This window comes from Aquimixticola soesokkakensis (genome assembly GCF_900172375.1).
Lineage (GTDB): Bacteria > Pseudomonadota > Alphaproteobacteria > Rhodobacterales > Rhodobacteraceae > Aquimixticola > Aquimixticola soesokkakensis.
The window spans coordinates 1-55,252 of sequence record NZ_FWFS01000010.1 but is presented as its reverse complement, the minus strand read 5'-3'; the positions used below and the strand labels follow the sequence as shown (position 1 = coordinate 55,252).

The 55,252-nt window shown below is 61.5% G+C and carries 56 protein-coding genes, 1 other RNA gene, 2 pseudogenes and 1 riboswitch (1 of these 60 cut by a window edge); of the genes and pseudogenes, 28 read left to right on the top strand and 31 right to left on the bottom strand.

Features of this window, described 5'->3' with window-relative positions; translation table 11 throughout:
* Positions 1 to 454, bottom strand: partial view of a glycosyltransferase family protein gene (locus AQS8620_RS13095; RefSeq protein ID WP_085837365.1) — the 5' portion only. It extends 407 nt beyond the left edge of the window; the window shows 454 of its 861 coding nt (coding positions 1-454); its start codon is at positions 452 to 454; its stop codon lies beyond the left edge, outside the window.
* A gap of 221 nt (positions 455 to 675) precedes the next feature.
* On the opposite strand from AQS8620_RS13095, the gene miaB reads away from it, so the two are divergent.
* The 18 genes from miaB (at position 676) to trpB (ending at position 18,059) form a co-directional block, all read left to right on the top strand.
* Positions 676 to 2,049: a tRNA (N6-isopentenyl adenosine(37)-C2)-methylthiotransferase MiaB gene (gene miaB, locus AQS8620_RS13090; protein ID WP_085837363.1), complete on the top strand. Its 1,374-nt coding sequence runs from the start codon at positions 676 to 678 to the stop codon at positions 2,047 to 2,049.
* Between the two features lie 241 nt (positions 2,050 to 2,290).
* On the top strand, positions 2,291 to 2,857 hold the full coding sequence (locus tag AQS8620_RS13085) for an OmpA family protein (RefSeq protein WP_085837361.1): 567 nt from the start codon (positions 2,291 to 2,293) through the stop codon (positions 2,855 to 2,857).
* 12 nt (positions 2,858 to 2,869) lie between these two features.
* Positions 2,870 to 3,196, top strand: coding sequence for a hypothetical protein (locus AQS8620_RS13080; RefSeq protein ID WP_085837359.1), 327 nt, complete (start codon positions 2,870 to 2,872; stop codon positions 3,194 to 3,196).
* Positions 3,197 to 3,364: 168 nt separating this feature from the next.
* On the top strand, positions 3,365 to 4,402 hold the full coding sequence (locus tag AQS8620_RS13075; protein ID WP_085837357.1) for a PhoH family protein: 1,038 nt from the start codon (positions 3,365 to 3,367) through the stop codon (positions 4,400 to 4,402).
* Positions 4,386 to 4,883, top strand: a complete 498-nt coding sequence (gene ybeY / locus AQS8620_RS13070; RefSeq protein WP_085837356.1) for an rRNA maturation RNase YbeY — start codon at positions 4,386 to 4,388, stop codon at positions 4,881 to 4,883. The genes AQS8620_RS13075 and ybeY overlap by 17 nt, the downstream gene beginning before the upstream one ends.
* Positions 4,884 to 4,944: 61 nt before the next feature.
* A complete protein-coding gene (locus AQS8620_RS13065) occupies positions 4,945 to 5,970 on the top strand; it encodes a transporter associated domain-containing protein (protein ID WP_085837355.1) in 1,026 nt (341 codons plus the stop codon).
* A 1-nt stretch (position 5,971) separates the two neighbouring features.
* Positions 5,972 to 7,486 carry an apolipoprotein N-acyltransferase gene (gene lnt, locus AQS8620_RS13060; RefSeq protein WP_234990489.1) on the top strand — a complete coding sequence of 505 codons (1,515 nt, stop codon included), beginning with the start codon at positions 5,972 to 5,974 and terminating at the stop codon, positions 7,484 to 7,486.
* A gap of 34 nt (positions 7,487 to 7,520) precedes the next feature.
* Positions 7,521 to 7,568, top strand: a riboswitch (SAM-SAH riboswitch).
* Between the two features lie 8 nt (positions 7,569 to 7,576).
* On the top strand, positions 7,577 to 8,758 hold the full coding sequence (gene metK, locus AQS8620_RS13055; RefSeq protein ID WP_085837354.1) for a methionine adenosyltransferase: 1,182 nt from the start codon (positions 7,577 to 7,579) through the stop codon (positions 8,756 to 8,758).
* Between the two features lies 1 nt (position 8,759).
* Positions 8,760 to 9,224 (top strand): preQ(1) synthase, encoded by a 465-nt coding sequence (gene queF / locus AQS8620_RS13050; protein ID WP_085837353.1) that lies wholly within the window; start codon positions 8,760 to 8,762, stop codon positions 9,222 to 9,224.
* 69 nt (positions 9,225 to 9,293) lie between these two features.
* Positions 9,294 to 10,040, top strand: coding sequence for a tRNA (guanosine(46)-N7)-methyltransferase TrmB (trmB, locus tag AQS8620_RS13045; protein WP_085837352.1), 747 nt, complete (start codon positions 9,294 to 9,296; stop codon positions 10,038 to 10,040).
* Positions 10,041 to 10,155: 115 nt separating this feature from the next.
* A complete protein-coding gene (gene aroA / locus AQS8620_RS13040) occupies positions 10,156 to 11,505 on the top strand; it encodes a 3-phosphoshikimate 1-carboxyvinyltransferase (RefSeq protein WP_085837351.1) in 1,350 nt (449 codons plus the stop codon).
* A 62-nt stretch (positions 11,506 to 11,567) separates the two neighbouring features.
* Complete coding sequence (locus tag AQS8620_RS13035) at positions 11,568 to 12,179, top strand: (d)CMP kinase (protein WP_085837604.1); 612 nt, start codon at positions 11,568 to 11,570, stop codon at positions 12,177 to 12,179.
* Between the two features lie 142 nt (positions 12,180 to 12,321).
* Positions 12,322 to 12,948, top strand: coding sequence for a nitroreductase family protein (locus tag AQS8620_RS13030; protein ID WP_085837350.1), 627 nt, complete (start codon positions 12,322 to 12,324; stop codon positions 12,946 to 12,948).
* A 258-nt stretch (positions 12,949 to 13,206) separates the two neighbouring features.
* Positions 13,207 to 14,883 carry a 30S ribosomal protein S1 gene (rpsA, locus tag AQS8620_RS13025; protein ID WP_085837349.1) on the top strand — a complete coding sequence of 559 codons (1,677 nt, stop codon included), beginning with the start codon at positions 13,207 to 13,209 and terminating at the stop codon, positions 14,881 to 14,883.
* A 336-nt stretch (positions 14,884 to 15,219) separates the two neighbouring features.
* Positions 15,220 to 15,501 (top strand): integration host factor subunit beta, encoded by a 282-nt coding sequence (gene ihfB / locus AQS8620_RS13020; RefSeq protein WP_085837348.1) that lies wholly within the window; start codon positions 15,220 to 15,222, stop codon positions 15,499 to 15,501.
* 21 nt (positions 15,502 to 15,522) lie between these two features.
* Positions 15,523 to 15,882 carry a lipopolysaccharide assembly protein LapA domain-containing protein gene (locus AQS8620_RS13015; RefSeq protein WP_085837347.1) on the top strand — a complete coding sequence of 120 codons (360 nt, stop codon included), beginning with the start codon at positions 15,523 to 15,525 and terminating at the stop codon, positions 15,880 to 15,882.
* Between the two features lie 185 nt (positions 15,883 to 16,067).
* On the top strand, positions 16,068 to 16,709 hold the full coding sequence (locus AQS8620_RS13010) for a phosphoribosylanthranilate isomerase (protein WP_085837346.1): 642 nt from the start codon (positions 16,068 to 16,070) through the stop codon (positions 16,707 to 16,709).
* 96 nt (positions 16,710 to 16,805) lie between these two features.
* A complete protein-coding gene (trpB, locus tag AQS8620_RS13005) occupies positions 16,806 to 18,059 on the top strand; it encodes a tryptophan synthase subunit beta (RefSeq protein WP_143267524.1) in 1,254 nt (417 codons plus the stop codon).
* Between the two features lie 80 nt (positions 18,060 to 18,139).
* On the opposite strand, the gene pth is transcribed toward trpB, so the two are convergent.
* Positions 18,140 to 18,859, bottom strand: coding sequence for an aminoacyl-tRNA hydrolase (pth, locus tag AQS8620_RS13000; RefSeq protein ID WP_085837344.1), 720 nt, complete (start codon positions 18,857 to 18,859; stop codon positions 18,140 to 18,142).
* 133 nt (positions 18,860 to 18,992) lie between these two features.
* Positions 18,993 to 19,613: a 50S ribosomal protein L25/general stress protein Ctc gene (locus AQS8620_RS12995; protein WP_085837603.1), complete on the bottom strand. Its 621-nt coding sequence runs from the start codon at positions 19,611 to 19,613 to the stop codon at positions 18,993 to 18,995.
* Between the two features lie 264 nt (positions 19,614 to 19,877).
* On the opposite strand from AQS8620_RS12995, the gene AQS8620_RS12990 reads away from it, so the two are divergent.
* The 4 genes from AQS8620_RS12990 (at position 19,878) to AQS8620_RS12975 (ending at position 24,560) form a co-directional block, all read left to right on the top strand.
* Positions 19,878 to 21,032: an MFS transporter gene (locus AQS8620_RS12990; protein WP_143267523.1), complete on the top strand. Its 1,155-nt coding sequence runs from the start codon at positions 19,878 to 19,880 to the stop codon at positions 21,030 to 21,032.
* Between the two features lie 132 nt (positions 21,033 to 21,164).
* Complete coding sequence (locus AQS8620_RS12985) at positions 21,165 to 22,256, top strand: carboxynorspermidine decarboxylase (protein ID WP_085837602.1); 1,092 nt, start codon at positions 21,165 to 21,167, stop codon at positions 22,254 to 22,256.
* 38 nt (positions 22,257 to 22,294) lie between these two features.
* The gene (locus tag AQS8620_RS12980; RefSeq protein ID WP_085837342.1) at positions 22,295 to 23,533 is read left to right on the top strand and encodes a saccharopine dehydrogenase family protein; all 1,239 of its coding nucleotides are present in this window, start codon (positions 22,295 to 22,297) and stop codon (positions 23,531 to 23,533) included.
* The gene (locus AQS8620_RS12975) at positions 23,472 to 24,560 is read left to right on the top strand and encodes a YihY/virulence factor BrkB family protein (RefSeq protein WP_085837341.1); all 1,089 of its coding nucleotides are present in this window, start codon (positions 23,472 to 23,474) and stop codon (positions 24,558 to 24,560) included. The genes AQS8620_RS12980 and AQS8620_RS12975 overlap by 62 nt, the downstream gene beginning before the upstream one ends.
* On the opposite strand, the gene AQS8620_RS12970 is transcribed toward AQS8620_RS12975, so the two are convergent.
* The 12 genes from AQS8620_RS12970 to AQS8620_RS12915 all read right to left on the bottom strand — a co-directional run bounded on the left by AQS8620_RS12970 (position 24,544) and on the right by AQS8620_RS12915 (position 37,812).
* Entirely contained in the window at positions 24,544 to 25,296 is a 753-nt protein-coding gene (locus AQS8620_RS12970; protein WP_085837340.1) for a sulfite exporter TauE/SafE family protein, read from the bottom strand. The genes AQS8620_RS12975 and AQS8620_RS12970 overlap by 17 nt on opposite strands.
* Positions 25,297 to 25,492: 196 nt before the next feature.
* Positions 25,493 to 27,019, bottom strand: coding sequence for a glucosylglycerol-phosphate synthase (ggpS, locus tag AQS8620_RS12965; RefSeq protein WP_085837339.1), 1,527 nt, complete (start codon positions 27,017 to 27,019; stop codon positions 25,493 to 25,495).
* Position 27,020: 1 nt separating this feature from the next.
* Positions 27,021 to 27,809, bottom strand: coding sequence for an HAD-IIB family hydrolase (locus AQS8620_RS12960; protein WP_085837338.1), 789 nt, complete (start codon positions 27,807 to 27,809; stop codon positions 27,021 to 27,023).
* Positions 27,810 to 27,833: 24 nt separating this feature from the next.
* Positions 27,834 to 28,907: an NAD(P)H-dependent glycerol-3-phosphate dehydrogenase gene (locus AQS8620_RS12955; RefSeq protein ID WP_234990488.1), complete on the bottom strand. Its 1,074-nt coding sequence runs from the start codon at positions 28,905 to 28,907 to the stop codon at positions 27,834 to 27,836.
* Positions 28,908 to 29,407: 500 nt separating this feature from the next.
* Positions 29,408 to 29,851, bottom strand: coding sequence for a D-aminoacyl-tRNA deacylase (gene dtd, locus AQS8620_RS12950; RefSeq protein WP_085837336.1), 444 nt, complete (start codon positions 29,849 to 29,851; stop codon positions 29,408 to 29,410).
* Positions 29,852 to 29,855: 4 nt separating this feature from the next.
* Positions 29,856 to 30,779, bottom strand: a complete 924-nt coding sequence (locus AQS8620_RS12945; RefSeq protein ID WP_085837335.1) for a carbohydrate kinase family protein — start codon at positions 30,777 to 30,779, stop codon at positions 29,856 to 29,858.
* A 98-nt stretch (positions 30,780 to 30,877) separates the two neighbouring features.
* A complete protein-coding gene (locus AQS8620_RS12940) occupies positions 30,878 to 32,050 on the bottom strand; it encodes a TFIIB-type zinc finger domain-containing protein (RefSeq protein ID WP_234990487.1) in 1,173 nt (390 codons plus the stop codon).
* 40 nt (positions 32,051 to 32,090) lie between these two features.
* Positions 32,091 to 33,200, bottom strand: coding sequence for an SPFH domain-containing protein (locus AQS8620_RS12935; protein ID WP_085837334.1), 1,110 nt, complete (start codon positions 33,198 to 33,200; stop codon positions 32,091 to 32,093).
* Between the two features lie 51 nt (positions 33,201 to 33,251).
* Positions 33,252 to 34,226 (bottom strand): DUF2927 domain-containing protein, encoded by a 975-nt coding sequence (locus AQS8620_RS12930; protein ID WP_234990486.1) that lies wholly within the window; start codon positions 34,224 to 34,226, stop codon positions 33,252 to 33,254.
* 151 nt (positions 34,227 to 34,377) lie between these two features.
* Complete coding sequence (locus AQS8620_RS12925; protein WP_085837333.1) at positions 34,378 to 35,550, bottom strand: toxic anion resistance protein; 1,173 nt, start codon at positions 35,548 to 35,550, stop codon at positions 34,378 to 34,380.
* A gap of 27 nt (positions 35,551 to 35,577) precedes the next feature.
* Entirely contained in the window at positions 35,578 to 36,471 is an 894-nt protein-coding gene (locus tag AQS8620_RS12920; RefSeq protein ID WP_085837332.1) for a 5-bromo-4-chloroindolyl phosphate hydrolysis family protein, read from the bottom strand.
* A 186-nt stretch (positions 36,472 to 36,657) separates the two neighbouring features.
* Positions 36,658 to 37,812, bottom strand: coding sequence for a pseudouridine synthase (locus tag AQS8620_RS12915; protein WP_085837331.1), 1,155 nt, complete (start codon positions 37,810 to 37,812; stop codon positions 36,658 to 36,660).
* A gap of 118 nt (positions 37,813 to 37,930) precedes the next feature.
* Between AQS8620_RS12915 and AQS8620_RS12910 the strand changes: the two genes are divergently transcribed.
* The gene (locus AQS8620_RS12910; protein WP_085837330.1) at positions 37,931 to 38,401 is read left to right on the top strand and encodes a nucleoside deaminase; all 471 of its coding nucleotides are present in this window, start codon (positions 37,931 to 37,933) and stop codon (positions 38,399 to 38,401) included.
* Here AQS8620_RS12910 and AQS8620_RS12905 read toward each other — a convergent pair.
* The 12 genes from AQS8620_RS12905 to AQS8620_RS12850 form a co-directional block, all read right to left on the bottom strand.
* Positions 38,364 to 39,554, bottom strand: a complete 1,191-nt coding sequence (locus AQS8620_RS12905) for a hypothetical protein (protein WP_085837329.1) — start codon at positions 39,552 to 39,554, stop codon at positions 38,364 to 38,366. The two genes, AQS8620_RS12910 and AQS8620_RS12905, sit on opposite strands and share 38 nt — an antisense overlap.
* Before the next feature lie 65 nt (positions 39,555 to 39,619).
* Entirely contained in the window at positions 39,620 to 40,183 is a 564-nt protein-coding gene (locus AQS8620_RS12900; protein ID WP_085837328.1) for a GNAT family N-acetyltransferase, read from the bottom strand.
* A gap of 132 nt (positions 40,184 to 40,315) precedes the next feature.
* On the bottom strand, positions 40,316 to 40,483 hold the full coding sequence (gene rpmG / locus AQS8620_RS12895) for a 50S ribosomal protein L33 (RefSeq protein WP_008034579.1): 168 nt from the start codon (positions 40,481 to 40,483) through the stop codon (positions 40,316 to 40,318).
* Between the two features lie 119 nt (positions 40,484 to 40,602).
* Complete coding sequence (locus AQS8620_RS12890; RefSeq protein WP_085837327.1) at positions 40,603 to 41,385, bottom strand: COG3904 family protein; 783 nt, start codon at positions 41,383 to 41,385, stop codon at positions 40,603 to 40,605.
* Positions 41,385 to 42,725, bottom strand: a complete 1,341-nt coding sequence (locus AQS8620_RS12885; protein WP_234990485.1) for a hypothetical protein — start codon at positions 42,723 to 42,725, stop codon at positions 41,385 to 41,387. The genes AQS8620_RS12890 and AQS8620_RS12885 overlap by 1 nt, the downstream gene beginning before the upstream one ends.
* Before the next feature lie 161 nt (positions 42,726 to 42,886).
* On the bottom strand, positions 42,887 to 43,597 hold the full coding sequence (locus tag AQS8620_RS12880) for a tellurite resistance TerB family protein (protein ID WP_085837598.1): 711 nt from the start codon (positions 43,595 to 43,597) through the stop codon (positions 42,887 to 42,889).
* A gap of 98 nt (positions 43,598 to 43,695) precedes the next feature.
* Positions 43,696 to 44,099, bottom strand: an RNA gene (gene rnpB, locus AQS8620_RS12875) — RNase P RNA component class A.
* Between the two features lie 11 nt (positions 44,100 to 44,110).
* Positions 44,111 to 44,839, bottom strand: coding sequence for an N-acetylmuramoyl-L-alanine amidase (locus AQS8620_RS12870; protein ID WP_085837326.1), 729 nt, complete (start codon positions 44,837 to 44,839; stop codon positions 44,111 to 44,113).
* Positions 44,840 to 44,851: 12 nt separating this feature from the next.
* Positions 44,852 to 45,553 carry a hypothetical protein gene (locus tag AQS8620_RS12865; RefSeq protein WP_085837325.1) on the bottom strand — a complete coding sequence of 234 codons (702 nt, stop codon included), beginning with the start codon at positions 45,551 to 45,553 and terminating at the stop codon, positions 44,852 to 44,854.
* A 40-nt stretch (positions 45,554 to 45,593) separates the two neighbouring features.
* Positions 45,594 to 47,081: an Asp-tRNA(Asn)/Glu-tRNA(Gln) amidotransferase subunit GatA gene (gene gatA, locus AQS8620_RS12860; protein WP_085837324.1), complete on the bottom strand. Its 1,488-nt coding sequence runs from the start codon at positions 47,079 to 47,081 to the stop codon at positions 45,594 to 45,596.
* Entirely contained in the window at positions 47,081 to 47,368 is a 288-nt protein-coding gene (gene gatC / locus AQS8620_RS12855) for an Asp-tRNA(Asn)/Glu-tRNA(Gln) amidotransferase subunit GatC (RefSeq protein WP_085837323.1), read from the bottom strand. The genes gatA and gatC overlap by 1 nt, the downstream gene beginning before the upstream one ends.
* A gap of 69 nt (positions 47,369 to 47,437) precedes the next feature.
* Positions 47,438 to 48,076 (bottom strand): ceramidase domain-containing protein, encoded by a 639-nt coding sequence (locus AQS8620_RS12850; protein ID WP_085837322.1) that lies wholly within the window; start codon positions 48,074 to 48,076, stop codon positions 47,438 to 47,440.
* A 60-nt stretch (positions 48,077 to 48,136) separates the two neighbouring features.
* Here AQS8620_RS12850 and AQS8620_RS12845 point away from each other — a divergent pair, with 60 nt between their 5' ends.
* Together AQS8620_RS12845 and map are read left to right on the top strand one after the other, a co-directional pair.
* The gene (locus tag AQS8620_RS12845; RefSeq protein ID WP_085837321.1) at positions 48,137 to 48,826 is read left to right on the top strand and encodes a metal-dependent hydrolase; all 690 of its coding nucleotides are present in this window, start codon (positions 48,137 to 48,139) and stop codon (positions 48,824 to 48,826) included.
* 91 nt (positions 48,827 to 48,917) lie between these two features.
* Positions 48,918 to 49,667, top strand: coding sequence for a type I methionyl aminopeptidase (map, locus tag AQS8620_RS12840; RefSeq protein ID WP_085837320.1), 750 nt, complete (start codon positions 48,918 to 48,920; stop codon positions 49,665 to 49,667).
* A 57-nt stretch (positions 49,668 to 49,724) separates the two neighbouring features.
* On the opposite strand, the gene AQS8620_RS12835 is transcribed toward map, so the two are convergent.
* Both AQS8620_RS12835 and AQS8620_RS12830 read right to left on the bottom strand, forming a co-directional pair.
* A complete protein-coding gene (locus AQS8620_RS12835; protein ID WP_085837319.1) occupies positions 49,725 to 50,495 on the bottom strand; it encodes a Bax inhibitor-1/YccA family protein in 771 nt (256 codons plus the stop codon).
* A 296-nt stretch (positions 50,496 to 50,791) separates the two neighbouring features.
* A complete protein-coding gene (locus tag AQS8620_RS12830; RefSeq protein WP_085837318.1) occupies positions 50,792 to 51,025 on the bottom strand; it encodes a YjiS-like domain-containing protein in 234 nt (77 codons plus the stop codon).
* Between the two features lie 122 nt (positions 51,026 to 51,147).
* On the opposite strand from AQS8620_RS12830, the gene AQS8620_RS12825 reads away from it, so the two are divergent.
* Positions 51,148 to 52,026, top strand: a complete 879-nt coding sequence (locus AQS8620_RS12825) for a LysR family transcriptional regulator (RefSeq protein ID WP_085837597.1) — start codon at positions 51,148 to 51,150, stop codon at positions 52,024 to 52,026.
* A gap of 3 nt (positions 52,027 to 52,029) precedes the next feature.
* Here the strand turns inward: AQS8620_RS12825 and AQS8620_RS12820 are convergent, their stop codons facing one another.
* Complete coding sequence (locus AQS8620_RS12820) at positions 52,030 to 52,989, bottom strand: NADPH:quinone oxidoreductase family protein (RefSeq protein ID WP_085837317.1); 960 nt, start codon at positions 52,987 to 52,989, stop codon at positions 52,030 to 52,032.
* A gap of 254 nt (positions 52,990 to 53,243) precedes the next feature.
* Here AQS8620_RS12820 and AQS8620_RS12815 point away from each other — a divergent pair, with 254 nt between their 5' ends.
* Both AQS8620_RS12815 and AQS8620_RS17240 read left to right on the top strand, forming a co-directional pair.
* Positions 53,244 to 53,678, top strand: a complete 435-nt coding sequence (locus AQS8620_RS12815; protein ID WP_085837316.1) for a hypothetical protein — start codon at positions 53,244 to 53,246, stop codon at positions 53,676 to 53,678.
* Positions 53,679 to 53,833: 155 nt separating this feature from the next.
* A pseudogene (locus tag AQS8620_RS17240) lies at positions 53,834 to 54,381 on the top strand (transposase); the annotation flags it as partial.
* Between the two features lie 36 nt (positions 54,382 to 54,417).
* On the opposite strand, the pseudogene AQS8620_RS12800 reads toward AQS8620_RS17240, so the two are convergent.
* Positions 54,418 to 55,252 (bottom strand): annotated as a pseudogene (locus AQS8620_RS12800) (IS3 family transposase); the annotation flags it as partial.

The window sequence follows — 55,252 nt, the reverse complement described above, 5'->3', positions numbered from 1 at the left end:
CATCCAGCGCGACAGCATCGGGGTAGGCCGACAGGTCGGCGGCATAGAGGTCCACGACATAGGTCAGCATCGCCGAGCGGCGTTCCTCGGTATGGAACGCAAGCAATTCGCCAATCGTGCGGGTTTCGCAAAATGGAAAGAACAGAAATTCGGCGTTGTAGCAGTAGTAGAACCACAGATCCGGGGCGGCGGCGATCACGGCGTTGACGGTGTCCACCACCACGTCGGCGCGGCGCATGTCCAGAGGAACGCGGTGGATCTGCGCTTCCAGGGCCTCGTCGAGATCGATGTCATCGCCGCCAAACAGCACGGTTTCGCGAAACCCGAGGCCGATGTGGTGGCGCAGGGTCGATGCGATTTCGCAGAGGTCTTCGGCAAAAATCAGCGCCACGGGCCCTTTGGCCAGCGCCGCCGACCCGTCCGAAAGAAAAGCGGCAAGTGAAGTGTAGCGCATGTTCCGTCCCGTCAGTCGCCCATACAAAGCCATGCGAAAGGACAGATTGCAAGCCTGTGCGCGGCTCTGTGGGCCAAGTGGCGCGCGCGCAGCAAGAGGAGCGGCAGGAATAGCGGCAAGATTTAGAGGCGCTGCGGGGAAGGGGCGTGCGCTCTGCGTTGCGAGTGCGCGCAAATCGGTGTAGGCAGGGCCCTTATTTTACGCCATCCGCAGGTTCGCTCATGTCTGACGAAAACACCACGCTTGAGAATGCCCCGCTTGAGGCGGCAGACGCACCCGTCAAAAAGCTGTTCATCAAGACCTACGGGTGCCAGATGAACGTCTATGACAGCGAGCGCATGGCCGAGGCAATGGGCGGATCGGGCTATGAGAGCGTCGATAGTCCCGAAGCGGCGGATATGATCCTGCTCAACACCTGCCACATTCGCGAAAAAGCGGCGGAAAAGATCTATTCCGAGCTGGGGCGCTACAAGGATTTGAAAGTGCAGAACCCTGACCTGAAAATCGGTGTGGCGGGCTGCGTGGCGCAGGCCGAGGGCGAGGAGATCATCCGCCGCCAGCCGATGGTTGACATCGTGGTGGGGCCGCAAAGCTATCACCGTCTGCCCGCCCTGACCGCCAAAGCGATTGCAGGCGAAAAGTCGGTGGAAACCGATTTTCCCGAAGAGGACAAATTCGACCACATGCCCGCCCGCCCCAAAGCGCGCCGCGCGCCGGTGGCGTTCTTGACCGTTCAGGAGGGCTGCGACAAATTCTGTGCCTTTTGCGTCGTGCCCTACACGCGCGGGGCCGAAGTGTCGCGCCCGGTGGATCGCATTCTCGACGAGGCCCGCGATCTGGTGTCGCGCGGGGTGCGTGAGATCACGCTTTTGGGGCAAAACGTCAATGGTTACCACGGGTTGAAGGATGGCAAGGTCTGGGGGCTGGCGGCGCTGATCCGCGCGTTGGCCAAGATCGACGACCTCAAACGCATTCGCTTCACGACCTCGCATCCCAATGACATGGACGACGATCTGATCGCGGCGCATGGCGATTGCGACAAGTTGATGCCCTATCTGCATCTGCCGGTGCAGTCGGGATCGGACCCGATTTTGAAGGCGATGAACCGCAAGCACACGGCGGCGCAGTATCTGGCCTTGATCGCGCGCATCCGCGCCGTGCGCCCCGATCTGCATCTTTCGGGCGATTTTATCGTCGGCTTCCCGGGCGAAACCGATCAGGACTTTGAGGACACGATGGAGATCGTGCGCGCGGCGGGCTTTGGCACCGCCTATTCGTTCAAATATTCCCCCCGTCCCGGAACGCCTGCGGCAGAGAAGGGCGATAAAATGGTCGAGGACAGCGTTGCCCATGCGCGGCTGCACCGCTTGCAAGCGCTGATCACCGAGCAACAGGTCGCCACCCAGGAGGCGATGGTGGGGCGCGAACTGAAGGTGCTGTTTGAAAAAGCCGGACGCCTTGAGGGGCAGATGATTGGCAAATCCGAATATCTGCATCCGGTTTTCGTGACCGGCTCTGTTGAAATCGGCGATATCCGCACCGTCAGAATCACGGGAACCGAGCGCAATTCGCTGGCGGGCGAATTGGTCGATTGAATCCTGCAGGTTTGGGGTTGCGATCCCGAGCGACACCAAGATGCAACAATCTCGCGCAGAGCGAGAGGTTGTTGCGCCGGGTGACACAATATGTGGTAAATCTTTCTTCACAAACACACGAAGTTTGCTATCTTTACCATGATTAAAGAGGGGTGATGCGGGCTCCTGACGCGAAATGCGTCTCTGGTGTGCAAAGAGCGCCGGTTGAGCGCGTACAATGATAAGGACGGTAGCAGTGCGAATGGAAATTTTCGAACACGGGCGCAAGATGCTGGCAGGGGCCGCGATGGTGGCCTTCGCCATCAGCACCACGGCGGCACAAGCGCAAATGGTGTCAGGCGAAGTCAACGGCGAAGTCTATGCGCCCACCATCTGGATCGATCCCGATGGCTGCGAGCACTGGGTGATGGATGACGGTGTCGAGGGCTACATGGACCTCAAGGTTGATCGTCAGGGCATCCCGACCTGTCACCCCATTCAAGCTTGTATGGTCATGAATACGGATCAACTTTTTGCCACCGACCGTTACGCGATTTCCGCAGCGGGCCGTGCGCGCCTTGAGGATTTCTTTCGCTCGGCGGGGGCAACCGCCTATATCATCGTGGGTCACACCGACAGCCGTGCGTCGGATGAGTACAACATGAAACTCTCCTACAACCGTGCGAACGCCGTGGCGAAAGTCGGGGCGAGCATCGGCGCGAATATTTCGGATGTGCGCGGCTACGGCGAGCGGATGCCCAAAGCATCGAATGCAACGGCTGCGGGTATGCAAGAAAACCGCCGCGTCGAAATCATCTGCATCAAGTAAGGGAGAGTGACTATGAAACTTCTCAAAATCGTCGCTCTCGTTGCTGTTGCCGGGTCCTTGTCGGCCTGCGAAGTGGCCATGGGCGATTACGGATATGAATCGCACAAAAAGGACAAAACCGTGGACCGCGGGTTTGACTCCAAACACCTGAGCCAGCTTGAAGCGGGCATCTGGATCGACCCCCAGGGCTGTGACCACTGGATCATCGATGACGGCGTCGAAGGCTACCTGTCGGCACGCGTTGACAAATACGGCAAGCCGGTCTGTTCGGGCGTGGGCGCTCCGTCGACGGCGCTTGGGCCGTATAAGTCCGGCTCGGTTTTCCCTGACCCGATCTGATCGCGACCCCAAAATCACAATGTTTTCATTGTGCCGAAAAAAACAGCCGTGCAGGGAACTGCGCGGCTGTTTTGGCTCTTGGGTCTCAGGGAACACGGTTGAAACGCTTGTCATGGGGCGAATCCGGTGGCACCATCAACATATAGTCTTTCAGCAACGGAGACCTACTTGGGCATCAGCGCCATAACCCCCCCGCCAAACCAGGATGACGTCCATGAGACGTTGCTTGAATTTGCTGACAACCGGTTATTGATCGACCTCTGCGGAGAGTTCGATCGCAACCTCGCCCAGATCGAGCACAAGCTCGATGTTCAGATTGTCCGACGAGGCAATATGCTTTCGGTCATGGGCACAGGCTCTGCGCGGGGTCGCGCGGCCAGCGTTCTGCAAGACCTCTACGAGCGTCTGGGACAGGGCAAAACCGCCGAGCCGGGTGATATCGACGGCTTGATCCGTCTGGGCGAGGAAACCATCGCCGCCCAAGCGACCTCAAGCGCCACAGCTCCCAAAGGCGGCCAGCTTGACATGTTCAAGGGCGGTCCGGTGGAGATCAAAACCCGCAAGAAACTGGTCGAGCCGCGCACAGCCGCGCAAAAGGCCTATGTCCAGAACCTGTTCAAAAACGAGCTGGCCTTCGGGATCGGGCCTGCGGGCACGGGCAAGACCTATCTTGCCGTGGCCGTGGGTGTGTCGCTGTTCATCACCGGCCATGTCGACAAGATCATCCTGAGCCGCCCCGCGGTGGAGGCGGGCGAAAAGCTTGGCTATCTGCCCGGCGACATGAAGGATAAAGTCGATCCCTACATGCAGCCGCTCTATGATGCGCTCAACGATTTTCTGCCCGCAAAGCAGGTGCAAAAGCTGCTTGAGGAAAAGATGATCGAAATCGCGCCGCTCGCCTTTATGCGCGGTCGCACCCTAAGTCGCGCTTTTGTCGTGCTGGATGAGGCGCAAAACGCCACCACCATGCAGATGAAGATGTTCCTGACCCGACTGGGGGAGGGGTCGCGCATGGTGATCACGGGCGACCGCAGCCAGGTCGACTTGCCGCGCGGCGTGCAATCGGGTCTGCGCGATGCCGAGCGTTTGTTGACGGGTATCCCCAAGATTTCCTTCAACTATTTCACCTCGAAAGACGTTGTGCGCCACCCGCTTGTCGCCGCGATCGTTGATGCCTATGACAGGGACGATGCAAAGCTTTCTTGATCTTTCGATTGACGATGACCGATGGGCCGCGGCGGGGGTGGAAACTCTCGCCGCGCGCGCATTTCTGGCGACCTTGGCGCATTTGGGCATGGCTGCCGAGGACTGCGAGGTTTCACTTTTGGCCTGCGATGATGCACGTATCGCCCTGCTCAACACCGATTTTCGCGACAAGCCGACACCGACGAATGTGCTGAGCTGGCCCGCCGAGGAACGCGCCACGCCAAAGGCGTGCCCGCCTGTGCCCCGGCCCGACCGTTTCGGGGTGATCGCGCTGGGCGACATTGCCATCGCATTTGACACCTGCGCGCGCGAGGCAGAGATGGGCGGAAATACGCTTGAGGCCCATGCGACACATCTTTTGATTCACGGGATGTTGCATTTGTTGGGGTATGACCACATTTCAGACGCAGACGCGCAGATAATGGAGGGCACAGAGGTGGAAATCCTTGCCTCTCTCGGTCTGCCCGACCCATATAGATGACACCCCGCCCTTGGCGGGCCGAATTTGAGTAGCCCGATTGGGCAAGCAACTGGAAGGACCGATGGGCGACACAGACGCCGGATCTAGGGCAGCGCCGCGCGCGCAAAGCCTCCCCCCGAGTAATCAAACTCCCGTAAACGACGCCGCAAAGCCGGTGCGCAGCAGCTCTGGAAAACAGGGATTCTGGTCGCGCTTGGGGTTGTTTTCAAAAGCCGCCGATCACAGTGCAGCCTCCTCGCCGGCGACGGCGCCAGAGGTGCGCAAGTTTGGCATTTTGAACCTGCGCCGGATGTCGATCGAGGATGTCTATATCCCCAAGGCCGACATTGTTGCCGTTCCGTCCGACATCAAGAAAGACGATTTGGTGCAGGTGTTTCGCGAAAGCGGAATGACGCGCCTGCCGGTGTATAAAGGCACGCTGGACACGCCGCTTGGCCTCATCCACCTCAAGGATTTCGCCCTGACCCACGGGTTCAACGGCGGCGGCGGGCGCTTTAACCTCAAGGCGATCCTGCGGCCCTTGCTGTTTGCGCCCCCCTCGATGCCCATCGGTGTGATGCTGACGAAGATGCAAACCGAGCGCACGCATATGGCGCTGGTGATTGACGAATACGGCGGGGTGGACGGTTTGGTGACGCTGGAGGATCTGGTCGAACAGGTCATCGGTGAAATCGAGGACGAGCACGACATCGACGAAGGCGTGTTCTGGTCCGCCGAAAAGCCGGGTGTCTACATCGCACAAGCCAAGACGCCGTTGCAGGATTTCGAAGCGGCGATTGGCCTGAAGCTGGTCGATGAAGAGGACGAGGAAGAAATCGACACATTGGGCGGTCTTGCCTTTATGCTGGCGGGGCGGGTGCCTGCGCGTGGCGAGGTGATCCCCCATGACAGCGGCGCCGAGTTTACCATCGTCGATGCCGACCCGCGCCGGATCAAACGCATCCGGGTGCGCCTTCCCGACGGGACGGGGCAGGCGGGCAGCCTGTCGTCAGCGCCCACGGCGAGTGTCGTTTCTGCAAACCCGCCGCCGGTGATCCCCCCGGCAGCGACATCGACCGCGTCCCAAGCGCTCGCCAAGGAAGCCTGATGTGATCGCCAAATCGGGCCGCTTGGCTTTTCTTGCGGCTCCGGTTGCGGCGCCGCTCTGCGCCGTGCTTGCGGGGCTGTGCATGGCTTTGGGGCAGGTGCCTTTTGGCCTGTGGCCCCTCGCCCTATGCGGCATGGTGGCCGGGCTGTGGCTCTGGCAGCGCGCCGATGCGGTGAAAGCGGCCGCCTGGATCGGCTGGGGCTTGGGCGCGGGGGCCTTTGGCGGCTCCATCTTCTGGATCGTGGAGCCGTTTTTCGTCGAGCCGGAAAAATTCGCCTGGATGTCGCCCTTTGCTTTCGTCTTCATGAACGGCGGGTTAGCGCTGTTCTGGGCGCTGGCCTTCGGGCTTGGCAAACGGTTGCGGTTTGGCGTTTTCGGTGTGGCGGCGCTTTGGGGGCTGGCGGAACTGGCGCGCGGCTATGTATTCACCGGTTTCCCGTGGTCCTTGCCCGCCTATATCTGGACCGGCACGCCTGTGATCCAATGGGTCGCCTTTATCGGCCCCTACGGTTTGACCGTGCTTGGTTTTATCCTTGCCGCGCTCGTCGTGCGCGCCATTGCCAGTCGGGCGATGGCGGTTGGCGGCATCGCGGCGATCGCGCTTGCGGGCCTGTTTGCGGTTGGCATGTGGCGTGGTGCTTTGCCGGTGCCCCCCGATCATCCCCAATCGGTGCGGGTGATCCAGCCCAACGCCCCGCAGGCCGAAAAATGGGATCCGGTGTTGGGTCCGCAGCATTTTGCCCGCGGCCTTGCGGCCTCCGATCCGCAGGGGGCCAGCCTCGTGATCTGGCCCGAAACGGCGGTGATGACGCCGCTCGACTGGGCCGAAAGCGAATTGGCCGCGATGCGCGCTGCCGCGCCCGGCGTTCCCGTTCTGACGGGGATCCAGCGGGTCGAAGACTACACCCACGGGTTCAATTCCGCCGTTTTGATGGGGGCAGGGGGGGAGATCGTCGCGACCTACGACAAGCATCACCTCGTGCCCTTCGGAGAATATATGCCGATGCCGCAGCTTTTGGCGCGCATCGGTCTGCGCGCTTTCACAGCGCAGGAGGGCTTTGGCTATACGGCCGGCGCCGGCCCCGCGCTGATCGACCTTGGCCCGCTTGGCCGCGCTTTGCCGCTTATTTGCTACGAGGCGATCTTTCCGCGCGATTTGCGCGGGACCGAGCGCCCCGACTGGATCGTCCAGCTTACGAATGATGCATGGTTTGGCAAATTGGCCGGCCCGCAACAAAGTTTTGCCCAAGCCCGCGTGCGCGCCATTGAGCAGGGCTTGCCTTTGGTGCGCGCGGCCAACACCGGCGTTTCGGCAATCATCGATGCGCGCGGGCACATTCGCGCGGCGATTCCCCTGGGCGAGGCGGGGGGCGTGACAGCCGCTTTGCCAGGTGCTCTGGCGATGACGCCGTACGCGCGATGGGGCGAAATGTTAACGATTTGCGTGCTAGCAGCCATGCTTATCGCCGCTGCGCTTTGGACTTTTGCGACGCGGTCCCCGCGCAAAACCTCTTGAACACCCGACAAACGGGTTATACCCCCCTCAAACACAACCGTCACAACGGCTTCCTGACGTGGCGGATTTACACAATGGAGCACGACCCCCATGGCACGACAGAACTACATCTTCACGTCGGAATCCGTTTCCGAAGGGCATCCCGACAAGGTGTGTGACCGCATTTCCGATGCCGTCCTTGACGCATTCATCGCCGTTGAACCCGAAGCGCGGGTTGCCTGCGAAACCTTTGCCACCACCAACCGCGTCGTGATCGGCGGCGAGGTGGGTCTGTCGGACAAGGGCAAGCTGGATGAATATCTGGCCGGGGTCGACAGCATCGTGCGCGACTGCGTCAAGGATATCGGCTACGAGCAGGAGGAGTTCCACTGGAACACCCTCAAAGTGTCAAACTACCTGCATCCCCAGTCTGCCCATATCGCTCAGGGCGTGGATGCTGCTGCCGACAAGGACGAGGGGGCCGGCGATCAGGGGATCATGTTCGGCTTTGCCACCAATGAAACCGAAGGGCTGATGCCCGCGCCGATCCACTATTCCCACGCCATCCTCAAGAAACTGGCCGAGGTGCGCAAGGACGGGACCGAACCGACCCTGCGCCCCGATGCGAAAACCCAGCTTTCGGTGCGCTACGAAAACGGAAAGCCCGTGGGGGTGACTTCGATCGTTCTGTCGCACCAGCACGCCAACGAGGATCAGTCTTCCGACGACATCCGCGCCATCGTCGAACCCTATATCCGCGGTGTTCTGCCCGAGGGCTGGATCACGGGCGAGACCGAATGGTGGGTGAACCCTACGGGGAAATTCGTGATCGGTGGTCCCGATGGCGATGCCGGTCTGACGGGGCGCAAGATCATCGTGGACACCTACGGCGGTGCGGCCCCGCACGGCGGCGGTGCGTTTTCGGGCAAAGATCCGACCAAAGTGGACCGCTCGGCGGCCTATGCGGCGCGCTATCTGGCCAAAAACGTTGTCGCAGCGGGTCTGGCGGAAAAATGCACCATCCAGCTGTCCTACGCGATTGGCGTGTCCAAACCGCTTTCGATCTATGCCGATCTGCATGGCACGGGTGAACTTGATCCTGCCCTGATCGAAGCGGCGATTCCCAAGGTGATGGATCTCACACCGCGCGGCATCCGCACCCATCTGGATTTGAACAAGCCGATCTATTCGCGCACGGCCGCCTATGGCCATTTTGGCCGCGCCCCCGAAGCGGATGGCGGGTTTTCGTGGGAAGCGACCGATCTGGTCGAGGCCCTGAAGAAAGCCCTGTAACATGGTCAAGACGGATACATCCGGCCTGACCCAGCTTGGCGCGAACGCGGGTCTGCCCGCCTCGCCCCAAGAGGCGGTGCTTGAACGCGTGCCCCATTCCAACGCGGGGGAGCGCTACGTTGTGCGCTTTACCGCGCCGGAATTCACATCGCTCTGCCCAATGACCGGTCAGCCGGATTTTGCCCATATCATGATCGACTACGTGCCGCGCGACTGGCTGGTGGAAAGTAAGTCGCTCAAGCTGTTTTTGGGGTCGTTTCGCAACCACGGGGCCTTTCACGAAGATTGCTCGGTCCATATCGGAAAGCGGATCGTCGAGCTGCTTGATCCTGAATGGCTGCGCATCGGTGCCTATTGGTATCCGCGGGGCGGCATCCCGATCGACGTGTTCTGGGCCACGGGCCCCGAGCCGCAGGGCATCTGGATTCCCGAGCAAGGCGTGCCCCCCTATCGCGGACGGGGCTAGACAGTGGTCTTGACCTGACCCCGCAAAGACGGGCAAAAGCCCCGCTTGAAACCGAGCGGGGCTTTTTGCATGTCTGACGATACCGATAAACCAGTGAAAAAAGCCCATGCCGGCGCGCATCAGTCCGGTGCGCCGTGGCGCAATTTCTACGGTCGTCTGGCGGGAAAGACCCTCAATCAGGCGCAAAAAGACTACCTTGAGGAAGACCTCGATGCGCTTTCCCCCGGGGATATCGGGTGGGACGTGAACCCCGAGCGCATCCCGCTCGACATGGAAAAGCGGTTTCACGGCAAGCCCGTTTGGGTGGAAATCGGCTTTGGCGGCGGCGAGCACCTTGTACACATGGCCGAAACCTATCCCGAGGTGGAAATCATCGGTTGCGAGCCGTTCATCAACGGCGTTGCGATGCTTTTGGGCAAAATCCGCAAACTCGGCACGCAAAATGTGTCGGTCTATGCGGGGGATGCGCGCAACCTCTTTGACGTGCTGCCCAAAGGCTCGATCGACAAGGCGTTCCTCAACTATCCTGATCCCTGGCCCAAAAGCCGCCACCACCGGCGCCGCTTCGTGACCCAGGATCACCTGGTGCCGCTGCACGGGGTGCTCAAAGCGGGGGCAGAATTTCGCGTTGCCACCGATATTCCCGATTATGTGCGTCAAACGATGGAAGAAGTGCCCAAAGCCGGTTTCGTGTTTCAGGGCAAACACCCCAAAGACTGGGACACGCCCTGGAGCGATTGGATGTCGACGCGCTATGAGCAAAAAGCGCTGCGCGAGGGCCGCACACCGCATTACATGACCTTCAAGCGGGCCTGAGAAGCGGACCTGAGAAGCGGGCCTGAGCGCACTCCGGCCCCGTCAGGCGCGTTGCGGATGGACCCCCGCATTTGGTTGCGCTATCACGCTGGCAACAAATGCGAGGAGATCCCCCATGTCCGGCCACGCCACCCCGATTCCGATGACGTCGCGCAAATGCGGCCCCCTCAAGGGCACCGCCAATGTGCCGGGCGATAAATCCATTTCGCACCGCGCGCTGATCTTTGGCGCGATGGCGGTGGGGGAAACCAAGATCACCGGTCTGCTTGAGGGGCAGGATGTGCTCGACACGGCCAAGGCGATGCAGGCGCTGGGCGCCGATTGCATCCGGCACGGTGCGGGCGACTGGTCTGTGCATGGCGTGGGCGTGGGGGGCTTTCACGAACCCGAAAACGTCATCGACTGCGGCAATTCGGGGACGGGCGTGCGCCTGATTATGGGCCTTGTGGCGACCTCGCCCTTTGCGACGACATTCACGGGGGATGCGTCGCTGCGCAAGCGCCCGATGGGCCGCGTAAGCGATCCGCTGGCCTTGTTTGGCGCCACCTGCGTGGGCCGCTCCAAGGGGCGTCTGCCGCTGACTCTGGTGGGGGCCGAAAATCCGGTGCCTGCCGAATACGCCACTCCAGTTCCCTCCGCGCAGGTGAAATCCGCCGTGCTTTTGGCAGGGTTGAACGCGCCGGGCAAAACCGTTGTCATCGAAAAAGAAGCCACCCGCGACCACACCGAACGGATGCTGGCGGGCTTTGGCGCCGAAGTCGTGACCGAGGAGGTGCCCGAGGGTCACAAGATCACCCTGACGGGCCGTCCCGAACTCACCGCGCAGACCGTGGCTGTGCCCCGCGACCCCAGTTCGGCAGCCTTCCCCGTCTGCGCGGCCCTGCTGGTCGAAGGCTCGGACATTCTGGTGCCCGGTGTCAGCCAGAACACCACCCGCAACGGGCTTTACACCACGCTGGTCGAAATGGGCGCCGATATCACCTTTGAAAACGAACGCGAAGAGGGCGGCGAACCTGTGGCCGATCTGCGCGTGCGCTACGGGGCGCTGCGCGGCATTGAGGTACCGCCTGCGCGCGCGGCCTCGATGATCGACGAATATCCCATCCTTTCGGTCGTTGCGGCCTGTGCGACCGGCACCACCGTGATGCGGGGCGTCAAGGAGCTGCGGGTGAAGGAATCCGACCGGATTGATGCGATGGCGCGCGGCCTCGAGGCCTGCGGCGTGAAAATCGAAGAGGATGAGGACACGCTGATCGTTCACGGGCTGGGTGCGGGCAATGTGCCCGGAGGGGCGACCTGCGCGACCCACATCGACCACCGCATCGCGATGTCCTTTCTTGTGCTCGGGATGGTCAGCCAGAAACCCGTGTCGGTCGATGACGGCTCGCCGATCGCGACATCTTTCCCCGTCTTCGAGGACTTGATGTCGCGCCTTGGGGCGCATATCAGCCGCGCGGACTCCTGAGCGCATTCTTGACCTTTGCGCGCCTCTGGCCCAGCTTGGGCCGCGCGAATGAGGAGACGACCATGAGTTTTTGCGTTGCCATCGACGGGCCGGCTGCTGCCGGGAAGGGCACGATTTCGCGTGCCGTTGCCGCGCATTTCGGCTTTGCCCATCTGGATACGGGGTTGTTGTACCGCGCGACGGGGGCCAAGACCTTTGAGGGCTTGAGCGCCATCGACGCTGCGCGCAGCTTGCAGGCCAGTGATCTGGACCGCGACGATCTGCGGTCGGGCGATGCGGGGCAGGCGGCCAGCCGTGTTGCGGCGATCCCCGAGGTGCGCGAGGCGCTGGTCGATTTCCAGCGCGCCTTTGCCCGCCGTTTGGGGGGCGCTGTGCTGGACGGGCGCGACATCGGGACGGTGATCTGCCCCGATGCCGAGGTGAAACTCTATGTCACCGCAAGCGATGAAATCCGCGCCGGACGGCGGTATCGCGAATTGCAAACAGCGGGCGAGGACATCACCCAAACCCAGGTGCTCGCGGATCTGCGCGAGCGTGATGCCCGCGATAGCGCCCGCGCCACCGCGCCGCTCAAACCGGCCGATGATGCGCATCTGATCGATACGTCGGACATGTCCATCGAGGCTGCGGTCGCGCAGGCCATCGCGTTGATTGCGGGCAAAATCAACGGCTGACGCGCATTGCGCGGGCGCGCACCCAAGCTGTGCGAAATTGCGCGGCTGTTGGCGCCCCTGTGCCTCTTGCGCCTGCCGCTGTTCTTCCTAGGTCTAGCGGACCAAGGCGCAGACCGCGCCTTTTCTCCCGAAGGACAGTTTCATGCTCGATAAACTTAACTGGCGCTACGCCGCCAAGAAAATGGACCCCGCAAAGCCGGTTGCAGATGACAAGCTGGAGCAGATCATCGAGGCCGTGCGCATGGCCCCGACATCGAGCGGCTTGCAGCCCTATCACCTGATCGCCGTCAAGGACCCTGCGGTGCGTGCGAAACTGCGCGAAGCCGCCTATGATCAAGCGCAGTTGACCGACGGGTCGATGGTGCTGGTCTTTGCAGCCTGGGACAATTATTCCGACGCGCTGATCGACGATGTCGTGGCCGATCACGGTGCCAAGCGCGGCGGCGTTTCGGATATGCTGACCGGCTATTACGACCGCCTCAAGGGCATGTATTTGCCGCGCACCGAGGATGTGAACCACAATCACGCCGCGCGTCAGGCCTATATCGGTCTGGGCTTTGCGCTGGCGGCGGCGGCGGAGCTGGGCGTGGACAGCACCCCGATGGAAGGGTTCGAACCCGCCAAGTTCGACGAGATTCTCGGCCTGACCCAAAAGGGGCTGAAATCGGTCGTGATCCTTGCTCTGGGTACCCGTGACCCCGAGGGCGACTGGTTGCTGCCGCAGGCCAAAGTGCGCCGTGACCGTGCGCAGTTCGTCACCGAAATCTGATCCGCGCCGATCCATCTTGGGCCCCGCGTGCCGCGCCGACCCTGTCGCGCTTGCATTCGGGGCCGATTTTGCATATACGCGCGCTTGTCAAAGAGGCCACAAGAGTCGCAAGACGCGCAGGCGCGGGGCGGGGAGTTTCCCTCGGCCCTGTTTTCTGTTTGCTCGCGGCGCTTTTGTGCATTGACCTGACCAACCCAAAGACCCGCGGAGACAACCGTGAGGCCCGATAAAAACGTTTGAAAAGGAATCCGAGACCACATGGCTCAGAACGTATCTATGGAGGACTTCGAAGCCCTCCTCGCTGAAAGCTTCGAAATCGACACGCCCGAAGAGGGTTCGGTTGTCAAAGGCAAGGTCATCGCTATCGAAGCTGGCCAGGCTATCATCGACGTTGGCTACAAAATGGAAGGCCGCGTTGATCTGAAAGAATTCACCAACCCGGGCGAAGCTCCCTCCATCGCTGTTGGCGATGAGGTTGAAGTGTTCCTCGACCGCGTTGAAAACGCCCGTGGCGAAGCTGTCATCTCGCGTGACAAAGCCCGCCGTGAAGAAGCATGGGATCGTCTCGAAAAAGCCTATGCCGACGAAGAGCGCGTTGATGGCGCTATCTTCGGTCGCGTCAAAGGCGGCTTTACCGTTGATCTCGGCGGCGCCGTGGCCTTCCTGCCCGGCTCCCAAGTTGACGTGCGCCCCGTGCGCGACGCAGGCCCCCTCATGGGTCTCAAGCAGCCCTTCCAGATCCTCAAAATGGATCGCCGTCGTGGCAACATCGTGGTCTCGCGCCGTGCGATCCTCGAAGAGTCCCGTGCCGAACAGCGCGCAGAAGTCATCGGCAACCTCACCGAAGGTCAAGCTGTTGATGGTGTGGTCAAAAACATCACCGAATACGGCGCATTCGTCGATCTGGGCGGCGTTGACGGCCTGCTGCACGTCACCGACATGGCATGGCGCCGTGTGAACCACCCCTCCGAGATCCTGTCGATCGGCGAGACCATCAAGGTTCAGGTCATCAAGATCAACAAAGAGACCCACCGTATCTCCTTGGGCATGAAACAGCTTCAGGACGATCCGTGGGATGCCGTCGAAGCCAAATTCCCGCTGGAATCGGTGCACACCGGCCGCGTGACCAACATCACCGACTACGGTGCTTTTGTTGAGCTCGAGCCCGGCGTTGAAGGTCTTGTCCACGTCTCCGAGATGTCCTGGACCAAGAAAAACGTTCACCCCGGTAAAATCGTGTCCACCTCGCAAGAAGTGGAAGTCATGGTTCTGGAAATCGACAGCGCGAAACGCCGCGTTTCGCTTGGCCTCAAGCAGACCCAGCGCAACCCGTGGGAAGTGTTTGCAGAAACCCACCCCGAGGGCACGCAGGTCGAAGGCGAAGTCAAGAACATCACCGAATTCGGTCTGTTCATCGGTCTTCCCGGCGACATCGACGGCATGGTTCACCTCTCCGACATTTCGTGGGACGAGCGTGGCGAGGATGCGATCCAGAACTACCGCAAAGGCGACATGGTCAAAGCCTCCGTCACCGAGACCGACGTCGAGAAAGAGCGTATCTCCCTCTCGATCAAAGGCCTCGATGACAGCTTCACCGGTGCAACCGAGGGCGTGAAACGCGGCTCGATCATCACCGTGACCGTCACTGCCATCGAAGAAGGCGGCGTCGAAGTCGAATATGAAGGCGCGAAATCCTTCATCCGTCGCTCCGACCTGTCGCGTGACCGTGCCGACCAGCGCCCCGAGCGCTTCCAGGTCGGTGACACGCTGGATGTGCGCGTGACCAACGTCGATGCGAAAACACGCCGCCTTGGTCTGTCGATCAAAGCCCGTGAAATCGCAGAAGAAAAAGAGGCCGTCGAACAATACGGCTCCTCCGCTTCCGGCGCGTCGCTCGGCGACATCCTTGGTGCGGCACTCAAAACCGACAACTAAGGCGCTGCGCGTCAGAGCGGTTTCAAATGATCGGAAAGGCCTCTGCGCATACGCAGGGGCCTTTTTGCATATCGGGCAGAATCGCAGCTGGTGACAGGGCGAATCACGATGGCCTATGTCTTGTGTTCGCTGCGGTGCAGCAAGATATTTCCCGCGATTTCCGGCAGGTGCCCGCCTATCCTTGCAAAAACTCAGCCCCATTCATGCTAAATTGACCCTTAGGACAGGAAGGCGGCTATTTCGCGATGGCAAAAGCCGTTCTATAGTTCCCCAATGTTCGCAACGACATGGCGCCATAATGGGCCCTGTCGATAACTCGCAAAAAGGGGGGAATGGATGATCCGTTCAGAGCTGATCCAGAAGATCGCAGATGAGAACCCGCACTTGTACCAACGAGACGTGGAGCGGATCGTCAATACGATCTTTGAAGAAGTCATCGAAGCGATGGCGCGCGGCGATCGTGTCGAGCTGCGTGGCTTTGGGGCATTCTCCGTCAAGAAACGCGACGCCCGTCAGGGGCGGAACCCGCGCACGGGCGAAAGCGTTCCCGTTGAGGAAAAACATGTGCCCTTCTTTAAAACCGGCAAGCTGTTGCGTGACCGGTTGAACGGCGAATAAAGACGACTTGAGGAGAGAGTGATGCGTTACATCCGCTACGCCTTTTGGGCGCTATTGGCGATTGTCCTGATTGCATTGGCACTGGCCAATCGCGCGCCCGTGACGCTTCAGCTTTTGCCTGCTGATCTGGCGCTGCTGGTGGGGTTTTCGCTATCCTTCACCGTGCCGGTCTTTGTGTTGTTCTTTGGCGGGATCATCATGGGCCTTTTGGTCGGGTTCGTTTGGGAATGGATGCGTGAAAGCAAACAGCGCAGCGAAGCCCGTAAGAACAGCCGTGAAAACACCCACCTCAAGCGCGAAGTTGACCGTCTTAAGGTCGATAAGGCCAAGCAGGAAGGCGACGAAGTGCTTGCGCTGCTCGACGGTCCGCGTCGCGCCTGATCTGCGCGCCTAATAACTGCGCCTGATCTGCGCATGACCTGCGCGCGCAGTACCGACGCATAGGCGCGCAACCGCCCCGCTGCCTCGGGCGCGACATTTTCGCAATGTGATGGGTGTGGGCTTTCGCGGCGCGCACCCATCTGCTTTTGTGGCGCCAGATAAGCGACCCAACATGTGAGGCCCCAATGGACACCCGTATCAAGATCTGTGGCTTGAACACGCCTGAATCCGTGGCCGCCGCCGTGGGGGCAGGGGCCAATTACCTGGGCTTTGTGTTCTTTGCCAAATCCCCGCGCAACGTCTCGATCGCGCAGGCGCATGACCTTGCCATCGATGTGCCGCCCGGTGTGATGAAAGTGGCGTTGGTGGTGAATGCCGACGATGCCAGCCTGGATGCCATCAACGCCGCCGTCCCGCTTGATATGTTGCAGTTGCACGGTCACGAAACCCCCGAACGCGTGGCCGAGATTCGCGCGCGCTACGGCTTGCCGGTGATGAAGGCGGTCGGCGTGGCCAGCAGCGCGGACGTGCCGGCGCTGGATCGTTACGGCGCGGTCGCCAACCAGATCCTCGTCGATGCCAAGGCCCCCAAAGATGCGGATTTGCCCGGCGGGAATGGCGTGTCTTTTGACTGGCGCCTGATTGCGAAACGCGGCTGGAACGCGCCGTGGATGCTGGCCGGTGGGCTTGCGCCGGACAATGTTGTCGAGGCCATTCGCCTTACCGGTGCCAAGCAGGTCGATGTGTCCTCTGGCGTCGAAAGCGCCGCGGGCGTCAAGGACGCCGCGAAAATCCGTGCGTTTTGCGATGCCATCCGCCGCGCATAGGGGGCCGGTTCTTAGCCGGTCCAAAGACCGATTGGCGCGCACTTTACCGCCCCCAAGCCATAGGCTACACCAGCGACAACCCGTGAGGAGGTTTGCCTGATGAACGATCTTTTCAACTCTTTCATGTCCGGCCCCAATGAGCAGGGGCGGTTTGGCGATTTTGGCGGACGTTTTGTCTCCGAAACCCTGATGCCGCTCATTCTGGCGCTCGAAGCCGAATACGAAAAAGCCAAAACCGACGACACATTCTGGGCCGAAATGGACGATCTGTGGAAACACTACGTCGGTCGTCCCAGCCCGCTGTATTTCGCGTCGCGCATGACCGAGGAACTCGGGGGTGCCAAGATTTATCTCAAGCGCGACGAGTTGAATCACACGGGCGCGCATAAAATCAACAACGTGCTGGGCCAGATCATTCTGGCGCGCCGCATGGGCAAAACGCGCATTATTGCGGAAACCGGTGCGGGGCAGCATGGCGTCGCGACGGCAACGGTTTGCGCGAAATTCGGTTTGAAATGTGTGGTTTATATGGGCGCGCATGATGTCGAGCGCCAACAGCCCAACGTGTTTCGCATGCGCCTTCTTGGCGCGGAAGTGGTGCCTGTGACCTCCGGTCGCGGGACGCTCAAGGATGCGATGAACGATGCGATGCGCGATTGGGTGACCAATGTGCGTGACACGTTCTACTGCATTGGTACGGCCGCAGGCCCGCACCCCTATCCGGCCATGGTGCGCGATTTCCAGTCGATCATCGGCAAGGAAGTCCGCTGGCAACTGCCCGAGCAAGAGGGCGAGGGGCGTCTGCCCGACACACTGGTTGCGGCCATCGGCGGCGGGTCGAACGCCATCGGCCTGTTCCATCCTTTCCTTGACGATCCTTCGGTGAATATCATCGGGGTCGAAGCGGGTGGCAAAGGGGTGAACGCGAAAATGGAACATTGCGCGTCGCTGACGGGCGGTCGTCCGGGGGTGCTGCATGGCAACCGTACCTACCTGCTGCAGGATGACGACGGGCAGATCCTTGAAGGCTTTTCGATTTCGGCTGGCCTCGACTATCCCGGCATCGGGCCCGAGCACGCGTGGTTGCACGATACGGGGCGCGCGAAATACGTTTCGATCACCGACAAGGAGGCGCTGGAAGCCTTCCAGTTCTCCTGCCGCACCGAAGGCATCATTCCCGCGCTCGAACCCTCGCATGCGCTCGCGCATGTGATGAAACTGGCGCCGACCTTGCCATCCGACCATATCCTGGTGATGAACATGTGCGGGCGCGGCGACAAGGATATCTACACGGTCGCCAAGCATCTCGGTCAGGACATGGGCGAGTCCGAAGGGCGCTCCATCGACTGACCCCGACAGGGATCGTGTCACGTTGCAAAAAGCCCCGCAGGATTGCTGCGGGGCTTTTTAAATGTCTTTGGCGGGGCCGTTTACTTGAATTTATCGGCCAGTTTTTGCAGCGCGCTGCGGGGGTCTTGGGCGGGGGAGGCTGCCGTTTGGGGCGCTTTCTTGGGGCTGGGCTTGGCGGTCAGGGCAATGCGCGGGCTTGTCGCGGGCCCCTGTGTGCCGCCTGACGAGCGGGGCGGATTGACTTGCAATCCGATGGCATTCATGAATTTTGCGGCGTCGCCATCGGCAAGGGCACTTGCACCTTTCGAACATCCGCGAAGCACATCGTCGAGCCAATCGGCCTCGGACTTGGCAAAATCCTGCAAAACATAGGTTGCAACGCGGTCCTTGTGACCGGGGTGGCCGATGCCCATCCGCACCCGTTCATAATCGGGACCGATGTGCTGCTGGATCGAGCGCAAGCCGTTGTGCCCCGCATGACCCCCGCCCTGTTTGACCCGCACTTTTGCAGGCGCAAGGTCGAGTTCGTCGTGAAACACGGTCAGATCGGCGGGGGTGAGTTTGTAAAACCGCAGCGCCTCGCTCACCGACTGGCCCGACAGGTTCATGAAGGTCGCCGGTTTGAGCAGGATCACCTTGTCGCCGCCCAAACGGCCTTCGCAGGTCTCGCCCTGGAATTTGGCGCGCCAGGGCGAAAACCCGTGATCCTCAGCGATGCGGTCCAGCGCCATAAAGCCGATGTTGTGACGGTTGCCTGCGTATTTCGCACCGGGGTTGCCGAGGCCTGTGAACAGTCGCATGGGGCGCTCCTTTTTGCTGAAGCCGTTTTAGCGGGGCAGCGCAGATGTGCCAAGCACATCGCCTGCGTGCAAAGGAAAACGCAGGCCCCATTGCGAGGGCCTGCGTTCGATCGCACTGCAAAAGCTGCCGGTCTTATTCGGCGTCTGCTGCTGCGTCTTCTTCTTCGTCGCCCGAGGCCACGAGGCCGGCAGGCGCTGCGATGTTGGCGATGACGAAGTCACGCTCGATCACAGGTTTCACACCTTCGGGCAGCACGATGTCGGAGATGTGGAACACATCGCCCATGTTGCCTTTGGAAATGTCGAGGATGATGTGCTCGGGGATATCGCCCGCAGTCACCATCAGTTCGATTTCGTTGCGCACGTGGGTCACAACGCCGCCTTTTTTGATGCCAGGAGCGACATCAGCGCCGGTGACTTCAACGGGAACGAACAGGTTGATGCGCGAGGTGCGGCGCAGACGCATGAAATCGACGTGCGTGGGCAGGTCTTTCACGACATCGCGCTGAACGCCGCGGCAGATCACGCGCACGTCGTCGCGGCCTTCAACCTTGAGGTTGAACAGGGTCGCGAGGAAGCGGCCTTGCTTGAGGCGCTTCAACAGGACGTTGAAGGGGATGTTGATTGCAACGGGCTCTTCGCCGCCGCCGTAAACGATGCCGGGAACGAGGCCGTCGCGACGTGCCTGACGAGCGGCGCCCTTGCCGGTACCCGTCCGTTCCGAGGCGACGAGATCAGGAATCTCATTTGCCATAGTGGTATTCTCCATCAAAAAGGGCGGACATCCTCCAAGGCTGTATGTCCGCATGAGGTCGCGCGTATAGGGCAGAATCTGCGCAAAGGGAAGGTTTTTCTCGCGCGGGTTTGCGCAGCGTGGCACAGCGCTGTTGCAAATCTGTGGACGCGCGCCTTGCAAAGAAGTCTTGCGCAGCGGGGCCAGCTTGTTAGCGTGCCCCAAAGCGCTTTGGCGTTTGAGGGAGGCGCGGTGCACAGCGCGCAAGGGCAGGAGATCCGGAAAATGTCGTCGATGAGTCAATCGCTGCGCCATGCGCGCGCGCCAGCGGCCTGTTTGGCTGCGCTTGGGGCCTATTGGGGCGTTTTTGCCGCCTTGGTGCCCGATATCAAGCTGCAGGCAGGGGCGTCGGATGCGGAATTTGGCGTGGCGCTGCTTGGCTCGGCCTGCGGGGGCATGATCTCCATGGCGCTGGCCCCCAAAGTGTCGCAAAAGCTTGGCTCCAAAGTGCTGCCCGTGGTCGGCATTTTTGCCGTTCTCGCCATGCTCACGCCACTGTTTGCCCAGTCTGTGGGGCTGTTGTTTCTGGCGATGCTTTGCATCGGGGCAAGTTTCGCCATGCTTGATATTTCCGCCAATATCCGCATTTCCAACCTCGAAGAGCTGAGCGGGATGCACCTGCAAAACGTCAGCCACGCGATGTATTCGGCAGGGTTTGGCGTGGCCGCCCTGAGTGGCGGGCTGCTGCGCAAGGCGGGGTTCGGGCCTGACGTCATCCTGCCCTCGCTCGCCGTTCTGGTGGCTTTCCTGGTCGCCTCTTCCTATGAGGGGCGCGGCTGGCGCGTGCCCACCGCCGACGAAGAAGACACCCACAGCGCGCGCTTGCCCTGGGGGACGGTGCTGATCGCGGGCTTTATCTTTTTTGCCGCGTTCACGGGGGAAAACTCCACCGAAAGCTGGTCGGCCCTGTTCATCGAACGCGAACTTGGCGCGCCTGCGGGTGAGGGGGGCTTTGGCCCGGCCATGCTGGGGTTGGTGATGGCTCTGGGCCGTCTGGCGGGGCAATCTGCGACGGCGCGGCTTGGCCTGGGGCGGATGATCCTGATTTCGGCGGCATTTGCGACCCTTGGCCTTGTGCTGGTGGCCAGTGCGCAGGGGCAAACGGCCGCGCTGATCGGCATTGCGGTCATCGCCGCAGGGCTGGCGGTGGTGGTGCCGACGGGAAACTCGCTGCTGGGGCAATGCGTGCGACGCGATCTGCGCGCGCGGGCAATGTCGCGGGCCTGGATGGTCGGATTTTTGGGGTTCTTCGTCGGCCCGTCGAGCATGGGCATGATCGCGCAGGTCTCGTCGTTGCGGGTGTCCTTTGGCGTGCTGGCGGTCCTGGTGGCGATGATCATTCCCGCGACACTGGCGCTGTCACGCCGCACGCGGCCCTAGACGCCGCGCGACTTGCAAAGCGTCACACGGCTGTCACCGCTTTCTGGTTTGACTTGATCCGCTGGGGGCTTGGCCCTATTTCAGCGGCAACGCGCAGTCCTTGCCGCCCCCAAAACCGGAGCGAACCCGATGATCCAGACGCCTTATTACCTCATCGACAAAGCGCGGTTGCTGCCCAACATGGAAAAGATCGCCCATCTGCGCGAGGCATCGGGGGCAAAGGCCCTTTTGGCGCTGAAATGCTTTGCGACATGGGGCGTTTTCGATTTCATGGACCAGTATATGGACGGCACGACCTCTTCGTCGCTCTACGAGGTCAAGCTGGGGCGTGAAAAGTTCAAAGGCGAAACCCATGCCTATTCCGTGGCCTGGGCCGATCACGAGATCGATGAAATGCTCGCCAATGCCGATAAGGTCATTTTCAACACCGCCGGCCAGTTGCAGCGCTTCGAGGCGCAGTCAAACGGCCACACGCGCGGTCTTCGGGTCAATCCCGGTGTGTCGACCTCAAGTTTCGATCTGGCCGACCCTGCGCGGCCCTTCTCGCGGCTGGGCGAGCATACGCCCGAAAGCATCGAACCCGTCGCCGATCTGATTTCCGGCTTTATGTTTCACAACAACTGCGAGAACGGCGATTTCGAGCGGTTTGATGCGATGCTTGGCGCGATCGAGGCGCGTTTCGGGGCGCTGATCCGCCGCATGTCGTGGATTTCACTGGGCGGGGGCATTCATTTCACCGGCGCGGGCTACCCGCTCGACAAGCTTGCCGAGCGGCTCAAACGCTTTGCAGGTGAAAACGAGGTGCAGGTCTACCTTGAACCGGGTGAAGCGGCGATCACCCAATCGACGACGCTGGAAGTGAGCGTTCTCGACACGCTGAACAACGGCAAGAACCTTGCCATTGTGGATAGTTCGATCGAGGCGCATATGCTCGATTTGCTGATCTACCGCGAAAATGCCAAGATGATCGAAAGCGGCGATCAGGAATGGATGGTCTGCGGGAAATCCTGTCTGGCGGGCGATATTTTCGGCGAATACCGCTTTCCCGCGCCGCTAAAAGTGGGAGACCGCCTGTCGATCCAGGACGCTGCGGGCTACACGATGGTCAAGAAAAACTGGTTCAACGGTGTCAAAATGCCCGCCATCGTCCTGCGTGAACTCGACGGCACCGAGCGCCTTGTGCGCGATTTTGATTACACCGACTTTGCGGCAGCCCTGTCGTAAACGTCACTCCGACCAACCAAAGGGGGTCCTTGGGATACATGAAACGCAATGTTCTTATCATCGGCGCAGGCGGCGTCGCTCAGGTCGTGGCGCATAAATGCGCGCAAAACAACGATGTGCTGGGGGATTTGCATATCGCCAGCCGGACCGTTGCCAAATGCGATGCGATCCTTGAGACGGTCCGCGAGAAAAACGCGATGAAACAGGACGGCGTGTTCAAATCCCATGCCGTGGACGCGATGGATAGTGCCGCCGTGGCCGCGCTGATCCGCGACACGGGGGCGCAGATCGTGATTAACGTCGGCACCGCGTTTGTAAACATGACTGTGCTGGATGCCTGCATCGAAACAGGGGCGGCCTATATCGACACCGCAATCCACGAAGACCCTGAAAAGATTTGCGAAACCCCGCCGTGGTACGCCAATTACGAGTGGAAAAAGCGCGATCTTTGCGCGCAAAAGGGCGTGACGGCTATTTTGGGCGCGGGCTTTGATCCGGGGGTGGTGAACGCCTTTGCGCGCTTTGCCATTGATGAATTCATGGATGAGGTCACATCCATCGACATCGTGGACATCAACGCAGGTTCCCACGGGCGCTGGTTCTCGACCAATTTCGACCCCGAAATCAACTTTCGCGAATTCACCGGCGTGGTCTATTACTGGGAAGACCAGCAGTGGAAAGAAACCACGATGTTTGCCTCTGGTCGCGAATGGGATCTGCCCGTCGTGGGCAAGCAAAAGGCCTATCAGTCGGGCCATGACGAGGTGCATTCGCTGTCCGCGAATTACCCGCAGGCCGATGTTCGGTTCTGGATGGGCTTTGGCGATCACTACATCAACGTCTTTACCGTGTTGAAAAACCTCGGGCTTTTGTCCGAACAGCCGGTGACCACCGCGGAGGGGCTGGAAGTTGTGCCGCTCAAGGTTGTGAAAGCGGTTCTGCCCGATCCTGCCAGCCTTGCGCCCGATTACGTGGGCAAAACCTGCATCGGCGATCTGGTGAAAGGCACCAAGGACGGCAAGGAGGTCGAGGTTTTCGTCTACAATGTTGCCGACCACAAAGAGGCTTATCTGGAAACCGGCAGCCAAGGCATCAGCTACACCGCAGGCGTGCCCCCCGTGGCCGCCGCGATGCTGGTGGCCAATGGCACGTGGGACGCGGGCACGATGAAAAACGTTGAGGAACTGGACCCCAAGCCGTTCTTCACCATTCTCGATGACATCGGCCTGCCCACATTGGTCGAAATCGACGGCACCCGCCGCGCGTGGAACGCCTGAGGCGCAGAGCGTCGCACTCAAACCCCAAGGCCCGTGCCGGTTGCGCGGGCCTTTTGCTTTGGGGGCGGAACATCACAGCCGCGTGGGGCGTTGGTCTGTCGAAGCGGTGTTCTTTGACACCTCAAATATGCAAAAGGCCCCCATGTCCTCTCAGCGCTCCCCTCTCTTTTCTCGTGTTAAAACTGTAAAAAATCAGGCTGTTACGCTTTGGGAGGCGCTATCGCAAGACCGCGTGTCGCTGGTCGCCGCCGGTGTCGCCTTTTACGCTTTGCTTTCAATCTTTCCGGCTCTTTCGGCGCTTCTGGCCGTTGCAGGGTTGGTCATGGACCCTGCACGCGTCAACGAATTGATGCAGGGCGCGACCAATTTCATCCCGCCCCAAGCCGCCTCGATCATCCACGATCAGGCCACCGCAGTCGCAGGCAGCGACGCGGCGGGGCTGAGTTTTGCACTGGCGGTGTCGCTGGCCTTGGCGATGTATTCCGCGTCAAAAGGGGTCCAAAGCCTGATCCAGGGCCTCAATATCGTTTTTCATCGCACGGAAAATCGCGGCTTTGTGGTGCTGATGTTCACCCGCCTTGCGTTGACGGCGGCTGTGATCTTTGGCCTGTTGTTGGGCCTGTTGTCGACGACCTTGGTGCCGATTCTGCTATCGGTGTTCAATTTCGGCAGTCTCACCGAAACGCTGGTGTCGCTGGGAAATCTCGCGCTGATGCTGGCCTTTACCGCTTTGGGCCTGTCGATCCTGTTTCGTTTTGGTCCTGATCGCGCGCACCCGATGGAACATCGCGGCTTTTACGGGATTACCGTGGGCACCGTCACGGGGGCGGTCGGCTGGGTCGTCGGATCGGCGCTTTTTGCCTATTACGTGTCGAATTTCGGCAGCTACAACGAAAGTTTCGGCTCGATTGCCGGTGTCGTCGTCCTGTTGATGTGGCTGTGGCTTTCAGCCTATATCATTTTGATTGCTGCAGAAATTGACGCGATCCGCGCGCGCGGCGCTGAGGGGGTCACAAAAGACCGCTAAGGCCTTTCCATGTCAATTCAATCGACAGCAGCAGCAAAAACACTTTGATCGCGGCGAGATAAATATGGTCGGGCAGGATCTTTGACAGCCAGCGTCCGGCAAATGTCCCCGCGATGGCGGCGATTGACAAGGCGCCGATCAATGGCCAGTTCAGCCCGTTCATCAGGCCCAAACCCCAGTAAGCGGGCACTTTTGCAAGGTTGATCGCGGCGAAACAGATCGTCGTCGTGCCTGCAAAAACCATTTTGGGCAAGCGTTGCGGCAGAACATAGGTCTGGAACGGCGGCGCGCCGGAATGGGAGATGAACGACGTGATGCCCGTCACCGTGCCCCAGAACATCCCTGCAGCGCGCCCCATGGGGGCGGGGGGCGTCTCGGAGCGGCGCAGCCGCGGCAACACCCAGTCGCGAAACAGGTAGGACAGGCCGATCAGGCCGGTTGCAAGAGTGAACAACGCCACGGGCAAGACCGGTTCCAACAGGGTCGCGATGATCACGCCGACAAAGCCTGCGGGGATCAGTAGTTTGAGGTTGGGCAGCGAGTATTCGCGCCGATAGAGCCAGACCCCCACCGCATCCGATACCAGATAGACCGGCAACAACAGGGCCGCCGCCGTCAGCGGGTCCATGGCCAGGGCCACGAGCGGAACGGCCAAAGTGCCAGCCGAGGCGAGCCCCCCTTTGGACATGCCGACGATGAACGCCGCGATTGCAAGCAAGAGAATGACTTCGGACATGGGGGCGCCTTGCGAGGGAGAGCGTTTAAAGACGGGCGAATGTCGAAACGCTACCGCCGCACCCGCGCAACCACAAGAGCAGGCCGGTTTTGCGAAAATGCAGCTATGGGGGCGCCATGGCAAAAAGGCGACTCCGGGGAGCCGCCTTTCACCTGGGATCTTCGTGTGCCTGTCAGGATATACGCCTGTCAGGATGCTAGGCGATTTCGGGGGCCGTCCCTTGGGTGCTCTGGGGACTCGGGGCGGCTTTGGGGCTGCCAAACAGAGCCATCTGGGACTCGGCCCAGTAGCGGATGTCATATTTGGCCACCACCCCGCGCAGGGCTTCCATGCGGGCTTTGCGTTCTTCTCCGGGCATGTTGAGCGCCGAGAAGATGCCGCTGTCCATCGACTTGTTGGAAAAGGGGTTCACCAGAACCGCCGAGCCCATTTCGACAGCCGCACCGGCGAATTCCGACAGGACAAGCACCCCGTCATCATCAATGCGCGAGGCGACATATTCCTTGGCCACAAGGTTCATGCCATCGGCCAGCGGTGTGATCCACGCCACATCGGCCACGCGATAATAGGCAATCAGGTCCTCAAAGGGGATCGGTCGCGAAATCAGCGCCAGCGGTTGCCATTCCAGCGAGCCGAAGCGCCCGTTGATGCGCCCGGCAATACTTTCGATGGCTTCCTGAATTTCCTGATAGGCGGTCATATTGGCATTGGCGGGCACGGAGACGTGCAGCAGGCGGACCTTGCCGCGCAATTCCTTGTGGTTTTCCAGCAGGCGCTCGTAGCTCAGAAGCTGCTCGATCGATCCTTTGGTGTAATCGGTACGGCCCACGGAAAGGATCAACTGTTCGTCCTTGAAGTCCTCTTTGAGGGCCTTCACGCGTTCCTGCTTTTTCTCGGAACGGGCCAGCTTGTCGATGTAGTCGACATCGACACCCACGGGCGAGGAGGAGATGACGATCTTGCGCCCTTCAAAGCTGATTTCCACCGGTTGGGTGCGTTCCGACAGGGCTGTCACTTCGGAGGCAAATTCGGGGATGACCTTTTCGCGCTTGGAGGTTTCCACATCGAAAAGCGAGCGCGCGACCTGCACAAAATTCGCAGCATACCGCGGGATGTGAAAGCCGATGATGTCGCAGGCCAGCAGCGACTGCACGATTTCCTTGCGCCAGGGCAGGACGTTGAACGTATCGGCTGCGGGGAAGGGGGTGTGGTGGAAGAAACTGATCTTCAGGTCGGGGCGCATCTGGCGCAGGTACCCCGGCACCAGCCAAAGGTTGTAGTCGTGCACCCAGACGTTTGCGCCCTCCGCAGCCTCGGCGGCGGCGGCTTCTGCAAAGTTCCAGTTCACTTCGCGAAAGGTCGGCCAATCGACAGGGTCGTAGTTGTAGCGTTCTTTGAAGGAATGCAGGATCGGCCAGAAGGCTTCCTTGGAGGTCACATGGTAAAAGCTTTTGACCTGTTCAGCGGTAAGCGGCAGGCGGCTGACGGAATATTTGCCGTAGCGGTCCTCGATTTCGATGACCCGCTCAAAGCCGGGGTTGGAGGTATCCTCGGCCTCTTTCCACGCGACCCAGGCGCCTTTGTCAAAGCGCCCGAAAAAGCTTTTCAGCGTGGGCACGATGCCATTGGGGCTTTTGTTTTCGACGTAGGACACAGTGCCATCGTCGTTTTGCACTTCTTCGTAGGGTTGGCGGTGGTACACAATAACCAGATCGGAAGACATATCAGGCTCCTTTCGACGTTTCATGAAGATTGAGCGCGTCGATGGCCTCGAGAATGCCGGCAGCACCGATTGCGCTGGCGCGATAGACCGTGTCCACATCGCGCAGCTTGTCGAGCAGGGGCTGCTCGGAGCCGCCCACAGCCACGGCATTGAGGCCACAGGCCAGCATCGACAGGTCGTTCATCGTATCGCCTGCGCACAGCACGCGGGATTCCTCGATCCCGAGGTGTTGCACTAGGCGGCGGATCGAGGGACCTTTGGACACGCCTTTGGGCAGGACATCGAAAAAGCGGTCGTCCGAAATCAGCGTGTCATAGCCCAGATCAGCCATTTTCTCATGGGCGCTCGGGTCGAATTTCGCCATGTCGAGATCGTAGCTCACACGATAGCGAAACTCGGTGGGTTGCAGGGTCAGCCCCGGATGACCGTCGAGCGCTTCGCGGATATGGGGACCGGCGTCATTCCAGCGACGGGCAATGTCTTCTTCGAGCGGGACGATGGGCACAACGCCGCGCGTGCGCGACATCTGGGTGATGGACGTGCCCACATCGCAGACCGCATATTCGGGCCAAGGCATTTCGCCCGCCGCGCACATGCGCATCAGAAATTCGGGATCGCGTCCGGTGACAAAGATCAGCCCGACCGTGTCACGGTTGGCTTCGATCCAGTCGTAAAGCGTTTTGCGGTCGGCATCGCTGCCGCCCAGAAACGTGCCGTCCAGATCGGTGGCCAGCACGAATTTCGCGTCTGACACGGGGCGGGTGGCCGTCTCGGTGTCGGTAAGGGTCAAAATATGTCTCCCGTTTGGGTGAGGTTAACTCGCGGGTTGCGCGAGCATGATTTCAAGGGTGCGCGGCTCGCCCTCGATGGGGGCGGACCACAGGTCCCGAAAGCCCTGCTTGAGATCCGCGCCGTGATGCAAAATGGCGTTCACCGTCTCGCAGATCGGCATGCTGACACCGACACGCGCGGCAAGGTCGCAGACAGAAACCGCGTTGGTTTCCCCTTCGACCACCACCGGCAGACCGTCGAAACATTCGCCGCGCGCGATGCCGGCGCCAAGCTGTTTGCCCAGCTTCATGTTGCGCGAGGTTTCGGATGAACAGGTCAGGGTCAGATCGCCCGCTCCGGCAAGGCCGGTGACGGTTTCGCGCCGCCCGCCAAGCGCCTCTGCAAGGGTTTTCATCTCGTCCATGCCGCGGGTGATGAGCGCGGCGCGGGTGTTCTCGGCAAAGCCTGCGCCCGACATCATGCCGCAGGCAATGGCGATCACGTTTTTCACCGCGCCGCCCACTTCGACGCCCACAAGGTCGTCGCTGACATAGGGGCGAAATTCCGGCCCGCCCAGCGTCACGGCCATGCGCGCGGCAGGCGAGGCGTTCGGGTTGAGGCGGTCGTCGAAGGTAAAGGGAAAGGCAACGGTCGCCGCCGTCGGATAGCCAAGCGCCGTCTCGCGCGCGAAGGTGGGGCCCGAAATTGCGCCGACCGGATGGTCGGGCAGTTCCTGCTGGACAACTTCGGACAGCAAAAGCCCCGTGCCGCGCTCGATTCCCTTGGCACACAGCGCGACGGGAACGGCTTTGCCCAAATGTGGCCGCATCTGGGCGGCCATGTCACGCAGGGTCTGCGAGGGGGTGACCATCAGCACCGCCTCCGCGCCATCCAGCGCGGTTTCCAGCGATGCGGTGGCTTTGATGCCATGGGGCAGGGCAATGCCTTCAAGCGCGGGATGGGTGCCCTGACCGATGGCATCGACCACTTCCACGCGCCGTCCCCAGACCACGACATCGCGTCCGGCACGCGCCAGAACAGAGGCCAGCGCCGTCCCCCACGTCCCTGAGCCGATAACGGCAATGCGGGTGTAGGGAAGCGTATCGGGAGCGGTCATTGTGTCTCTCATCCTTAAATCTGTCATCTTCGAGCGTTGGGCGCCAACTGGCGCGGATTTGAAGCGCATCTTGGGGCGCGGCGGGGAACGCGGGTCAAGGCGCTCTGTCTTGCCGTGCAGGGACGAAGGGATAACGCGGGGTCACGGCAGGGAGTTCCCGAAAATGTTACCGCAATCATCACGCTGTCCCCCGATGGGCGCTGCTGGCCCCTGCCGGCGGCAGGGGAGCGACCCGAGGTGCGGCCCGAGGTGCGATGCGATGCGGCAGGTCGCGACGCGCACCAAGGACGCGCGACAGGGTGCAACGGGGTGCAACTGGGCACGCAGCGGGCGAGCTGCGGGTCGAAAACCGTGCAGCGCCCGACAGGCACAGGATAAGGGAAATGACTTAACGCACAACCCGTAGCATAATATTTCTCAATAAAATCAATATTATTCTGCAGGTGCAAAGGCTTAGGGATGCAAAAACAGGCACGCACAGCCGTCCGCGCGCCGCTATGTCAGGTTTGGGTGTCCAGCCAGATGGTCACAGGACCGTCATTGACCAGCGCCACGGCCATATCGGCCCCAAAGCGGCCGGTTTCGACACGAGGGCCAAGGGCCGCCAGCGCATTGGCGAAGCCCTCGTAAAGCGCGCGGCCTGTGTCAGGGCGTGCCGCAGCGGAAAATCCGGGACGGTTGCCCGAACGCGTATCTGCGGCCAGCGTAAACTGGCTGACCACCAGAGCGCTGCCGCCAATGTCGAGCAGGGAGCGGTTCATCTTGCCCGCCGCGTCGTGAAAAATACGCAGCTTGGCGATTTTGGCGGCCAGTTTTTCACCGTCGGCCGGCGTGTCGCCCTGCATGGCGCAGATCAGGATCAACAGCCCCGTTTCACAGCGCCCGATGCATGTGCCATCGACCGTCACCGAGGCTTCGGTGACCCGTTGAACCAATGCCCGCATCGGCTCAGGCCAGTTCGCGCGCCCAAGGCGGGTTCGCCCCTGCGCGGCTGACGGTGACTGCGGCGGCGCGCGCCCCAAAGCCCAGTGCGGCGGTGATATCATCCTGCGTCAGGGTCGTGATGGCCGCTTTGTCCAGCTTGCCGCGCCTGTCCAACTCGGCCAGAAGCCCTGCGTTGAACGTGTCGCCTGCGCCGACCGTATCGACCACCTCAACGCGGGTCGATGCGACCTTGACCACGCCGCCTGCGTGAAAACCACGCACACCCTGCGCGCCTTCGGTGATACAGACCAGTTTCGCCCCCTGCGCCAGAATGTCCTTGGCCAGCGTGTCGATATCGCCCGCGCCGCGCAGCCAGTGCAGGTCCTCATCCGACAGCTTCACGATGTCGGCGACACCCAGCATCCGCTCGATACGGGCCCGATAGCGCGCCTCGTCGCGAATAAAGCCGGGGCGGATATTGGGGTCGATCATGGTGACGCGCGTTGCCGCTTCGCGCAGCATCAAGGCCTCATAGGCTTCGCCGCAGGGCTCGACCGGAAGGGAAATGCCGCCAAAGAACAGCGCGCTCACGGTCTCGGGAATGGGGGGCAAATCGGCCGGTGTCAGCATGCGTCCGGCAGTATTTTCGTCGTAAAATGCGTAAGTTGCGTGCCCGTCGACCAGCTTGACATAGGCAATCGTACAGGGGCGGTCCGCGATGATCGCAAGGCTTGCATCTACTTGGCTGTCAGACAGTTGCGCGCGCAAAAGGTCGCCAAAGAAATCAGCAGAAAGGCCGGAAAAGAAACCCGTGCGCGCGCCCAGACGCCCCAGGGCAATCGCCGTATTGAACACCGCGCCGCCCGCATAGGGCGCATAGGCCGCCTCGCCAGCGGGTGTCACGCGCGGCAACATGTCAATCAGGGCTTCCCCACAGCACAGGATCATCTTGCTTTCCTTTCATGGCCACAGCAGGGCTGTTGGCGCTAACATTTGCCCAAGGCAATACCAAATTGCTCGCTTCGATCAAGCCATCATTGCGTCTGTTATTGGTTTTGCGCGATGAAATAGCCCACGACAGCCGCAAGAATTGCCCCTGCGACCACGGCAAAGGCGATCTTCCAGGCCGAATAGGGACGTTCGCCCTGAATCGTGCCCGTGCGGCCGTTGACCACAAAACGGTAGGTCTTGCCGCGGTATTTATAGGCCGCAAGCCAGACCGGAAGCAGGATGTGTTTGAAGGTCACATCACTGACGCGCGTGGTGACCTGTTCTACCCTTTGGCGATCGCCACCAATGTCAAAGCGCACATCGCGCAGGATCATCGCATCCATGGCGCTGCGGGCTTGCGCATAGCCCTCCTTGATTTCCACCGTGTAGGATTCGGCGCGAAAACCGGCGAGATATTCGGGAATATAGGGCTCGAGCGCGGCCAGATCCCAGGGCTCCAGCGCCTGGGTATATTTGCGCGGCAAGGAATGGGAGGCAAGCACGAGCACATCGTCAAAAAACCGCGCCACGCGGCCCGACCGGCGCGACCAGCGGGTGTGACGCTTGCGCACGGTCTCGCGCTTGCCGTTTCGCACCACCGAATGGCTGGTGTAATAGTCATCGCCGCGCTGGCCCGTGTAATCGGAGTGGGTTTGCGCATCAAACGTCCAGTAGGGGACGTAGATCCCCTGCATTTTGCGGCCTTTGCGGGCATACTCCGCCAGACCGTTGGGCGCGAACCACAGCTTGCCCAGCCAGTCGGTCATTGCCTCTTTCGCCGCGTCTTCGGCCAGTTTGAACGGCAGCAATCCGCGCGGCTTGATCTGGCGGTGCAGACCGGTCGAGACCACGACGGGGGTTGCACAAAAGGGGCATTCGCGGGCGTGGACGTCATCGCTGAACGCCACCTGCGCCCCGCAATTGGGGCACTGCGTGGTGCGGGTCTCTTGCACATCTTGAGCGGGCAGCAGCTGGTCGATGGCAGCGGCAAAGTCCAGCTCGCGCACGGGATGGGGCGCTTGGGCGTCGATGGCTTCGCTATGGCCGCAGTGATCGCAGCTCATCACGCCCGTGTCGGGCGAAAACCGCAGGTCCGAGCCGCAGGTCGGACAGGGAAAATGCCGCTCGCCCTCGGCACTCACCAATTCCTGCGTCACCGGCTCGGATGTGGTCACAACAGGATCGGCATGTCGCGCGACGCGGGGCAGATCAAAAGGATCGTCAGACATCAGGCTCGGGTCCCGTTGCAAGGTGAAAAGCAGCGGCGGGTCACGCGGGCGGCGGTGGCGGGGGCGCAACGGTGAAGAGGCGCGCAAGCTCGCTCACCTCTTCGGCGCGCAACCAGCCGTCCTGACCTTGGGTCCAGACATGGGTTTGGCGGGTCAAGGTGCCGCGCGCGACCATCTGGCCCATCGTCGCCAGCGAAAACGGCCCCTCGGTCACGCCGTTCACCGCTGTGTGCCAGACATGTTCGACGGGGGGCGGGGGGGGCGCTATGGGTGCAGCTGCGGCAGGCTGGGCGCCCCAAGGGCCGCTTTGCGCCTGTTGCTGCGCCATTGCCAGCCCCATGCCCGCGCCAAGCCCTGCGCCCATCGCGCCCCCCACGCCAGAGGCGGGGTTGCTCATCGCCTCTGCGGCGTTGAATTTCATATAGTTGTCGAGGTTGCCAACAATCCCCATCGACGTGCGCTTGTCCATCGCGGCCTCGACCGCTTCGGGCAGGCTGATGTTTTCGATGTAAAATTCGGGGATGGACAAGCCGTAATCTGCCACAACTTTGGTGATCTCGGCCGCGACCAGCTTGCCCAGATCGGCCGTATTGGCCGCCATGTCGAGCACGGGGATCCCCGATCCGGCCACAATCCGGCTAAAGGCCTGAACGATGATGTTGCGGATCTGGAAACTGATCTCGTCGGAGGTAAATTCCCCGTCGGTGCCGACGATTTCAGACATGAATCTCGCGGCATCGGTGATGCGGGTCGTGTAGGTGCCAAAGGCGCGCAAGCGTACCGCGCCAAATTCGGGGTCGCGGCACATGATCGGGTTTTTCGTGCCCCATTTCAGGTCGTTGAACCGTGTGGTGTTGACGAAATAGACTTCGGATTTGAACGGGGATTTGAACCCGTGGTCCCAATGTTTGAGCGTCGTGAGGATCGGCATGTTGTTGGTCTCAAGCATGTAGAGACCGGGGGTGAACACATCGGCGATCTGGCCTTCATGCACGAAGACGGCCGTCTGGCCCTCGCGCACGGTCAGCTTCGCCCCGTATTTGATCGCATGGCCTTCGCGTTCGAAGCGCCAGACCATCGTGTCGCGCGTGTCGTCGGTCCAATGGATGACGTCGATGAATTCACCGGCGAGAAAATCGAAGATACCCATGGTCTTACTCCTTGCGGGACTGGTCGGTTCGAGAGGGCGGTTTGGCCCTGTTTAACTGCTTTCGCCCATCAGTTCACGGGCAATTGCATTCACGCTCGCTCGGGCCTCATCTGCGGTCATGCCCGGCGTGAGGCGCGGGTCATACAGCATCCGCAACAGCTGCTCGTCCATCGGGGTGAGCGTCGCGAATTCTTCGTCATCGTTGAAAATCGAGGGCCGCGCGGCGGGGCTGTCATTGGCCAAGCCAAGGCCCTGTGCAATTTCCTCATGCAGACAGGACAGGCGCATCAGATCGGGATGCTCGGCACGAATGATCGCCACGGCTGACTGATAGGCCCCATCATCTTGGGGGTCCGATGCAAGGACCACACAATAGGTGGAGCGTGGCAGGTTCACCACCGTGCGCACGGCGGTTTGTGAAATACCGGGGATCAATTGCTCAAGCCGCGGACCCAGCGCGACGCGCTCGTCTTCATTCACCACGAAAACGTGGAAATTCGCGGCCTCGGGGGACCCCATGCGGATTGGATGGCCGGTGACACGGGCCAGACGGGCGGTGAACCCGCGCAGGGTTTCTGTGTCGCGGTTGCGCATTGCATCGCCCACCGTGTCCCCGAATTCCACCGAAAGGGTGACGGGAACTTCCCAGCGGCTCAACACCGAAGCCGTCTGACGCGCCACCATTTCACCGCCAATGCCGGTGTATTCGTCGTTCAAGGCGATGGTTTCGAAATTGCGCGCCAATTGCCATGAGGTGAAGGGCGCATCCTGGGCCCCTGTGTCCGAGCGCAACAATCCCTGCGCCAGCAGATTGATCTGCGCGCGCGCGTAATAGGCGGCCAGTGCGTCCGAGGTCGCGGAGCGTTCGGGGCGGCTGGGCGCTTGCGGGCGGGGTTGGGGGGGCGTTGTGGAGACAGGGCGCGGGGCAGGGATGGGCGACAGCGGTAGCTTGGCACAGGCTGTCAACAACAGGCAGAGCGCCGCTCCGGCGAGCACCCTGCGCGGGGATGCCGCGCGCTGTTTCAAGCGACCCCGTTTTAACCCACCCCGTGTTTCGAAGTTCACCGCGTCTTCCTCTTCGGTTTCGGCGCTGCGTTGCAAACACCCCGTTTATGCCCATTGTGCGACTTGCGCGCGCCGGATCAATGCCGATGCGCACAAATCGTTCCCAAATGGGTCAACTTGCTGCGGGGGCGGGGGTCTCGCGCGCCTTGGCTGCGGCCAAAGTGTCACGCAATTCGCTTTCCATTTTGACCAGATCGGCCTCGGCGGCGGCGCGTTTGACTTTGCCTTCGTCGGCGATTTTCAGACTGTCCTGAATGGTGCCGATCAGGTCCGCATTGGCCTGTTTCACCGCTTCGATGTCAAAGACGCCCCGCTCCATTTCGGTGCGGATCGCGCTGTTGGCATCGCGCAGGTTCGCCGCATTCGAGGTCAGCAGTTCATTGGTCAGATCGTTGGCATCCTTGACGGCCTTCGCCGCTTCGGACGCGCGCTGGATTGTCACGGCCTGGGCCAGCTGTGTTTCCCACAACGGCACCGTGTTCACGAGGGTCGAGTTGATTTTTGTGACCAGCGACTTGTCGTTTTCCTGCACCAGCCGGATCGAGGGCAGGGATTGCATCGTCACCTGACGGGTGAGTTTGAGGTCATGCACACGGCGTTCCAGATCGTCGCGCGCGGCGCGCAAGTCGCGCAATTCCTGCGCCACCATCACCTGCTGATCGGGGGCCGCAGAGGCCACTTCGGCCTCTTTTTGCGGGATATCAAGCCGGTCGAGGTCATCGATCTTCTGCGTTCCGGCCAGGATGTAGATCGCCAGCGCATCGTAGAAATTCAGGGTCTTTTCGTAGAGCAAATCAAGCGATTTGATATCCTTGAGCAGGGTATGTTCGTGGCCCAGAAGGTCATCGGTGATCTTGTCGATCTGGTCTTGCACATCCTCGTAGCGGGCGACAAATTTCGCGACCGGCGCGGTTTTGCCCAGCAGCTTGTCCCACCACGAGCGCTTGCGGTTGGGGTCCAGTTCCTCGACGGAAAAGCCGCGAATGGTCGACACGATGCTGCGCAGACTGTCACCCGCCGGGCCAACATCCTTGTTCTTCACATCCGCCAGCATGGATTGGCTGATCTGCTGCAATTCGGCCTGTGCGCCTGCGCCAAACCCGATGATCGAATTGGTGTCGGCAATGTCGATTTCGGCCTTGGCTTTGGCGACCGCATCCTGTGCATGGGCGGTTTTGGCGACCGTCACGTCGTTTTCATTCGGCGGCTCGGGCAGGACCACGGCCGTGACGGCCTCGACGTCTTTCAAAGTCGCTTCGGCCTTTTGGCGGATCGTGTCGGACATGTCGAACTTCCTTTGGGAAACTATAGTTTAGCTGGTTTTGACGCCTTCGCGCGCCAGACGGTCGCGCAAAACGCTGATCTCGATATCAAGATCGGATTTGTCGTCGATGAGAAAGCTGTCGGTGCGCGCGGCAAAGTCGCGTTCCAGATCGTCGAGCAGCGCGATGTAGTCGGTGCGCGCCTGCGTATCGCCGGCATTGATCCAAAGATCGGAAAATTTCAGCGTCGCGTCGCGCGCGCCCAGCAGATAAATACCTGTATATTTGCGCGCCGCGCTCAGATCGCGCGGGTCGCTTTCGATCCGGCGAAACATCGTGCGGGCGGTGGCGGTGAACTGGGACACGCGGGTGATCAGACTGCGCTCGTTTGTGCGCGCGATCGCCGTTTCCATCGCGGCGAGATGACGCTCGCCCTCATCAACGGCACGCGCAACGCGGGTGTTTTGAAAATCGCCCCCCGACAGCCCTTTCGAGCGCAGAGGGTCGAGACCAAAGGCAAACCCGTGCAGCGCCGCGCCGATGACGGTAAAAATCACGGCCTCAAGTGGGCCGTAGCCCGCAAAGCCGACAAGCCCGAGGCCAAGACCGGTGCTCACAGAGCCCAAAATCTTGCGCGGAACGGCGGGGCGGCGGGCAATCGCGCGCGCCTCGAACGCCTCTTGGGCTTTCAGCCCCTCGCGCGTCAGATAGGCGCCCAAAATCAGCACACCAAAGCCGAGCAAATATTGCGCCATCAGCACGGGTTCTGCGCCCAGTGCTTTAAAAACCAGCACGATCGGCGCAAGAAACAGCAGCCGCGAGCGCGCGCCCAGACGGGTGCGTCGCTTGCCGCTAAACCCGTTCTTGCGCGCGTTTTTTGCGCGCGGCTCGGCAGGTTCATCGACGGGGTCGGGGCTGAATTTGCCGCCAAAACGTTTGGCCATCGTTAGCTGCCCTGTGCGCCGAAGGACACGTAAAGAATGAAGCCAATCAAGAGGTAATAGGCCAGTTTCTGTAGTCCCACGTTGCTCACAAATCCCTCCAGCGGCAGTGCTTTGCGCTTAATATAGGACGCCGCGACACTGCTTGAAAGGCCTCATCGGCGCAGAGTGAAATTGGCCGGCATCCGATCAGCTGCGCGGTTTGGGTTTGCCGTCACGGCGGTTTTGCGCGCCGGTGCCATTGGGGCCTGCATGACTTTTGAAGCCCAAGGCGCGCCCGCCTTTGCCGCCCTTGCCATCGGGTTTGCCGCCGTGACTGCGAAACCCTTTGCTTTTGAATTCGGGTTTGGCATCGCGCTCGCGCGACGCCTGCGCGCCGAACGGTTTGCGCGGCGCGGGTTTGCCGGGGCGCGAGACACCGCGGCGCGGCTTGTCGGCCGGATCATCCAGCGCCTCCACGTCTTCGGCGCTCATGCCAAGCTGGTCGCGCAGCACGCGGGTTTTGACCTCCTCGACCTCGCCCTCGCGCAGTTCCCCAAGGCGGAAAGGCCCGTAGCTGACGCGCAAAAGCCGGTTCACCGTGACACCGATGCTTTCCAGCGCGCGGCGGATTTCGCGGTTCTTGCCCTCGCGGATCGAGATGGTCAGCCAGGCGTTGGCCCCTTGGTGGCGATCAAGCGAGACGGTCATGGGCTGGAACCGCTCGCCCTCGATGGTCACGCCCTGACGCAGGGGTTCGAGATCGGCATCGCTCGGGTTGCCTTTGACGCGGACGCGGTATTTGCGCAGCCAGCCGGTTGAAGGCAGTTCGAGGCGTCGTTTGAGGTCGCCGTCATTCGTAAGCAACAGCAGGCCTTCGGAATTCAAATCCAGCCGTCCCACGCTCATCACGCGCGGCAGATCCGCGGGAAGGGCATCAAAGACCGTTTCGCGGCCCTTTTCATCGCGCGCCGATGTCACAAGGCCCGTTGGTTTGTGGTACAGCCAAAGCCGCGCGACATCCGGCGTGCCCAGCAGCTTGCCATCGACCACGATGTTGTCCTTGGCCTGCACGTTGAGCGCGGGCGAGGTGATGACCGCCCCGTTCACGCTGACGCGCCCTTCGGAGATGATTTTTTCGGCGTCGCGCCGCGAGGCAATGCCGTGACGCGCCAGAACTTTGGCAATCCGGTCGCCGCCGGTTTTGGGCGTGCCATCCAATGTGGTGTCACGCACAGGCGCCGTTTTGGGCGCCGCTTTTGGCGCCGCTTTGGGGGCAGGTTTACCCCCCCGCGCCGAGGCAGGGCCGCCACGTTGAGTGGCCGATGACGAAGGGGTGGAGCGGGGCGTGCGTTTCTTGTCCATAGCTGACCTCTAGCGCGGCGCGCCGGTTTTGGGAAGCAGCGGATGCGTGGGATATGAAAACTCCCGCGCGCAGCCGATGGCACCTTGTCTGGCCCGGGCGCAGGGGCCAAAAAGGGGCATGACAGATGCCCATCCGTTCAAAAGCCATATGGAGCGCGCCCTTACCGAGGCCCGCGCGGCGGGCGCGCGCGGCGAGGTGCCCGTGGGCGCGGTGATCATTGCCAGAGACGGTGCCGTTCTGGCCCAGAATGGCAATCGCACCCGTGAACGGGCAGACCCTACCGCCCATGCGGAAATGCTGGTGATCCGCGAGGCTTGTGCGCAGCTGGGGGCCGAACGGCTGATCGGGGCGGACCTCTATGTGACGCTGGAACCTTGTCCGATGTGCGCGGCGGCGATTTCGAACGCGCGGATCGCGCGGCTGTATTACGGCGCGGCGGATCCCAAATCCGGCGGTATTGCGCAGGGGCCACGGGTGTTTTCCCATCCCCAATGCCATCACCGCCCCGAGATTTACGATGAAATCGCGGCGGGCGAGAGTGAAGCCCTGCTTAGAGACTTCTTCTCAGGCCTGCGGGCGGACCGATAGGCGTCAGGGGAATGCCGCGCGGTGGAATGCTGCTAAAGGGCGCATCCGCCGCGAGCCCCTGTGACAGCATGGGATCGTTCTGCTCGCTCGCGGCCGTGGTGGCACCGGGGGAAATACCGCCGTCAGGGCCAAAGATGGCGGCGAATTCGCGCGCGAACCAGTCGCGTTTGATCGTTGCGCGGTTGCCCGCATAGCCGTGATACACCGATTTGCCGTTCTTAAGCGGCAGCCCCGCCCAGATTTTGGCGAGACGGTCCATGAAGGCGTCATTGCCCACTTTCCCGTCGGCAAAATCGCGATAGCCAGCGTCCTCGATCAGCCGCCACGCCAGCCTGTGCTGCATTTCGGGCGAAAAGCGCTCATTGGGGCCGATGCCCTCCGCCTCGACCAGATAGGCGAGGGTTTTGGGAATAAACTGATAGCGGCCAATGGCATGGGGCTGTTTGGGCGTGCGTTCGATCCAGGCGAAAACCTCGCCCAGTGTCAGCTGGGTCGGCTTTTTGCGCGGCAGCACTTTGGCCTTGGTGTGGATCGTATCAAACCCCGCGGTCGTGGCTTCGGCGGCAGCGATAATGTCGAGCAGGCGGGTCTGATAATTGCCGGTATGCGACAGTACGGGCAGGGTGTTGCCCCTGTCGGCGCGCGGCGCGCTGCGTTCGATCCGCTCCATTTGCCGCCAGTTCAACGTGGCGGGCACCCAATGAGTGCCGCCCGGGCGGGGCGCGTCACCTTGCGCCGTCGCAAAAGCGGCCAGCGCCGCATCCAGCCGGTCGGGTGCAATATCGGCGGGCATGGGCGTGGTCGCCGTCACGATGTCGGATTCCGCGACCGGTTGAAGCGGCTCGCCAGGCGCAAGCAAAGCGCCGCCAGCACCGCGCCCTCCGATCAGCGCCCCCTGTGTGCTCCCCAAGAGCGGGGCGATCTGGCGCGGAAGGCTGGTCGTGCCCGGCAAGGGCACGAAGGTGCTTTGCGCATGGGCCGGCTGGCCAAGCAGCGCAGGCACAACAGGGCAGAGCACCAGCGCAAGGGCAAGACGCAGGCAGGGCGCAACGCGCCACGGGCGGGTAGGCGCAACGCGCCGCGTGTGGGTAGGCGCAACGCGCCACGGGCGGGCGGGCAGCCCCTGAGGGGCTTGTCCCATCATATCACGCATCGCACGGTCCTTTGTGTCAGGAATGGGCCAGGAGGCCCCGTGCAATTCGTCTTAAATGAGAGGGTTTAAGATTCGGTTGTTTGCATCAGCGTGCGGCGCATTTGCACAGCCGGAAGGTTGACGCCGCGGCGCAGCGTCAATTCCACATCCCCCTCGACGGCAAAGCCTGCCGCTTCGTAAAACTTGCGAGCCGTCAGGGTGGAGAGGCAGCACATCTGGGCGATGCCGGATTTGCGCGCCGCTTTGAGGGCATGATCGAGAATCACCGACCCGATGCCGCGCCGCGCGTAACGCGCATGCACCGCGACGCGGCGCATATGGCCCAGATGGCGCGGACCAAGCCCGCCAAAGGGGCTGGCCTGCGTCCAGCCGCCCGCTCCGATCAGGCCGCCGCCGGTGTCTGCGACGAAAAAGCTGCCCGAGCTAAGCAGCGCGGGGGCGGTTTTCAGCAACAGCGGCAGGCAGGCGTCGAGCAGCGGCGCGGGATAGTCGGGCTTGAGCAGTGCAGGGTAGCTTGCGGCATAGAGTGCATCAACGGCCTCGGCATCCGAGGGGCGCGCAGGGCGGATTTCGAACGCAGGCAGGGAGCCTCTTGGATCGGGGCGGGATGCAGGAAAGAGCAGGGGCATGGGCGGGGTCCGTCAGGTTGACCAAGACTTACAGCAGGGTCGAGAAGGGGGAGGGGCCGCGCTTGAGCCAAAAAAAACCGCGCGTCCCGTTTCGGGGTCGCGCGGTTTGCATTTTGTCTTGTCGTCAAAGGCTTACTTGATTTTGCCTTCTTTGTACTCGACATGCTTACGCACGACCGGGTCGTATTTTTTTACGACCATTTTTTCGGTCATGGTACGCGCGTTCTTTTTGGTCACGTAGAAGTGGCCCGTGTCCGCGGTCGAGTTCAGACGGATTTTGATCGTCGTCGGCTTCGCCATTTTGAAAACTCCAGTTTATCGTCAACGGGACAGTCGGGCCGCCCGTGGAATCCTTGAAGCCCGCCTTGTAAGCGATTGCGGCCCCGAGTCAACCACTTCGCGTCAGGATTGCGCCGCCTTTAACCGGAAATCTCGCTCGCGAGGCGATATTCGATCAATTCTTCGGGCAAGAGCACGTAGATTTCCTCGGGGGGCGTGGCCAGCGAGTGTTTCATCAACCGCAGATCAATGCCCATCGTGTCGAGGTAGTCCACGACCTGCGCCTGCCCGCGCTGGATTTCCTCGACGGCGACGAAGGCGGGCAGCACCATATTTTCACCGTAGTAATGTTGATGGACACCCACCGCGCCATCGCGATCGGCAATGCGGGTGGTGCCGGAGGCAAACAGATACGGGCAGGCGGAAAAGCAGATGTCGCCTGCCCCCACAATGGTGGTGATGTCGCGCGCGCGCAGCGTTTCGCCCAAGTCCAGCGCATCGCGCACCGAGCCTCCGGGGGAATTGAGGTAGACACGGGGCGGCAGATCGTTGCTCTCCAGCCAGTCGGCAAAGCGCGCCGCATCCCCGGGCGCGATCTGGCCGGTGAGGGTCAGCGCAGGCGCACCCGCCACCTCTTGCACCTCGAAGGCGAGGCGTTTGGGCATCGTGTCGGGCGCAGGATAGGGCCGCGTGGGCGTGTCGGGAAACTCCGGTGCAGAATCGGGGTCGTAGCGGCGGGTCTGATCGCCCGGCGCGACCGGAGAGGTAAACCCGGGCGCGTTGGTGCGGGTGAACAGGTCGGGAAGGCTGCGCGACAGATCGCCGCCCACCAGAAAAACGCCGATGCCCACTTGCAGCCAAAGCACGCCGTAAATCACCCGCTTGGCGGTGAGCTTCGGCGCTGTTTCTTGCAGCTCGGCCATCAGTCAGGCGTGCCTTGGGGTGGTTGCGGCGATGTGACGGGCGGCGCGCGCCGCTCGATCTCGCGCGAGCGGACCAGATCGGCCTCCATGTCGCGCATCGCCGCCAATGCCCCGCGCATTTCGGCGAGGGTCAGGGTGTTTTCCAGCGGCAGCGGCGCACGGCCCGAGCGGATCGCGGCCTGCGTGACCATCAGGATGAACACCAGAACGGCGGGCAAAAGGTCGATCGCGATGGCCCCCGCCCAGCTTGGCACGAAATTGCGCGCATAGCGGATCACGGCGTCGGCGGCGGAAATAGGCGTGTAGGAGACCTCGATGGGCGGCGTGAGGGACATCACCTCCTGAGCGGCCTGTCGCAGGGTGGTGGCGCGTTTGCCCACCACATCCAGCACGCTTTCGATGGTCGAGGCCTGCGCGGCCTGTGTGCCTGCGCTGGTGCCGTCCAGTTCGGGCAGCACCACGGATTGCGCCAGATCATTGGCCGCGCGCTCGACAAGCGGGGCCACGGACAGCTGCCGCAACTGCGCGATCAGCCCCGCCAGTCGCACCGCCTGTTCGGAAAACTCGACCGAGCGGTCCTCGACCGCGCCTTGGGCCACGGTAAGCGCGCGCAGGGTGCGCAAGATGTCGTTGCCTTCGGAAAAAGCAGCCGTGACCAGAGGCCCCTGAGCGGAAATCTGTCCCTCAAGAGCCTGAAGTTCATCGGCTTTTTGAGTCAAGACGCGGAAAACCGCCCCGCGACCGGCAAAGCCCGACAGCGATCCTTCGGCCTCCTGTGCGCCCAGATCCTCAAAACTTTGGCGCACGCGCGCGACATCAAGTTCCAGACCCTGCGCCGAAATTGCGATGGAATTGGCCCGCTCAAGCGCGGCCTGATAGTCCTGCACGGTCGAGGCAAGGTGCTGTTCCACCGCCGCCGATCCGGCCAAAGCGGCGGCATTGAGCCAGCTCGACATGGCGATGATGGCCACCGATCCAAGCGCCATCGACAGCAGCAGTCCAAGGCGTGTCGCCCCCGTGCGCACCGCCGGAAGCAACCGCATGAGGTAGGACCAAAAGACGAAAATCCCCACCGACACGGCCACCGAATAGGCCATGGCGGCAAAAAATCCCAAAGCGCCCGTTTGCCCCAAAAGCGAGGAGACCCCGAGGTAGGTGTAGATCCCCGATGCCACCGACAGCACCCCCAGAGCGGCAGAGGTGAAACTGTCAAGCCAGCGCAGATGCCCCTCGAGTTCCGCCGCATAGCGCAGCCCGTGTTGCTCGGTCAGGCTGGGGGTGGTCAGGCTGGGGGGCGTTGGGGACGCAGGTTCGGGCGTGCTCAAAGATGGTTCGGTCATGAAAACGCCCTTCGTCTCAACAAAATCAAGCGACTATCGCGAAAGCTGCCGCCGGTGTCCAATCACGGCTTCGCCAAGTCGCTGTGTAGCGCGCTGCCTTGCAAAAGGGGCGCAGACCGCGCCCCCTCATTCGTATTTCGCCAAGGGCAAAGAAACCTGTCCTAAATGAAAGGTTTGCCCATGGTTTCGTGGATGGTCGCCACTTTTTGCGTGGGCAGCGCCAGCGCAGAGGCAAGCTGGGCGAGATATTGTTTTTCGGCCTCTGTATCGACCGAAATCGCCATCAACGCCGCCGAATAGACCTGCGCGCGCGCCGATTCGGACATGTCGGAGGCAAAGCGCGCCACATCGATGTCCGCATCAAGTTCGCCCTGCACAAAGGCCATTTCCTCTTCGGAGGCATCCGAGAGCGCGTCGAGAATTTTGCTGCGCTCTTCTGCATCGATTTCGCCGTCGGCTTTGGCCGCCTGGATCATCGCGCGGATCATCATTTTGGCGTTTTCTTCCATGGCCTCGCCCACGGGGGTGCCGCCCGTCATCGCGCCCATCATGTCGGACACGCCCGCCGCGCCTGCACTTGCCGCGCCGGTCATGGCGCCCATCAGCGCGCCCAATCCGGCCTGCGACGCTTCGGTCATGTCGGCGGCCTGACCGCCGAACTTGCCCATCAAGCCACGCACCGTTTCCGCACCGCCGGGCACACCGAATTTCTCCGCCATGGCCCCAAGCTGGTCGCCCATGCCGCCCTTGTCACCCGCACTGCGCAGGGCGTTCTTGACGGCATCCATCCCCCCCATGTCGCGCATTTTCTGCGCGCCTTTGGCGGCTGCAAATCCGACAGCCAATGTGGCCAATGTTTTGACGAAACTCATGTAAATTACCCCCTCGGTCTGAAACACATGCGAGGATACTGCGCGAATTGTCCCTGCTTGCCAACAGGGCAGCTGCGACATTCGCGAGAGGGTAAAATTTGCGCGGACGGCCTGTAAGCCGGATTTTGTTCAGGGGGAGACCCCCGTCGATGACCATTCCTCTAGGCACACTGTTACCAGTGCACTCAAGCTGCCAACCCGGACCTCTCGGGCTCAAGCGACCCTGCGAGCGGTATGTTTGCACACACAGTCCCCGCGCGAGGTCCCTATTTGGCGTTGCTCCCGGTGGGGCTTGCCGTGCCGCTTCTGTTGCCAGTCGCGCGGTGGGCTCTTACTCCACCGTTTCACCCTTACCCCGATATACGGGGCGGTCTGTTCTCTGTGGCGCTATCCCTGGGGTTGCCCCCGCCGGGCGTTACCCGGCACCGTTGCTTGATGGAGTCCGGACTTTCCTCGCGCCGAAGTCCAAAAGGTATCGGCCCGCGGCCATCCAGCCATCCGCGCCCCGCTGCTTTAGGTCAGCGCAGAGTGTCGGTCAACGGGAAAGCGTCGGGCAAGATCGGCCATCATGGCCGCCTCGCGCGGTGTCAGCGGCCCGCTCGCCCGCGGGGAAAAGCGCAGGCGAAAGGCCGCAAGGGTTTGATCCGGGGTGAGATCGGGATCGTAGCCAAAACACGCGGCATTGCGCGCAAAGGCGGCCAGATCGGCGGCCAGATCGGCGGCCAAATCGGTATCTGTCGGGGGGGCGGTTGCGGGCCAGACCGCCAATCCGGCGCGCGCCAGACGCTGCCAGTCAAACCGCACGCCGGGATCGGTTTTGCGGGTCGGGGCGATGTCGCAATGGCCGATGACATTCTGGGCCGCAATGTCCCAGCGTGCCAGAATGCCGCTCAAAAGCTGTTCCAGCGCGTTCATTTGCGCATGAGCAAAGGGTGTGTTGCCGCGATTGTCGAGTTCGATGCCGATGGAATGGGAATTGACATCGGTCACGTCGCCCCAACGCCCGCGCCCTGCATGCCAGGCGCGCTCGGTTTCCGCGACGAGCTGCAAACAGCTGCCCGTCGCGTCGATCAGGTAGTGGGCCGAGACCTCATGGGCGGGATCGCAAAGCCGTTCCAGCGCCGCGCCCGCCGATTGCATCGCGGTATAATGGATGAGCACCAGCGAGGGCCGCGTCACCCCGTCCCGCCGCGCCCCGAAGTTCGGGGAAGGGTGGGATTGAATGTCGAGGTCCCGGGTCAAATCGCGAAAAACCTAGCCGCGCGCCGCAAGGCGGAAGGGGGTGGGGTCCCATGCGCAGGCAAAGCCGTCGCCATCCGGGTCAAGCCCGCTGCTGTCGCGTGCGGGGCCGCCTTTTTCCAGAAACGCTTCCTGCGCCTTGTCGGGCGAGGGATATTTGGCGCAGTTGCGCGCAGCGCGCGCTTCCGCCCCGATGATCAGGCGCGAATAGAGCGGCTCGCCGACGCGGTTGGTCGTCGAGATGGCAAATTCCACCAGCGAGGCGGTGGACCCCGAAGGGCGCGGCGGCAGCGCGGTGGGTTCGATCACCTGATAGGCCTGTTTGTTGGCGGCGACGCGCGCGGCATCTTCTTCGATCGAGCGTTCCGAGGCCACGGCGGAGAAATCCTGTTCCTCCGAAATCCCGACCGAATTGGTCACGGCAGAGGCCACGTCCTGCGAGCGTTCTGCGGGGAACTGGCCGGTGGGATCTGCGGGGATGCTGCTCTCGAGCGATTGTGTCGATACCGCACCGCCGGTGATGGTTTCGTTGGAAATCGGCGCGCGGTAGGACGGGCTGGCGCTGCCTGTGCCTTCGCCCTGCGCGATCAACTGCTCCTCGCGTTGCTGCTGATAGCTGGCGTAATCGGAGAATCCGACGCCCGCCCCGCTGTCGGGAACAGAGGGCGAGCAGGCCATCAAGGCTGCGACAGGAAGGACGGAAAACAGAATGCGCATGGGCGTTTGACCGGATTCTAGGAATTTGTACCGAACGTGTTTACCACCATTTCGCAGGCTTGGAAACAAAGCCCGCGCGCGCTTCGAGCGAATGCGCAATATTCAGCAAATCTCCCTCGTCCCACGGTTTTCCGATCAGTTGCAGACCCAGCGGCAGCCCTTTGGCGTCCAGACCCGCAGGGACGCTCACCCCCGGCAAGCCGGCCAGGTTCACCGTCACCGTAAAGACGTCGTTGAGATACATCTGCACCGGATCGGCGTTCTTCATTTCGCCCAGACCAAAGGCCGCAGAGGGCGTGGCGGGCGTCAGGATCGCGTCGACCCCATCGGCAAACACGGTTTCAAAGTCGCGCTTGATCAGGGTGCGCACACGGCGCGCCTTGTTGTAATAGGCATCGTAAAACCCGGCCGACAGCACATAGGTGCCGATCATGACACGGCGCTGCACCTCGGGACCAAAACCCTCGGCGCGGGTTTTTTCGTACATGTCGTCGATACCGTCACCCGCTGCCAAAGTGGCGCGGTGGCCAAAGCGCACGCCGTCATAGCGCGCGAGGTTGGAGGAGGCTTCGGCGGGGGCGATCACGTAATAGGCGGGCAGGGCGTATTTGGTGTGCGGCAGGGAAATGTCGCGGATTTGCGCGCCGGCGTCTTTGAGCATTGCCGTGCCCTCGGCCCAGAGCTTTTCGATCTCGGCGGGCATGCCCTCCATGCGGTATTCTTTGGGAATGCCGATCACCTTGCCCTTGATGTCGCCGCTCAGCATCGCTTCAAAGTCGGGAACCTCGAGGTTGGCGCTGGTGCTGTCCTTGGCATCAAAGCCGCACATGGCTTGCAACATGATCGCGCTGTCGCGCACGGTTTTCGTCATCGGGCCCGCCTGATCAAGCGACGAGGCAAAGGCCACCGTCCCCCAGCGCGAGCAGCGCCCGTAGGTCGGTTTGATGCCAACAGTGCCGGTAAAGGCCGCAGGCTGGCGGATCGAGCCGCCCGTATCGGTGCCGGTTGCGGCCAGACACAGGTCTGCCGCCACCGCCGCCGCCGAGCCCCCCGACGAGCCGCCGGGGGTGAGCGCGCTGTCGTCACCGCTGCGTTTCCACGGGTTCACCGCAGTGCCGTAGACGGAGGTTTCATTCGACGAGCCCATGGCGAATTCGTCCATGTTCAGCTTGCCCAGCATGACCGCGCCCGCCGCAAACAGCTTGTCGGTGATCGTGCTTTCGTATTCGGGCTTGAACCCTTCCAGAATGCGCGAGGCCGCTTGGGTGTCGACACCTTTGGTGCAGAACAGGTCCTTGATCCCCAAAGGAATACCGCACATTGCCGGTGCATCGCCAGCGGCAAGGCGCGCGTCGGCCTCGGCGGCCTGGGCGCGCGCCAGGTCGGGCGTGTTGTGGACAAAAGCGTTGAGCGCCCCTGCGCCCTCAATCGCGGTGAGGCAGGCGTTGGTCAAGTCCAGGGACGTGAAATCGCCCGCTTTGAGGCCGTCACGGGCCGCCGCAATCGTGAGTTTGTTGAGATCGGACATTATTCAACCACCTTGGGGACTGCGAAAAAGCCTTCGCGCGCATCGGGCGCGTTCTTGAGGATTTTGTCTTGTTGATTGCCATCGGTGACGCCATCGCTGCGCCGATAGAGGCGCTGGGGCGTCACGGAGGTCATCGGCTCGACGCCCTCCACATCCACTTCGCCCAACTGTTCGATAAAGCCGAGCACGGCGTTGAATTCTTCGGCCAGCGCGGGCAGGCGCTCTTCTGCGACGCGGATGCGGGCAAGTTTGGCCACGCGGCGCGCGGTATCAATGTCGATGGACATGGGACATCTCCCCTTTTTTCACTCGGCCTGATTTCTTGTCACAGGCTTTAGCGCGGGCGCGGGCGGGCTTCAAGTATTGCTGGCGCTCTGCTGGCGGGCATGGACCAGAATGAGCCAGCCCAGCAGGGTCGCGTTCAGGATGTGCCACAGAAAATGCGTGCCCGAAGGCCAGTTTGCGCAGAGCGGTCCGTCCAGCGTGCGAAAAGTGAGCGAGATCAGCAAAAGGGCGGCACCAATGGTAAGCCCGCGCGCGGTCTGCGGGGCGGAGCGGCGCAAGACAAAGGCATAGCCCAGCAAGAGCACCGGCACCGGCGCATAGCCCGCCGACGCGCCAATGGGCAACATCGAAAACAGCGGGACGGTGAGGGCGGCAAAAGGAAAAAAGGCCAAAGTGGCAAGCGTGGCTTTGACGTTGGAGAGACCCAGAAAGTCGCGATTGGCCGCAAAGAGATAGCATAGGATGAAGGCAAGGATCGGCAGCACATCGGCCATCGAGGCCCACCGCGTGGCAAAGGTGTGAAAGGCAAACGACCCGCAGCCGATGACGAACAGCACGGCCGTCAGCAGGCGCCCCTTGCCGCGCGCCTGCCGCCAGACCAACACAGCGGCGAGGATAAAGGCCAGATTTGTCAAAGCATTGAGGGGTTCGGACCAGAACGTGAAATCAATCCGCTCACAATATTCATCGACCTGTGAAGTCCAATTCATGTGACAAGCTCCCTGCGCACTCTACACTCTGTTTTAAACCGCAATTCTCAGGAGAGAACGATGAAAATCATCTGGCTCGGGCATGGTGCCTTCCGTTTTGAAATCGGCAATGAAGTGCTGCTGGTCGATCCGTGGATTACCGGCAATCCGTCGATCCGCGACGATCAGGTTGCGCAGGCGATCACGGGCACGACGGCCATTTTCATCAGCCACGGACATGGGGACCACACCGGCGATGCGGCGCGGCTGTCGGGCGAATTGGGCGTAAAGGTCTATACGATCGTGGAACTGGCGAACTACTGGAAATCCAAAGGGGTCGATGCGCAGGGGTTCAACAAAGGCGGCACGATCACCCTCGACGGGGTGGCAGTGACAATGGTGTCCGCTTCGCATTCCTCGTCTATGCCCACCGAAAACGGGCCGATTTACGGCGGCACGGAAGCGGGCTTTATGATCGCCGGCGAGGGCAAGACGATCTATTTCTCCGGCGACACCGATGTAATGGCCGACATGATGGTCTTTGAGGAATTGCACCACCCCCAGATCGGCATCCTGAGCGCGGGCGGCCATTTCACCATGGACATGGCGCGCGCGACCTATGCGGCCAAACGGTTCTTCAACTTTGAAACCGTGATTCCCTGCCATTATCGCACCTTCCCGATGCTGGAACAAAATGCCGACAAGATGAAAGAGGGCCTGCCGGGGGTGCAGGTGATCGAGCCGGAAGTTCTTCAGGCCATCGAGCTGTAAGCGGCGTGAAACGGCGGTGTTGCGCGGGCACGGCTTGGCGCATCCCGCCCCACATGCGATGGCCAAGCCACACAGCAGTGACGAGGCCCGTATGACCATCACCCAGGAATTCGAACTGACGGGCCTCAAAGAGATCGGGCGCATCGTCTCGCAAACCATGCACGCCATGGCCGCGCAGATTGAGGCGGGGATGACGACCGCGGAACTGGACGATATCGGCCGCCGGTTTCTGGAACGCGAAGGCGCGGTCTCGGCCCCCAAAACCACTTATGATTTTCCGGCCCATACCTGCATTTCCGTCAATGAGGAAATCGCCCATGGCATCGCGGGGCCGCGTGTGTTGAAGGCGGGTGATCTGGTCAATATCGATGTTTCCGCGTCAAAAGACGGCTTCTTTGCCGATACAGGCGCGAGTTTCGGCCTTGGCAAAGTCGTCCCCCAGCTCGAGCGCCTGTGCCGCGATGGGAAAAAGGCGATGGAAATCGGCATCGCGCAGGTCGGCGCGGGTAAGCCCTTGGCGGGGATCGGCAACGCCGTCGGCCGCTTTGCCAGCAAAGGCGGCTATACGCTGATCCGCAATCTTGCCAGCCACGGCGTGGGGCGCAGCTTGCACGAATATCCGCAGGAAATCGCCACCTGGCCCACACGTGGCGATCGGCGAAAGATCACCAAAGGCATGGTTTTGACGGTCGAACCGTTTCTGTCCTTGGGGGGCGAATGGGCCGATGACGGTGCGGATGGCTGGACGCTCTACGCGGTGCCCTCTGCGCCCGTCGTTCAATACGAGCATACGGTGGTGGCGACGCCGCGCGGCCCGCTGATCGTCACTGTGCCGCATTAGGAACGAAAAAGGCCGGTCGCAGGGACCGGCCTTTGGATGTCTTTGAAAGCGCTGCGCTTATTTGCGGTCGCCCATGAATTGCAGCAGGAACATGAACAGGTTGATGAAGTCGAGGTAAAGCTTCAGCGCGCCCATGATGGCGGATTTGCCAAGCCACTCGTTGTCCATCGCCTGCGCATGCGCGATGTAGTCCGTTTTGATCGACTGCGTGTCATAGGCGGTGAGACCTGCAAAGATCAGCACACCGATGACCGAGATCGCAAAGGCCAGCGCCGAGGACGCAAGGAAGATGTTCACGATGGAGGCCACGATCAACCCGATCAGACCCATCATCAAGAAGGTGCCCATGCCCGAGAGATCTTTTTTCGTGGTGTAGCCATAGAGGCTGAGACCGGCGAAGGAGATCGACGTCACAAGGAAGGTCTGCGCAATCGACATGCCTGTAAACACAAGGAAAATCGAGCTAAGCGACAGGCCCATGAGCGCGGCATAGACGTAAAAGAACAGCTGCGCGCCAGCGGCGGAGATGCGGTTGATCACGGCCCCAAAGGCGAAAACCATCACCAGCGGCGCGAACATGATCACCCATTTCAACGGGGAGGCGTAGAGGGCATAGCCGAATTGGGACAGGTAGGTGCCGTCGCCCATCGCGTATTCGGTCGGCGTGCCGCTGACGGCCATGTTGGAAATCGCCCAAGCCGCAAGCGCTGTGATCAGCAAGCCCACGGACATTGTGCCGTACACTTTGTTCATATGGGCGCGAAGCCCTACATCAATCTGCGCTGTGCGCGTGCCCGCACCTGCGCGGATCGTCTGATAGTCAGCCATTGACCGTCTCTCCTGTTTCAAAAGCGTTTCCCAACGACCGCGCGCAAGGCGGATCACAGGGTTCTGTTTGAATATTGGCAATCCGCCCCCGCTATTCAAGGCAGAGGTTTAACAGAATCGCTTTGAACCGCGTAAACTTGTCACAAATGCGCGAAACCCGTCATCGCGGGAGGGTTTGAGGCGAATGTTTCGGGGAGAATTTCGCGGAGAATTTCGGGGAGAACACGAAAACGCCCGCTTCCAGGAAGCAGGCGTTCAGGCGGAGGTCGGGCGCGGCACGCGCGCCGGAAGGGGGCTCAACGGGTCCAGCTTGCGCGGACGTCCCATGCAGGGCGCTGGGCTTCGATTCTGGCCTCGGAGGCGGTGACGCCGATGTCGTCCAACAGGTCAGGGTCCAGATCGGCGAGGGCTTTGCGCTGGCGCGACACGGCCTGCATTTGCGCCAGAGCGGACCAAAGGCCTTTGAGCGACAGGCTGGAAAAGCGGATAGAACGTCCCGAGAGGGACAGGCGCTGGATCAAGGCAGACATCGTATTTCCTTTCGATATGGTGATGTGTCTGGTGCCTCCCATCAGAAGACTTGATATGTATGCGCCATTATGGTCAATTCTGATAACGAATGTTTTTGACGAAACACATCACGGAGATTGATATGGCCCGCAACCTTGATCTGACAGCCCTGCGCAGCTTTGTGGCCGTGGCCGATACGGGCGGCGTGACCAAGGCGGCGGGCTTTCTCAACCTCACGCAATCTGCGGTGTCGATGCAGCTCAAACGCCTGGAAGAGGGCTTGGGGCTGACGCTTCTGGACCGCTCTGCGCGCACCGTGTCATTGACGGCAAATGGCGAACAGCTTTTGAGCTACGCGCGGCGCATGCTGGAATTGAACGACGAGGTCTATGCGCGGCTGACGGCGCAGGAATACGAGGGCGTGATCCGGCTCGGTGTGCCGCATGATGTGGTCTATCCCGCGATCCCGCAGGTGCTGCAGCAGTTCTCGGCCAATTTTCCGCGGATGAAGGTGCAACTGGAAAGCTCCTACACCGTGGCGCTCAAGGAATGCTTTGCGCGGGGCGAATGCGACGTGATTCTCACCACCGAGGACGACTGCGGCCATGGCGGGGAAACGCTGGCCGAATTGCCGCTGGTCTGGATCGGCGCGCAAAACGGGGCGGCTTGGCGGCAACGGCCGCTGCGCCTTGCCTTCGAGCATCGCTGCATTTTTCGCAAAGGGGTGCTGTCGGCGCTGGACGAGGCCGGAATCCCGTGGGAAATGGCCGTCGAAAGCGACATGACGCGCACCATCGAGGCCTCGGTCTCGGCAGATTTGGCGGTGCATGTCCTGTTCGAAGGGTCACAGCCGCCGTTTTGCGAAGCGATTTCCCACAACGGCGCGCTGCCCGCCCTGCAGCACAAAAAGATCAATCTCTACGCCTCGGCTGTGCCCGCCAATGCGGCGGTAAGCAACCTCAAGGACCTAATTCGAAACGCTTTCTCACGGCGTCTGGCGACCCGTCACGCCGCCGAATAAGCGCTAGATCTCGATCACGACCTTGCCGGTCGCGCCGCGATCCCGCAGTAAATCCAGTCCCTCTTGGGCGCGCTCTAGTGGCAGCACATGCGAAATATGCGGATGCAGCTTGCCCTCGGCCACCCAGGCGGCCAATGCGCCAAGGGTGCGGCGCATCGGCTCGGGCGCGAATGTGGCATAGGCCCCGAAGTAAAATCCGCTCAGAGTGATGTTTTTCACCAGCATATGGTTGAGTTTGACCTGTGGCACGGTGCCGCCCGCAAAGCCGATCACCAGAATGCGCCCGTCGGGGTTCGTGGCGCGAAACAGGGGCTCGAACAGGGGGCTGCCAACAGCATCGTAGACCACATCCGCGCCGCCAAGGGCCAGAACCTGCGCCCTTATGTCATCGCTTTGGGCATCGATCAGGTGATCGGCGCCTGCGGATTTCGCGATGGCCAGCTTATCCGCACCGCGCGCAATTGCGATGACCTCAGCCCCCAGTTGCTTGCCGATTTCCACCGCCGTCAAGCCGACCCCGCCGGCAGCACCTGTGACCACCAGCCGCTCGCCCGCTTGCAGATGTCCTTTATGTGTCAGGGCCATATGCGAGGTGCCATAGGCCACTTGCAGGGCGGCTGCAGCGTTGAACCCGAGCGAATCGGGGATCTCGATCACCCGCGCGCTTTCCACGCAGAGGAATTGCGCCAGCCCGCCGGACCCGCAATAGGCCATCACGCGCATGCCCGGCGCAAACCCCGCCACATCCGGACCCACCGCATCGATCACGCCCGCCACCTCAAGCCCCAGAACAAAGGGCACTTGCGGCGTGTCCTGATAGCGTCCGCTGACCATCAGCGTGTCGGCAAAATTCAACGCACAGGCCTTGACGGCGATGCGCAGTTCTGTGCCCCGGGGCGTCGGCAGGGGCAGGTCGCACAGGATCGGGGGGCTGGACAGGGTCTGAACTTGCAAGGCGCGCATGGAGGATCCTTTATGTCGTGGGCAACGCCCAAAGCACCGGCAAGCGGCGGGCCGTTTTGCCGAATTCAGCCACAGATATCACGGATTGTCGAATGTCCTTTCGTCGTGCGGCTGCGGCGACGGCGGGGCATCGCTTGATCCTGTCTTGATGTGAGGATTGCGATGCGCCTGCGCAGTTGGACTTGCATTTTTTGATCTTCGAGGCGAGCCTGATCCAGAGCCACCCCGAACCGCCATCTTGCAGGATACCGTGAATGAACAGCGATGAAGCCCGCATGATCGCGCAGGATTTTCTGGATCGCCAGGGCGATGCAACACTGTCGGGGGATTTGGATGCAACGCTTGCGTGGTGCGACATCCCCTGCACGCTCGAAACGATGGAGCACAGGATCGTCGCGCATAATCTTGAGGAGATGCGGGCGATCTGCGCCAGTTTCATTCAACAGATGAAGGTGCGCGAGCATACCCATATGGTGCGCCGTTGCCTTGAGGCGAGCTTTGACGGGCACGACAGCCTGAAAGCAGCCTATGAAACCCGCTATGTCAGCAAGGGCGCGCGGCTGGAAGAGGGCCCGTATTTCGGCCTCGTCACGCTGCGCCGCCGCGCCACCGGCTGGAAAATCAGCGCCATGCAGTTCGCCGCGACCGAGGAAAGCGCCGTGACCGCAACGATGCGCGAGCGCCGCTGATCCACAGGATTACCGCCCCCATGCGCCGACGGAACGCGTGTAAAGGACACGCGCGGGGGCAGGTTCACTGAGGGCCAAGTCGGAGCCGATCGGTGATTAGCCCCTAGATTTGTAGACGCTTTGCTTGATAATTTTGGAAGCAAAGGACGATGCAAATGTCAGGGCAAATTCGCTACTCGGATGAGTTCAAGATCGATGCGGTGGCGCAGGTCACGAAGCGGGGTTATTCGGTCAAGGAGGTGGCTGAACGGCTCGGGGTGAGCACCAAGTCGCTGTATACTTGGATGGCGCAATTTTCGAAGGCGCTGAGGCAGACGGATCAGGATGCCGAAGTTCGCCGGCTCAAGAAAGAACTGGCCCGGGTCACGGCGGAGCGCGACATCCTAAAATAGGGCGAGGCTTGTCCGCCATTGGTCCGAGGACAATGCTGAGCGCGTACTTCGCCAGGGATGCAAAGTGAGTACGCGCGCATCGCGAGCAGCATCCTGTCCGCGTTCTGTGCAAGATGCTGAGCGTCCACCCGAGCGGTCTCTATGCATGGGTTAAGGAACCCTTAAGCCAGCGTGCGCAGGAAGATCGGCGTCAGACCAAGCTGGTGAAGCAGGCGTGGAAAGACAGCGGTAAGGTCTATGGATACCGCAAGTTCTATGATGACCTGATCGATATGGGCGAGGTTGTATCCGAGAACCGCGTTGCCCGTCTGGACTTGCACCGTTTCTGTTCCGGTGTGTTACTCATGTTATGCGGCGAGTTTTTCGAGCGCCACGGGTGATTTGCCGTCCAATGCTGAATGGCGCCTGCGCGGGTTGTAGAAGCCGTTGATGTATTCGAACACCGCGACCTCGACATCCCGGCGTGTTTGCCATGTGTTTCGCCAGATCAGCTCGGCCTTGAGGGATTTGAAGAAGCTCTCGACAGCCGAATTATCAAAGCAATTTCCTTTGCCGCTCATCGAAGGCAAGAGTTTGTGACGACGAAGACGCTTCTGGTACTCGTGGGCACAGTATTGCGCACCACGATCCACTGCCCGGCAGGGTATTTCCGGAGGAAATAGCCCGAGAGGGGGTATGATGAATGCAGCCAGGCGGTGGCCGACGCAGAGCTGTAGCCATGTCCAAGGCACGTAGCGCCAAGTCCTGCTTCATGCGGTTACTGATCGCCCAACCGATCACACGCCGCGAATATAGATCAATAATAACAGACAAATAGGACCAACCCTCGCGGGTCCAGATATAAGTGATGTCCCCGGCCCACTTCTGGTTTGGCGCCGTCGCCGTGAAGTCCTGGTTCAGACGGTTCGGGGCGATGTTGAAGCTGTGGTCGCTGTCGGTCGTGCGCTTGAATTTACGGCTGCGCAGAACCTGAATGCCGTTGTCACGCAGTGAGGAGGATCAGAAAACAGCGTGGGGCGCTGTTTTCCCGACGAACCCGGGCGACGCGGCGCTGGCCAACTTGAAGACCCAGTTCCTTCAATTCCTGCGTCATGCGCGGACGGCCATAGCTGCCCAAGCTGAGCCGATGTTGTTCGCGGATATATGCCAGAAGGATCATGTCACGACGCTGGCGATGTGAGG

What these genes read in the sequence shown, in the direction of transcription:
- AQS8620_RS12900 (WP_085837328.1), bottom strand. Translation starts at nt 40,183, where the DNA reads ATGCCCCTGCTCTTTCCTGCATCCCGCCCCGATCCAAGAGGCTCCCTG.
- AQS8620_RS12825 (WP_085837597.1), top strand. Translation starts at nt 51,148, where the DNA reads ATGGCCCGCAACCTTGATCTGACAGCCCTGCGCAGCTTTGTGGCCGTG.
- gatC (WP_085837323.1), bottom strand. Translation starts at nt 47,368, where the DNA reads ATGTCCATCGACATTGATACCGCGCGCCGCGTGGCCAAACTTGCCCGC.
- AQS8620_RS12925 (WP_085837333.1), bottom strand. Translation starts at nt 35,550, where the DNA reads ATGTCCGACACGATCCGCCAAAAGGCCGAAGCGACTTTGAAAGACGTC.
- AQS8620_RS13080 (WP_085837359.1), top strand. Translation starts at nt 2,870, where the DNA reads ATGAAACTTCTCAAAATCGTCGCTCTCGTTGCTGTTGCCGGGTCCTTG.
- AQS8620_RS13010 (WP_085837346.1), top strand. Translation starts at nt 16,068, where the DNA reads ATGGACACCCGTATCAAGATCTGTGGCTTGAACACGCCTGAATCCGTG.
- AQS8620_RS12820 (WP_085837317.1), bottom strand. Translation starts at nt 52,989, where the DNA reads ATGCGCGCCTTGCAAGTTCAGACCCTGTCCAGCCCCCCGATCCTGTGC.
- AQS8620_RS13065 (WP_085837355.1), top strand. Translation starts at nt 4,945, where the DNA reads ATGGGCGACACAGACGCCGGATCTAGGGCAGCGCCGCGCGCGCAAAGC.
- map (WP_085837320.1), top strand. Translation starts at nt 48,918, where the DNA reads ATGACCATCACCCAGGAATTCGAACTGACGGGCCTCAAAGAGATCGGG.
- AQS8620_RS12815 (WP_085837316.1), top strand. Translation starts at nt 53,244, where the DNA reads ATGAACAGCGATGAAGCCCGCATGATCGCGCAGGATTTTCTGGATCGC.
- AQS8620_RS12945 (WP_085837335.1), bottom strand. Translation starts at nt 30,779, where the DNA reads ATGATCCTGTGCTGTGGGGAAGCCCTGATTGACATGTTGCCGCGCGTG.
- AQS8620_RS12915 (WP_085837331.1), bottom strand. Translation starts at nt 37,812, where the DNA reads ATGGACAAGAAACGCACGCCCCGCTCCACCCCTTCGTCATCGGCCACT.
- AQS8620_RS12880 (WP_085837598.1), bottom strand. Translation starts at nt 43,597, where the DNA reads ATGAGTTTCGTCAAAACATTGGCCACATTGGCTGTCGGATTTGCAGCC.
- AQS8620_RS12940 (WP_234990487.1), bottom strand. Translation starts at nt 32,050, where the DNA reads ATGTCTGACGATCCTTTTGATCTGCCCCGCGTCGCGCGACATGCCGAT.
- queF (WP_085837353.1), top strand. Translation starts at nt 8,760, where the DNA reads ATGGTCAAGACGGATACATCCGGCCTGACCCAGCTTGGCGCGAACGCG.
- AQS8620_RS13085 (WP_085837361.1), top strand. Translation starts at nt 2,291, where the DNA reads ATGGAAATTTTCGAACACGGGCGCAAGATGCTGGCAGGGGCCGCGATG.
- AQS8620_RS12980 (WP_085837342.1), top strand. Translation starts at nt 22,295, where the DNA reads ATGAAACGCAATGTTCTTATCATCGGCGCAGGCGGCGTCGCTCAGGTC.
- AQS8620_RS13035 (WP_085837604.1), top strand. Translation starts at nt 11,568, where the DNA reads ATGAGTTTTTGCGTTGCCATCGACGGGCCGGCTGCTGCCGGGAAGGGC.
- AQS8620_RS12890 (WP_085837327.1), bottom strand. Translation starts at nt 41,385, where the DNA reads ATGGCCGAGCTGCAAGAAACAGCGCCGAAGCTCACCGCCAAGCGGGTG.
- metK (WP_085837354.1), top strand. Translation starts at nt 7,577, where the DNA reads ATGGCACGACAGAACTACATCTTCACGTCGGAATCCGTTTCCGAAGGG.
- AQS8620_RS12990 (WP_143267523.1), top strand. Translation starts at nt 19,878, where the DNA reads ATGTCGTCGATGAGTCAATCGCTGCGCCATGCGCGCGCGCCAGCGGCC.
- AQS8620_RS12835 (WP_085837319.1), bottom strand. Translation starts at nt 50,495, where the DNA reads ATGGCTGACTATCAGACGATCCGCGCAGGTGCGGGCACGCGCACAGCG.
- AQS8620_RS12850 (WP_085837322.1), bottom strand. Translation starts at nt 48,076, where the DNA reads ATGAATTGGACTTCACAGGTCGATGAATATTGTGAGCGGATTGATTTC.
- AQS8620_RS12920 (WP_085837332.1), bottom strand. Translation starts at nt 36,471, where the DNA reads ATGGCCAAACGTTTTGGCGGCAAATTCAGCCCCGACCCCGTCGATGAA.
- AQS8620_RS12910 (WP_085837330.1), top strand. Translation starts at nt 37,931, where the DNA reads ATGACAGATGCCCATCCGTTCAAAAGCCATATGGAGCGCGCCCTTACC.
- AQS8620_RS12845 (WP_085837321.1), top strand. Translation starts at nt 48,137, where the DNA reads ATGAAAATCATCTGGCTCGGGCATGGTGCCTTCCGTTTTGAAATCGGC.
- rpmG (WP_008034579.1), bottom strand. Translation starts at nt 40,483, where the DNA reads ATGGCGAAGCCGACGACGATCAAAATCCGTCTGAACTCGACCGCGGAC.
- AQS8620_RS12935 (WP_085837334.1), bottom strand. Translation starts at nt 33,200, where the DNA reads ATGGGTATCTTCGATTTTCTCGCCGGTGAATTCATCGACGTCATCCAT.
- AQS8620_RS12995 (WP_085837603.1), bottom strand. Translation starts at nt 19,613, where the DNA reads ATGGCAAATGAGATTCCTGATCTCGTCGCCTCGGAACGGACGGGTACC.
- AQS8620_RS12830 (WP_085837318.1), bottom strand. Translation starts at nt 51,025, where the DNA reads ATGTCTGCCTTGATCCAGCGCCTGTCCCTCTCGGGACGTTCTATCCGC.
- AQS8620_RS12975 (WP_085837341.1), top strand. Translation starts at nt 23,472, where the DNA reads ATGACATCGGCCTGCCCACATTGGTCGAAATCGACGGCACCCGCCGCG.
- ihfB (WP_085837348.1), top strand. Translation starts at nt 15,220, where the DNA reads ATGATCCGTTCAGAGCTGATCCAGAAGATCGCAGATGAGAACCCGCAC.
- AQS8620_RS12885 (WP_234990485.1), bottom strand. Translation starts at nt 42,725, where the DNA reads ATGACCGAACCATCTTTGAGCACGCCCGAACCTGCGTCCCCAACGCCC.
- AQS8620_RS12955 (WP_234990488.1), bottom strand. Translation starts at nt 28,907, where the DNA reads ATGACCGCTCCCGATACGCTTCCCTACACCCGCATTGCCGTTATCGGC.
- pth (WP_085837344.1), bottom strand. Translation starts at nt 18,859, where the DNA reads ATGCGACTGTTCACAGGCCTCGGCAACCCCGGTGCGAAATACGCAGGC.
- dtd (WP_085837336.1), bottom strand. Translation starts at nt 29,851, where the DNA reads ATGCGGGCATTGGTTCAACGGGTCACCGAAGCCTCGGTGACGGTCGAT.
- ybeY (WP_085837356.1), top strand. Translation starts at nt 4,386, where the DNA reads ATGCAAAGCTTTCTTGATCTTTCGATTGACGATGACCGATGGGCCGCG.
- AQS8620_RS12970 (WP_085837340.1), bottom strand. Translation starts at nt 25,296, where the DNA reads ATGTCCGAAGTCATTCTCTTGCTTGCAATCGCGGCGTTCATCGTCGGC.
- AQS8620_RS12865 (WP_085837325.1), bottom strand. Translation starts at nt 45,553, where the DNA reads ATGCGCATTCTGTTTTCCGTCCTTCCTGTCGCAGCCTTGATGGCCTGC.
- AQS8620_RS12905 (WP_085837329.1), bottom strand. Translation starts at nt 39,554, where the DNA reads ATGCGTGATATGATGGGACAAGCCCCTCAGGGGCTGCCCGCCCGCCCG.
- aroA (WP_085837351.1), top strand. Translation starts at nt 10,156, where the DNA reads ATGTCCGGCCACGCCACCCCGATTCCGATGACGTCGCGCAAATGCGGC.
- ggpS (WP_085837339.1), bottom strand. Translation starts at nt 27,019, where the DNA reads ATGTCTTCCGATCTGGTTATTGTGTACCACCGCCAACCCTACGAAGAA.
- rpsA (WP_085837349.1), top strand. Translation starts at nt 13,207, where the DNA reads ATGGCTCAGAACGTATCTATGGAGGACTTCGAAGCCCTCCTCGCTGAA.
- trmB (WP_085837352.1), top strand. Translation starts at nt 9,294, where the DNA reads ATGTCTGACGATACCGATAAACCAGTGAAAAAAGCCCATGCCGGCGCG.
- AQS8620_RS13030 (WP_085837350.1), top strand. Translation starts at nt 12,322, where the DNA reads ATGCTCGATAAACTTAACTGGCGCTACGCCGCCAAGAAAATGGACCCC.
- gatA (WP_085837324.1), bottom strand. Translation starts at nt 47,081, where the DNA reads ATGTCCGATCTCAACAAACTCACGATTGCGGCGGCCCGTGACGGCCTC.
- AQS8620_RS13015 (WP_085837347.1), top strand. Translation starts at nt 15,523, where the DNA reads ATGCGTTACATCCGCTACGCCTTTTGGGCGCTATTGGCGATTGTCCTG.
- miaB (WP_085837363.1), top strand. Translation starts at nt 676, where the DNA reads ATGTCTGACGAAAACACCACGCTTGAGAATGCCCCGCTTGAGGCGGCA.